Origin of the sequence: Halopelagius inordinatus (assembly GCF_900113245.1) — an archaeon.
Taxonomy (GTDB): Archaea; Halobacteriota; Halobacteria; order Halobacteriales; family Haloferacaceae; genus Halopelagius; species Halopelagius inordinatus.
Genome location: NZ_FOOQ01000001.1, coordinates 1 through 55,337 on the forward strand (window position 1 = coordinate 1; position 55,337 = coordinate 55,337).

Below are 55,337 nucleotides of genomic sequence, written 5' to 3' on the forward strand. Positions count from 1 at the left end.
CACCATCAGGGCTACGTCAACGGCTGGAACTCCGCCGAGGAAACCCTCGAATCCAACCGCGAGGACGGCGACTTCTCCTCGTCGCCCGGCGCCATCCGAAACGTCACCCACAACGGGTCCGGACACATCCTCCACGACCTGTTTTGGAACTCGATGTCGCCGGAAGGCGGCGACGAACCCGAGGGCGCACTCGCGGACCGAATCGAAGAGGACTTCGGCTCTTACGAGGCGTGGAAGGGCGAGTTCGAGGCCGCCGCGGGCAACGCCGGTGGCTGGGCACTCTTAGTGTACGACTCGTTCTCGAACCAACTGCGCAACGTCGTCGTGGACAAACACGACCAGGGAGCGCTCTGGGGGAGTCACCCGATTCTGGCGCTCGACGTCTGGGAACACTCGTACTACCACGACTACGGCCCGGCCCGCGGCGAGTTCGTCTCGAACTTCTTCGACGTCGTCGACTGGGACGAACCCTCCGCACGCTACGACCAGGCCGTCGAACTCTTCGAGTAATCGGTCACGCCGCCGCCGGCGTCTCTACCGTGGGCGCGCGTCGGCGGGCGGCAGTCCGTGAGACGCCGAGGGCGCCTCGCAGTCGACGCGCCCGCCATCCGTCGGTTCTCAGTTTCTTTTCGGAAAATCCGGCGCAGTACCGCGGAACGGGACGTCCTCAGTTCCGGCTGGCTCGCTTGAAGAAGGCGATAGTGGCGCCGAGAAGCGTCATATTCTGCAGGAACGACGTCAGTTCTTGGTCGCGCGACTCCTCGTCTACGCTCCAGAAGTCGTGCATGAGGGGCGTGACGCCCGCGAGGAACGTCGCGACGCTTGCCGCCGCCGCCCGGGGGAATTTCCAGAGGCCGATACCGAGACTCCCGCCGAGGAGGAGTCCGCTCGCGGCCGGAACCAGGGTATCTGCCGCCGGGACGCCCTTCGCGTCGGCGTAGGCGATTCGTCCCTCCAGATTCCGCAGGTTCTGTATCGCGAGCGATGCGAGTCCGCTCGCAAACAGGAGGCGGCCGATTCGAGACGGGGGACTGTCGTCCCGCGCGCCGGTTTCGGACCCGGGGCGAGACGGCGTACTATCGACTTGTGAGTCGGTTTGAGACACGCTGTCCTGTACGGGGAGCGGTCGGATAACGAGCGCGCTTGGCGACGCACTTTCCGGTATCTGTGTCGGCGGCGAAAGCGCTGCTACGCGGTCGGATGCCGTAGAATTCGAGTAGTCCCACCAGGATTCGAACCTGGGTCGTTGCCCCCAGAAGGCAACAGGATTGGCCACTACCCCATGGGACTCGGGTCGCACCCCTACCTACCCCGTCTGGGTTTGTAAGCGTTGCGCGTTCGATTCTCCGTGCGAACCCACCGCACGAACCTCGAACGTGCATAATCCAGCACCTATTTACCTTCGTCCTGTGCAGGCTCGTGTATGTACGTCGGACGTTTCATCGTCGTCGGCCCCGATTTCGGCGCGTATCGCGTCTCCTCTCGTTCGTTCCCGAACCGCCGCATCGTCGACCGCGACGGAACGCTCACCGTCGCGCCGACGCCGGACGCGCCGGAGAGCGACAACCCCTACATCTCCTACAACTGCGTTCGCGAGGGCGGCGACGGCGTCGTCGTCGGCAACGGGTCGCACGTCGACCCCGTCGCGGAGAAACTCGACGCGGGCTACCCCGCCCGCGACGCTCTCGCCGAATCGCTTCTCGCTCTCGACTACGAGAAAGACGACTACGACACGCCGCGAATCGCCGGAGTCGTCGCGTCGGACGACGCGGACGAGGCGTCCTACATCGGCATCGTCCGCCGCGACGCCCTCCTCGTCCGCGCCGTCTCGGAACCGACGCTTGTCGCCACCTACGAGGAGGACGCGCCCGCATCCGTCGAATTCGAGGCGGACGACGCGGAATCCGCCGCGACCGGCGTCTACGAGATGGAGTACGAACACGCCGTCTGCGCCGCGGGCGTCACCTACCGCGGCGGCGAGGTGGAGTTGGCAGTCGAGAACGGCCCCGAGGACGGAGCGTAGTCGAACGCGACCGGACGCGAATTTTTCCCGGTGGCGGCCCTACCGCGGGACATGCGAGTCGGCGTCATCTCGGACGTACACGGCAACAAGGTGGCATTGGACGCCGTCCTCTCGGATATGCCCGAGGTGGACGCACTCGTCAACGCGGGCGACGTGGTGGGGTACAACCCGTGGCCCGCGGAGTGCGTCGACGTGATGCGCGAACGCGGCGTCCCGACGGTGATGGGCAACCACGACCGGGCGGTGGCGAGTGGGACCGCGTTTCGGTTCAACTCGATGGCGGCCGCGGGCGTCGACTACGCCCGCGAACGGTTAGACGAGGAGGCGTTGGCGTGGTTGGAACGCCTCCCCGACGAACGCCTCGCGTGCGACGACCGGGTGAAACTCGTCCACGGACACCCGGATGACCCGGACCGCTACACCTACCCCGACGAGTTCGGTTCCGAGATGCTCGGAGACGAGGACGTGTTGGTCCTCGGGCACACCCACGTCCAGAGTCACGCCACCTTCGACGAGGGCGTCGTGGTGAACCCCGGAAGCGTCGGCCAACCGCGCGACGCCGACCACCGGGCGGCCTACGCCGTGGTGGACCTAGACGACCTGACCGTCGAAGAACACAGGGTCGACTACGACATCGAGGAAGTCGTCGACGCGGTGAACGAGGCGGGCCTCCCCGAGCGAATCGGTCTCAGACTGTACGACGGGCGGTGACGACGGCCGATAGCGGCCCGGTCAGGCGTCCGCGTAGGAGCCTATCTCCACGAGGTTGTCGTCGGGGTCTCTGACGTACACCGACGTGATCGGGCCCGCCGCCCCGGTCCGTTCGACCGGTCCTCGGACGATTTCGACGTCGAGTTCGCGGAGGCGGCGTTCGACGTCGCCGATGGGCGTCTCGGTGACGAGACAGAAGTCGCCGCCGCCGGACGTCGGCGACGCCGCGACGACGTCGACGTCGTTGTCGACCGGGTGGAGGTTTATCTTCTGGTCGCCGAACTGCACCGCCTTCCGGCCGCCGCCGAACGTCACCACGTCGCCGCCGAGACTGTCGTAGAACGAGCAACTGGTCGCCACGTCTTCGACGGTGAGTACGAAGTGGTCGATGCCGGTCAGTTCCACGGACGCCCTCCCCGCGCTTTGCGTCTCATGCCTCCGCTTCGTCGGGCCGGCACAAAAACCGGGGCGTCGATACGGCCGCGGCGAGAGGGAGAGTCGTCGGTCCGTGCGGATTCAGAGTCCGACCCGGTCGGCCGCGACTCGGTAGCCGCCGCGGTAGACGAGCACGTACGCCGAGACGAGTGCCGGGACGAAGAACGCGAGCGTGTAGACGAGGAGCGAAAACGGGTCCGGCGGGGCGAAGAGACTCCCGCCGAAAAACGCCGCGAGACTCGCCGCGGCCCACGTCGCAGCGAGTCGGTCGACGGTCGTCGGCGGGGCGGCCCTCTCGCCGAGTCCTACCCGCCGACGTCGGCGGTAGAGATAGTACGGAAGCCCGACGGGGGTGAACACGGCCGCAAGCGCCCACAGTTTCGGCCGACCGCTCCCGCGGGCGCGGGCGTCGCGGACGACCCACAAACCGATAGAGAGTACCATCGACACCCAAAGGAGGGCGAAGACGGCAAACGAGACGCCCGCGACCGGACTCGGGTTCGATACCGCGCCGTTCTGTGGCATCGTGACGTGTTCTCGGTTCCCGGACGCTAAGCGTTCCGGGTCGAACGGGACGGGTTCGGTCGGAGAGACGGGTCGGAGACGCCGTCAGTCGGCGGCGTGCGAGGCGGGGACGGGTCGGAGACGCGCAGAGAAATGCCGAAGTTCCGCCATCTCCGGTTCCTCGACTATCTCCAAGCCGCGATACTCCTCGGCGGACTCGCGGACGCGCCCGGCCGTCTCCGCGACGTGTTCGAGATGTTCCCGCGAGTACGTCCGCCGCGGGAGGGCGAGGCGGACGAGATCGGGTCGGTCGGTGCCGGGGAAGGCGAATCCGCCGAGTTCGACGCCGCGGACGCCGCCCTCACGGTAGAGAGCGCAGACGAGTGCCTGCCCGGGATACCGGTCTTTCGGGACGTGCGGCAGGACGCGTTCGGCGTCGACGTAGACGGCGTGGCCGCCGGTCGGTTCGTAGACGGGGACGCCCGCCTCGACGAGGAGTCGGCCGAGTTCCGCCACCTGTTCGACCCGTTCTTCGACGTACGGCGGTTCGACCGCCTCTCGGAGTCCGACCGCCATCGCCTCCACGTCGCGCCCGGCGAGTCCGCCGTAGGTCGGAAAGCCCTCGTAGAGGATGGCACGCTGTTTCGCCGCCTCGAACACGTCGTCGTCGCGCATCGCGGCGAACCCGCCGATGTTGACGATTGCGTCTTTCTTCCCGGACATCGTCACCGCGTCGGCGTACGAGAGTTGCTCGCGGACGATGTCCGCGACGGTCCACCCCGCGAACTCCGACTCTCTCTCCCGGACGAAGTAGGCGTTCTCGGCGAACCGACAGGCGTCCACGACGAACGTGGCGTCTATCTCTTCTGCGAACGCGGCGACCTCTCGGGTGTTCTCGACGCTGACGGGTTGGCCCGCGACGGAGTTGTTCGTGATAGTGAGGACGACGACCGGAATCGACTCCGCACCGACTTCCTCGACCAGTTCCCACCCCGCGTCGACGTCGAAGTCGCCTTTGAACGGGTCCGAGGAGTCGGGGTCGCGGGCGGCCGGAAGCGTGCAGTCCACCGGCTCTGCGCCCTGATTTGCGACGTGCGCGCGGGTGGTGTCGAAGTGCGCGTTGTTCGGAACCACGTCGCCCTCGTCGACGAGGACGCCGTAAAGGACGTTCTCGGCGCCGCGACCCTGATGCGTCGGGACGACGTGCTCGAACCCCATCACGTCGGCGACCGATTCGCAGAGGCGTCCGAAACTGTCGCTTCCGGCGTACGCCTCGTCGCCGCGCATCAGCGCCGCCCACTGCTCTGCGCTCATGGTCCCCGTCCCACTATCGGTGAGAAGGTCCACGAACACGTCGGCGGCGTCTAAGTTGAACGCGTTGTATCCGGCGGCGTCGAGGGCCGCCTCGCGTTCCTCTCGCGAGGGGAGCCGAATCGGCTCGACCATCTTTGCTTTGTACGAGCGCATGGCGTCGAATGGCCCGCTGTCGTGAAGGTTCTTGCCGGCGGAAATCGAGGGACTGCGTCCGGATTCGACGACGGATGGACGGAGTCGTACGTCGGGGTCCAGAGACGGCGAGAAGCGGTCGTTCGCGGGGCGAAGAGGGCGCGAAGGCCCCCGACGAGACGCTCAGAACTCGTCTTGGACTATCTTCAGCGTCTCCTCTCTGTCGTCCCACGCGACGAAGATGGCGACGGAGGTGGCGGAGGTGATGATGTCGTGGATGTTGATGCTGGCCTCGGAGATGGGTTGGACGATGTCGAGGATGACGCCCGGCCGGTTCGGGAGTTCGCCGCCCGTGACGCGGATGACGGCCACGTCGTCGTCGACGGTGACAGAAGAGAGGGTGTCGTCGGCGACGACTTTCGAGTGAAGCAGGTTCTCGGCCTCCTCCGCTCTGTCCTCGGTGACGTAGAACGTCACGGAGTCCATCCCCGAGGCGACGGCGTCGATGTTGATGTCGGCCTTTCGGAGCGACTCGGAGAGGTCCGCGAGGATACCCTGCCGGTTCCGAATCGAGCGACCGGCGACGGTGATGCAGGCGAGTGGGTCGTCTTGCATGTCGATGAGGTTCTCGAACTCGCCCTCGATGAGGGTGCCGCCGGTCAACAGGTCGCCGTGTTGGTAGTGGACGACGCGGACGGCGAGTTCGTCGTCCTTGTACGAGAGCGCAGAGGGCGCGACGACTTCCGCGCCGCGAAACGAGAGGTTCCGGAGTTCGTCGACGGTGATGCGCCCGACGTTGCGCGCGCCCTCGACGACGCGCGGGTCGCCCGTCATGACGCCCTCGACGTCGGTGACGATGACGACTTCGTCCGCGTCCATGTACCGACCGAGCATCACGGCGGTGGTGTCGGACCCGCCGCGGCCGAGCGTCGTAATCTCGCCCGCGTGGTTCTGCGCGAGGAAACCGGTGATGACCGGGACGACGCCGTCTAACTCGGCGGCGAGTTCCGCCGCGCGCTTTTGGGTCGCCTCGACGTCGACTTCGCCCAGGTCGTTCGTGATAACGGGCCACTCGTCGGTTCCGGGTTCGACGAACAGAGCGTCGACGCCGCGAGAGGAGAGGGCGGCCTTCAGCATGCGGACACTGGTCCGTTCGCCCATCGAGACGATTTCGGCGCGGTCTCTGTCTTCCGCCTCGAACTGAATCTCCTCTAACAGGTCGTCGGTCGTGTTCCCCATCGCGGAGGCGACGACGGCTATCTCGTGGCCCTGACCGACCGCCGCGGCGATAGAGTCCGCCGCGCGGTTGATGCGGTCACCGCTTCCGAGCGACGTTCCGCCGAACTTCGCGACTACTCGCATCGGTGTACCTCCGGTTCCGTTCCCGGACGAGAGCGTAGAGACTGGTGCTCGAACATGGCGGGGGCTAACGTGGGATAGCGTATAACTGTGTCTCCACGTTCAACGGTTGCCGAGGCCGACAGGTGCAGATACGATAGTGTCCTTCGCGCGGGAAGATGGGTCGGGAGGCGAGCATTCGAACGCGACTCGACCGTCTCTCGAGCGCCCGAGTTACGTTCTTTCGAATCTGAGTGTCGGTATCTCGGATACGCACGTGTATTTAAGCCGGGGGAAACTGTACGGCCGCCATGGACGCGGACGTACGCGACGCTGTCGAGGCCGATGCCCCGGAAATCGCCGCCATCGCGGACTCGCCGGTCGACGTGATGCGCAACGTCGTCCACGACAGGACGGTCCGCGTGGCGGAACAGACCGAGAGCGAACCCGACCCGAACATCGACACGGACACCGAGGACACGGCGCTTCTCGGGTTCGTCTCCTTCGACGTGAACGGACAGACCGTCCACGTCACCCAACTCGGCGGGTCCATCGAGGCGTGCGAGAGACTCCTCGCGGAACCGGTCCGGTACGCCGCCCGCGAGGGGATGACGGTCGAGTTCGTCGTTCCGGAAAGCGACGACGACGTCCGAGAAGCGGTCGAAAACGCGGGGTTCGAAAGCGAGGGCCCCGGACCGCAGTTCGACGGCGGCCCGACGGTTCGGTACCGCCTCGACCCGAACTGACGGGTCTCAGGCGAACTTTCTGACGGTCATATCGAGGGTGTCGAGGTCGACGATGGGTGCGTACCCGGCGTCGGGGTCGATGTTGACGGACTTCTGGAAGTCGGTCTGGGACTGCCAGCATCCGGAGTTGACCGCGAGGACGTTGTGGTACTTCCCCCACCCGAGTTTGTGGACGTGGCCGGTGTGGAAGATGTCGGGCACGTCGTCGATGACGAGGTAGTCTTTCTTCTCGGGCGCGAGTCGGAGATGGCCGCCGTACTGCGGGGCGACGTGACGCTTCTTCAGGAGTTGGTACATCGCCTTGTGCGGGTCGTCGTAACTGGCCTTCTCCTCCGGGAGTTCGGCGATGACCTCGTCCAAGGAGACGCCGTGGTACATCAGCACGTTCACGCCCTCGACGGTGACCGTCGAGGGGTTGCCCGTAATTCGAGCGTCGTGAACGTCCATGATGTCGCGGAGCGTCTCGTCGAACCCGGGTTGCGGTTCCGCGAGGCGGACGGCGTCGTGGTTCCCCGGAATCATCACTATCTCCACGTCGCCGGGGACCTGTTTGAGATACTCCGAGAATCGCTCGTACTGCTCGTAGATGTCGATGATGTCGAGTTCCTCGTCTTGGTTCGGATAGACGCCGACGCCTTCGACCATGTCGCCCGCGACGAGGAGGTACTCGACGGCGTGGGCCTCCTCGGTGTGGAGCCAGTCCGTGAAGTTGTTCCACGCGTCGGCCATGAACTCCTGGCTGCCGACGTGGACGTCGGATATCAGCGCCGCCTGCACGTGTCGGTCCGCGGTGTTGGGTTCGTGCGTCCGCGGAACGTCCGGGAAGTATATCGAATCGACGAACATGATGCCCGAGTCGTCCGCGAGGGTTCCCTCCACGGCGATGCACTCGTCCATGAGGAGTTCGTCCACCGCCGACGCGAAGTCGCGGTCCTTCATCACGAGACACGGAAACGTCCCCGTCGTGTCCTCCAGTTCGACGAGCCAGTGTCCGCTCGCCGTCGAACGGATGTCGTTGACGAGTCCGACCATCGCGGTGTCGCTCCCGCCGGACATCCGCTGAATCGCCTCGGCGGGCCGGTGGTTCACCCGCCCGCGGAGATGCGAGGACAGCCGTTCGTACCGGTCTTTGAACACCTTCACGAAGTCGGCGTACTCGCCGGTTCCGGTGCTCTGTCCCGTGATGTCGCCCGCGATATCGACCGGTTTCGGCGAGCGAGTCACGTCCCGTCCGCCTCCGTCTCCCGTCGTTTCGCCTGGAGATCGTATCTGTTTCGATGCGCCGTCTTCGGTCGGTTTTGCAGTCGAAATCGGGGGGTCGGGGGTGGCCGTTCCGCCGTCCGAGGATGTCTCGGTCGGCGACGGCGTCGTCGGAGCGTCCGCCGCACGGTCGGCGTCCAGAACCGCCCTGACGTCCGCGGCGGTGATGCGGAACGCGTCGTCTTCGGCGTGTTCCACCGCACGCACCAGCGCTGACGAGGGGTTCGCGGCCCCGGCGATGAGCGTCACAGCCTCTCTCTCTGCGTTGTAGCCGTGGCGAGCGAGTTCTTGGACGATGCGCGACGGCGTCTCCAGAGGCACACCCGTCGAACGCGGAGGCGAAAGAAAAGCGTATTGAAACGTCGAACGGGCCGTCTCGCTCGGCGCGAGGGCCGCCCCAGAAAGTTGAAACCCGGTGACGGCGAACCCGAGAGCGATGACTCAAGACGAGGGAGAGTCGCGCAGTGACGCCGAGGCGTCGCGACCCTCCCCCGGACCGGCGGACGACGAGGGCGACTCCGACGACTTCGTCACGCGTCTTCGAACGGCGGAGACGGGCGTACTCGCCTTCGTCCGAGAGGCGTTCGTCAGCGTATCCATCGTCGTCGCCATCGGACTACTCCTCTATCTCGTAAGCGGCGTCTGGCCGCCGATGGTGGCCGTCGAGAGCGGGAGCATGGAACCACACATGGAACGCGGTGACCTCGTCGTCATCAGCGCTCCCGAACGGTTCAGCCCGGAGTACGACTTCGAGGAGACCGGCGTCGTGACCGCCGACGTCGGCGAGGAGAGGGGGTACCGGACGCTCGGCGGACACGGGTCCGTCGTCGTCTACGACCCACCCTCCCGGTTCGGGTCGCCGATAATCCACCGCGCTCACTTCTGGGTCGAGGAGGGCGAAAACTGGTACGACGAGGCGAATCCCGAGTACGTGAACGCGGACGGGTGCGCGGAACTGTCGAACTGCCCCGCACCGCACGCCGGGTTCGTCACGAAGGGCGACGCCAACTCTCAGTACGACCAAGCGAGCGGTATCGCAGAACCCGTCAAGCGAGAGTGGGTAGAGGGGGTCGCTCGCTTCCGCATCCCCTACCTCGGCTACGTTCGACTGAAACTCACCGGACTGTTCGTCTCCGTCCCGGCGGGAGATGCTCCGTCCGTCGGTGAATCGGTGCTCGGATACGCTGGCCCCCCTGAGTTCGAGTCCGACCGCGAAACGGTGGCCGAAAAGACCCTACAGAGCCCGAATGTCGCGAACGCGTCGGGCTGACGCTCAGTTGTCGAACCTGGCTTGGACGAACGGTTGTGCGTTCTCGATGTCGCCGAGACGGGAGTCCGAGAGCAGGACCGCCTCGGTTTCGTCGATCGGAACGGACAGCGATATCTCCTTCGTGCGACCGTACCGCCCCTTCGAGACGACGACGGCGTTGACGATGCCGAGCATGTCGAGTTCCGAGATGAGGTCGGTGACGCGGCGTTGGGTGAGCACGTCGGCGTCTATCTCCTCGCAGAGGCGCTTGTAGATGTTGAACACCTCGCCGGTGTTGATGTTGTGGACGCCGTTTTTCTCCAAGAGGATGGTCGAAAACAGCACTATCTTCGATTGAGTCGGAAGCGTCCGGACGACTTCGACGACGCGGTCGAGTTCTATCTTGTCTTGGGCCTGGCGGACGTGCGCCTCCTCCACCGTATCGGACTGCCCGCGTTCCGCGAGTTCGCCCGCCGTCCGGAGGAGGTCGAGTGCGCGCCGCGCGTCGCCGTGTTCCTGCGCGGCGAACGCCGCACAGAGGGGGATGACGTCGTCGGTGAGTGCGCCGCCTTTGAACGCCACGTCGGAACGGTGCTGGAGGATGTCGCGGAGTTGGTTCGCGTCGTACGGCGGGAACACGATCTCCTCCTCGCCGAGCGAGGATTTGACGCGAGGGTCGAGGAAGTCTGTGAACTTCAGGTCGTTCGAGATACCCATGATGGAGATGCGAGAGTTGTCGAGTTCCGAGTTCATCCGCGAGAGGTTGTACAGCGTGTCGTCGCCGGACTTCTCGACGAGTTTGTCTATCTCGTCGAGCATGATGACGACGACGCGTTCGTTGTAGTCTACCGCGTCGAAGAACGTCGTGTACACCCGGTCCGTGGGCCACCCCGTCATGGGGACCGCTTCCATCTCCTCGAAGTCCGCTTCGAGTTCGGTTATCTGCTGTTCGACGGCGGCGACGGAGTCGAACTCGGTGTCCGTCAGTTCGTTCACCGACTCGGCGGCGCGCGCCCGCAAGTCGCGGAGGCGGTCGAGTTCGCGTTCGATGTACGCCTCGTTCTTCTCGATGAACTTGTTCGCGAGTTGCGCGAGCACGCGGTACTGCGTGTCGGTCACCTCGCAGTTTATGTACTCGACTTCGCAGGGGACATCGTACTTCTGAGAGGTCGACTCCAGTTCCTGGCTGACGAACTTCGCACTCGCCGTCTTGCCGGTTCCGGTCTTCCCGTAGATGAGGATGTTCGACGGCGTCTCGCCTCGGAGAGCGGAGACGAGAATCGTCGCCATCTGGTTTATCTGCTCTGTTCGGTGGGGGAGTTCGTGCGGGGTGTACGACGGTCTGAGTACCTCCTTGTTCTCGAAGATGGGTTCTCCCGAGAGTAGGTCGTCGAACAGGCCGCGACTGTCGCCGTCGTCGTCGTCGAGGACGACTTCGTCGAGGCTCACGTCCGTCACGTCGTCGGCCGTCTCCTCGGGCGACCCGTTCGGACCGATGCTCTCGCGGATGTCGATATCCTCGGCGGTGACGGTGTCGTCGTCCGCGTCGGGTGTCGGGGACGCCTCCTCGCCGTCCGGTGCCGCCTGTTCACCGCGCTCACGATCGTCTTCGCGTTCGTCCCCGTCGCGCGGAGTGTCTTCGTCCATACGTGTATAACCCCTTGATTTCGACTGGAAAACGGGCCGCAGACGGCGCATAGTCGGCGGAAGACGGTGTCGTACACCGATATTCCGCCATCACACCGAAGGCGGCGCGTCCAGATGATGCAGACGAACCAGACGAACAGGTGGTACAAAAAATTGTCTATCGCCACCAACGTTGAACTCTCGGCCGGGCGGATATGTGATATCTGCTGTACGTGAGGCCGGCGTGAACGGCCCGTTCCTCGGAATGCCGAGAAGCGTCGGACGGTAAGTAAGCCGGAAATCAGCGGATTCCGTCACGTTCGGTGCGACCTCCAGTTCCCTCTCTTCGGATCGAACCGAGTCGAAGTCGTTCCCCTTTCTTTCCGATTATATCTCCGGAGGGGCATCGTTTCGAGTCCACACGACTCGACTCCCTCACGCGTCTCTACTCGGATTTTAATTTCGGATCCTTTGTATCCGGATTATAATCTCTGGAGAGACGTACGTTCGAACCGAGAGACGTTTCCGAACGCCAACACCCCTCTATTTCGTGTGGAACGCCGCCGCCAGATGTCGAGTAGGTTTCGACAATCGGTCACTATGCCCGCTCAAACCGGCGTTCTCTCGCATAGTATGTGGTGTGTTCTCTCTTGTCATTGTGCGACGAGTCGGTGGAGGAGTTCCACACGAAGCAGAGGGGGTAACCCCCACACCCCTTCGTTTCGGGTGGAACGCTACGAACAGGGGGAGGGGGTAAAACCGCCCTCTTCGAAGCGAGGGTTTTATGACTAACCAGATAAAACAAGACCCGTAGAACAGAAAAGGGAGATAATATTGTTGTGGTTGTTGTTTGTATTAACTAGGATCGCGGCGGTCGCCGCGAACCACCCCCACCCTCTCGGCGAGTTCCACCCGAAACGAAGGGGTGGGGGTGTGTCCATCGACCGTCTCCCCGAGACGACTATCGGCCGACGACTCTCGTTGCCTCTCTCTCGCCTCGACTCGAACCGATCCGTGCTTCGGGCCGGGCGTCCCCGGTTCGACTTCGAGTGTGTTCCTCGCGAGCCTCGACGCGTGGTTCGTCTCGCGTGCTCGTCTCGCGTGCGCGCGATGACTATCATCCGACCTGAGTTCTCTCTTCGACCCGGGTCCGGTCCGGTGCCGTTTCGTCGCCGGACGTCCACCCGAAACTGAGGCATCGGCGGGGGGTCGCCGGTTCCGCGACCACGCCAGCGACGTCGATTCGGGTGGGGTCCGCCGGCACCGACAGCAGTCTGATCGATCGGGCGACGTCGAGGGCGCGGCCCGCCTGAACCGGAGCGTAGACGGTCCTAAGAGGGGATTAAACCTATTTCAATTCGGATAAATGTGGCGTGAAAATGATCGCCGTCTGACGTAGTGCTTAAGTGGGCCCGGAAATGTGGTACCTCCATACGCCCCTCCACGACGGAGTCGGGAGGTGCGGGAGGCTAGGATGGGTCTGCTCACAGAATTAAGAGACAGCATCTCACGGGTCGTCGACCGGATGTTCTCGGACACGGAGCCGAGACGGATTGGCATTTACGGACCGCCGAACGCCGGAAAAACGACCCTCGCGAACCGTATCGCACGCGACTGGACCGGCGACGCCGTCGGGCCCGAGAGCCACATCCCCCACGAGACGCGCCGCGCGCGTCGAAAGGAGAACGTGGAAATCGAGCGCAACGGCAAGAAGGTCACGATAGATATCGTCGACACGCCGGGCGTCACCACGAAGGTGGACTACAAGGAGTTCCTCGACCACGACATGGAGAAAGACGACGCGGTTCGTCGCTCCCGCGAGGCGACCGAGGGCGTCGCCGAGGCCATGCACTGGCTGCGAGAGGACGTCGACGGCGTCATCTACGTCCTCGACAGCACGGAGGACCCGTTCACGCAGGTGAACACGATGCTCATCGGCATCATCGAGAGTCAGGACCTTCCGGTGCTCATCTTCGCGAACAAAACCGACCTCGACGACTCGAACGTCCAGCGCATCTCGAACGCGTTTCCGCAACACGAAACCGTTCCCCTCTCTGCGTTGGAAGGAAACAACATGGACGAAGTCTACGACAAGATAGCGGAGTACTTCGGGTGAGTATCATGCCTGAAGTCACACCCGGAAACACGGACGGCGTTCAAATCGACCTGATAAGCGGTGCCCGAATGGAGGGCTTGGCGAGTATGGAGAAGATCAGGCTCATCCTCGACGGCGTCCGCGACGGCAACATAGTCATCCTCGAAGAGGGTCTGTCGCCGGACGAGGAGTCGAAACTCATCGAGGTGACGATGACCGAAATCAGCCCCGACGAGTTCAACGGTATCGAGATAGAGACGTATCCCCAGTCGAAGGCGGGGAGCCAAGGGTTCCTCGGGCGACTGATGGGCTCCGAGGAGACGAAGAAGCTCACCGTCATCGGTCCGGCGAACCAGATAGAGACGCTCCACAAGGACGAAAACCTCATCAGCGCACTCGTCTCCCGACGCTGACCGGCGCGCGAACGACACGGAGAGCCCGCTTTGCGGCGACCCACGGCCGGTGTCCGCCGCGCGAATTCGGGCCACGCAGAGCGATAGACCGGCCACCACTCACACACTCACCGACCACACAGATGCCCCACCAATGCACGAACTGCGGTAAGGTGTTCCCCGACGGCTCGAAGGAGATGCTCTCGGGGTGCCCCGACTGCGGCGGAAACAAGTTCCAGTTCCGCCCGTCCAGCGCGGGGTCAACCGCCGGTGCGGCGTCCTCGACGCGAAGCGAGGGGACGGACCGTTCCCCGCCGAGTTCGACTTCGACACCGACCGAGTCCGCCGGAGACCCGGATTCGGACACCGCCTCGTCCGACTCGCGACCGACAGAAACCGACCCCGGAGACGCCGCCTCCGACGCGTCCCCTTCCACCGGATCAGACCCGTCGAACGCGTCGAAGTCGCCGACGTGGGCTCGGACCGCCGAACGCGCCGCGGGCGCGGAAGGCGACGACCGACCCGCATCGGACACTCCAGAGAAACCGACCCGACCCGACGCGGCGGAGGACGCGACGGAACGAGAGGGCGGTCTCTCGGGCCGAGCGAACCGCGCGGGCAAGTCGGTTCGAGACTGGGTGAGTTCTCGGGGCACCGACTCGGCCGAGGACGACGACTCGACCGAAACTCCGCAAGCGCCGGAGAGCCAGCAGGAACCCAAGAGCCAGCAGGAACCCAAGAACCCGCCCGCAAACGTCGAATCCGAAGCCGAAGTCGAAGTCGACCCCGACCGTGAGGACTCCGCGCAGGCGAGCGCTCGAAGCGCCGTCGTCTCGCCCGACGAGATAGCGGCGGCGGCGGACCGCGCGGCCGTCGAGGACGCGGACGGTCCGCCCACGGACGCAGACGGGACCGTCATCGAACCGGAGAGCGACGAGCGACCCGCTCTCGACGACCTCCGCGAGGAACTCAACAGCCAGTTCGAGAGCATCAAAATCGTCGCACCCGGGGAGTACGAGTTGAACCTGATGGAACTGTACGACCGCACCGAGTACATCATCTCGCTTCGCGAGGACGGTCGGTACGTCATCGAAGTCCCCGACTCGTGGGACGACCGCGAAGACGACGACTAGCCGCGGCCCTCGGAGACGGCGACGTCGCCGCCCTGGGAGACGACGAAACGCCGAAACCGCCGATTTTCCCAGTCTCGTTCCGTCAGCCGGTGCTTTGGACCGTCTCCGCTCCGCGCCGTCGCGATTCCGGCGCGCTCACCCGATACTGAAGGCTTTAAGCGCACCGGCGAAATGGGTGATACCATGAGTCAGGCGACGAAACTCGTCCTCGGAACCGTCGGCATCTCGGCCGTTCTGTCCATCACGCTCATCGCGTTCATCGCGTTCGGCTGAAGGGCCTCGAACCCGTACACCGAACGAAATGTTCGAGACGCGCGAACTCCCCGACGATGTCGCCGCGGTCCGAGACGAACACGCCCCAGACAGCCTCGTCCTCGACGTGGCGGCGGACTTCGAGACGATACCGCCCGCCGCGGCGGAGGACCTCGGCCTGCTAGCGGAGTCTCTCGACCCGGCGACGTACCCCGCAGAGTGGCTCCCCGACGACGCTCCGCAACTGCTCGTTCGCTACGCCGGACGCGACTTCACCATCGGCATGCCGGGCGACGGAACGGTCGTCTGGACCCGACAGACCGTCCCGCCGACGGTGTTCGCGAAGGCCCGCGCGGAGGGGACGCCCGAGGAGTTCCTCGATTTCCTGTTGGCTGAGGCGTTCGTCCAGATCGGGACGGGCGCGCCCGAACAGTTCCTTCCCTTTTTCGGCGACCAGTACCGCGAACTCGACGACGCCGTCCCTCTGCCGCCGAACGACGTCTACCAGATAGCGACCGCTCTCTACGAGGCATGGGTCGGGCTCCAGACGCGGCCGACGTTCGAGTCGTGGGACGGCACCCATCCCCGTCTGTACGACGCGTGGACGGACGCCGGGGCGCGACTGCAGGGGAGACTCACGAACCTCCCGACGGCCGTCGCGCGCGGACAGACCTCGTTTGCGGACGCGACGGAGTTCGCGTGCTCGGCCGTCAAACACGGTCGGGAGTTGCCCGCGCCGTTCGCGGCACTCGACACGCAGGCGTACGTCGAGTACGGCGCGTCCTACGGGGTTCGGTGGGCGAAAAAGACGTTCGAGCAACTCGGCGGCCGGTCGGAAGCCGAGGAGTAGCGCGTCTCGCTGCCGAATCGACTCACGGCGGCCGGTTCCGCCGCGGCCGGTTCAGAAGTGACCCGAGACGGTCCCGTCGACGTCGAGTTCGATGACGCCGTCGAACAGGTCGCGGAACCGTTGGAGGGTCTCCTCTCCGTGTACCTCGTTCGAGAGGTGGAACAGGCCGACCGCGTCGTGTTCGCCGAGGAGTTCGAGGAGTTCCTCCGTCGCCTGCAACGCCCTGTCGACGTCGGCGTAGTACGCCATCTCGGTGACGGAATCGACGCTCACGCGCACTCTGCCCTCGTGGGATTCGAGGAATCGGCGCGTCTGCGTGACGATGCCGTCCAAGTCGTCGGGCGAGGAGACGTAGTGGACGTTGTCGCTGCCGCGTCGGGAGTATCCCCGTTCGACGGAGAGAGTGTCGAGGATGACGGCGCGGGACTCGTCTACGTCGTAGTGTTCGAGTTTCTGCTCGACTTCTCGGGCCGTGGTTCGCGTCGAGACGACGAGAAAGTGGTCCGTGTCGGTCTTCAGAAAGTCCGTGTCGATGCGGTCGGTTTCGCCGATGCTCGGATGTAAGAGCAGAATGCCCGTCCCGCCCGGAACTGTCTCCGGCGTGTTCTCGATGGCGAGGGTGTAATCCATACGCAAGCCTGCAAGCGAGCGAACTTAATTATGCGGGTGGCGGAATCGGCGGCGTCCGACGCTCCCCTGTTCGATTTTCGCCGAATCGCTCGCGCGGATCAAAACAGCGTGTCCGCCGTCGCGGCGCCGATGACGCTGAACACCGACCCGATGCTTACGGCCTTCAGCGTCACCGAGATGACGTCCCACTCCAAGGAGACGCCGAGTGCGGCGTACGACCCCTCGCTCACCAGATCACCGAGGAACGTCCCGGGCGCGTTGAACGAGACGGCGAGGAGAAACACCGAGAGATACGAGACGAGGATGAGAGAGATGAACCGGACGGGAATCCCGGCCACGTCGTCTTCTCTGTCCGGGTCTCTGCCGTCGTCGGCTTTGTACAGCGTTCCGTATCCGACGGAGAACACGATGACCACGGTCAACGCCGCCTGCACCCCCGACATCGCGCGGGCGAGGCTCCACACCTCCTCGGTCACGACGAACGGCCCCGCCAGGAGGAACCCGCCGACTATCTGTTGGGCCGTGTCCGAGACGGCGTACCGGCGTCCTCTACCCATACTCCGCCTGTTGGGACCCCGACTGATAAAGAACGCGTCGCGTCCTCGGACGGAACCCGGGTGATTTAGTCGTGGTAGGTCGTCCGACCGGTATGAGCGTTCGAGACGAGTTCGACGCCTGGGCGGCCGACGGCCGCGACAGAGGGATGGAGGACCGCCACTGGCACACCGCAAAGCACGTTCTCGCGCGCGTCCCCGTAGAGGAGGGCGACGTCGTCCTCGATTTGGGATGCGGAAGCGGGTACGCCGGACGCGCCCTCCGCGAGACGAAAGGCGCCGGGCGCGTCTACGGCCTCGACGGGTCGCCCGAGATGGCGCAGAACGCCCGGTCGTACACCGACGACGGCGCCGACGTGGGGTTTCTCGTCGGCGACTTCGACGAACTCCCGTTCGCCGACGACAGCATCGACCACGTCTGGAGCATGGAGGCGTTCTACTACGCGTCGGACCCCGACCACACCCTCGAAGAAATCCGCAGAGTGCTCCGCCCCGGCGGCACGTTCTTCTGCGCTGTGAACTACTACGAGGAGAACGTCCACTCCCACGAGTGGCAAGAGCGCATCGCGGTCAATATGACCCGGTGGTCCGCCGCCGACTACCGCGCGGCGTTCCGCGACGCGGGCCTCCACGTCGCAGAACAGGACAACATCGCCGACAGGGAGATAGAGATACCGCCCGAATCGGAGTTCCCGACCGAGAACTGGGAGTCCCGCCAAGCGATGGTCGAGCGGTATCGGACGTACGGGACGCTTCTGACCGTCGGCGTCGCGCCCTGAGTCGCTCTCGCGTTCACTCCCGACGTCGCGCTTCGACTTCGACGACGTGAGCGTCCGCCGCGTCGAACCCGATTTCTACCGCGCCGTCCAGTGGGTCCGTCGTCCGGAGCGTTATCCGGTGTCCGTCGCAGTCGACGCGGACGCGCGTCGTCTCGCCGAGAAACTCCGCGTCCGCCACTCGTCCCGTCAGTCGGTTCGCCGCCGTCACCGCTCTCGACGCCGGGGGGTCCGTCTCGCCGCCGTCGGCCGCCCCCGTCTCCGACACCGCGCTTCGGTCCGCCGACGGTCCGCCCGTCCCGCCCGCGACGACGCGCATCCGTTCGGGTCGGACGCAGAACGTCACCCGGTCACCGGTCTCGACGTCTCGGTCGGTCCCGACGAGATACGTCTGTTTTCCGACTGCGACGCGAACCGCGGACCCGGAGGCCCCGTCGGCCGATTCGTCCCCGACCCCCTTTGTTTCGTGTGGAGAGTTGGCTCCCACCGCCCGCCCGACGAAGACGTTGTTGTCGCCGACGAACTCCGCGACGAACCGCGTCTCCGGACTCCGGTACACCTCCCGGGGCGTCCCCACCTGTTCGACTCGGCCGTCGCTCATCACCGCGATGCGGTCCGAGACGGCTAACGCCTCCTCTTGGTCGTGCGTGACGTACAGCGTCGTGATATCCAACTCGGACTGTATCTCCTTTACCGTCACCCGCAGTCGTTCCCGCAGGCGCGCGTCGAGTGCGCTCATCGGTTCGTCCAAGAGGAGAAGGTCGGGCCCCGGCGCGAGTGCCCGCGCGAGGGCGATTCGCTGCTGTTGGCCGCCCGACAACTCGGTCGGGTCTCTGTCGGCCGCGTCCGGGAGGCCGACCAACTCCAGCAACTCCGCGACGCGTTCGTCGTGGGAGACGCCGCCCGGAGGGTCGGAAAATCGGAGGCCGTAGGCGACGTTCTCGCCGACGGTCATGTGCGGAAAGAGCGCGTAGTTCTGGAAGACGACGCCGACGCCGCGCGCCTCGGGGGGCACGCCGCGCATCTCCCGCCCGTCGAACTGAATCGACCCCGCCGTCGGGGATTCGAAGCCCGCGACGAGGCGGAGCGTCGTCGTCTTTCCGCACCCCGAGGGGCCGACGAGGGTGAAAAACTCCCCGTCCTCGATATCGAGGTTCACGTCCGAGAGCGCAGTCGTCCCGCCGTACACCATCTCCACGTCGTCGAGTTCGAGTCTCATCTACAGTCCACCTCCGCCGCCGTACCGCCCGCCGAACCGCTCTATCACGACGAAACTGACGCTCGTCACCAACAGGAGGAGACAGCCCATCGCCGTCGCCGGGCCGAGTCGCCGCCCGAGATATCGCTCGACGGCGACGGGCATCGTGTAACTCGTAGCGCCTTCCGCGAGGATGACGGTCGAGTCGAACTCGCCGATGCTGATGGCGAAGGCGAACGCCGCGCCCGCGACGACGCCCGCGGCGACGAGCGGAAGTTCGATATCGAGGAGGGCGCGGAGTCGCGTCGCGCCGAGACTGCGCGCGGATTCGACGAGTCGCGAGTCGAGATTGCCCAACAGGGGCGCGACGGTTCGCGTCACGAACGGGTACGCGCCGACGGCGTGGGCGGCGACGATGGCCGCCGCGCCCGTCACCCGCAGGCGGGTTCCGAACGCCTCCACGCCGAAGACGAGTCCGCGGAGCAGTCCGAGTCCGACGACGATGCCCGACACCGCAAGCGGTGCCATCGCGAGAGCGTCGACGACTTTCCGGCCGCGGAACGTCCGCGTCGTCAACACGGCCATCGCGACGCCCATCGGGAGGGCGACGGCGAGGGTGGCGACGCCGAACAGAAGCGAGTTGCGGACGGCCGGAAGCGGCCGCACCTGAAACGACGCCCCCGTCTGCTGGCGTTCGAGCAAGAACAGGTAGTGGTCGAGCGTCACCCCGCCCTGCGGGCCGGTGACGCTTCCGTACACCATCGACGCGATGGGAACGAGAAACACGGCGAGGACGACGACTGCGTACGCCCCGACGCCGACGCGGGTGAGAACCTCCCGAAGCGACCGGCTCGAAGGGAGGAGGCGTCGGCGCGGAAGGGGGCGCGCGCCCCGTCCGGCCCCGCGCTGTCTCCCTTCGTACCGGAGGTAGGCGTACGTCAGACCGAGAGAGAGCGCCGTCTCTATCACCGCGAGCGACGCCGCACGTCCGTACTCCAGATTCTGCACCTGCGAGTAGATGAACACTTCCACGGTGGCGAGTTGGAACCCGCCGAGAGCGAGGACGATGGGAAACGAGGCGAAGGTGAAGATGAACGTGAGCGTCGCCCCCACCGCCACCGCCGGGAGCAACTGCGGGAGGACCACGTCGTAGAACGCCCGCGCGGGCGACGCGCCGAGACTGCGCGCCGTCTCGACGGCGGAGGCGTCCACGCTCTCCCACGCCGACGTGACGACGCGGGTGACGAGGGGGGCGTTGTAGAAGGCGTGTGCGACGACGACGGCGGGGAGCGTGTACAGCAGGCTCAGTTGCGGGAGCCCGAGGAGTCCGAGAAAGCCGTTGAGCGTCCCGTTCTGCCCGAACGTCGCCACGAAGCCGATGGCGACCATTATCGATGGCATGACGAACGGGAGGATGGTCAGGGACCGGAGCGTCTCCCGGCCGCGAAAGGAGAAGCGCGAGAGTATCCACGCGCCCGGAAGACCGAGTGCGACGGAGGCGACGGTGGAGAGAAACGCCTGATAGGCGGTGAACCAGATGATATCGCGCAGGTAAAACTCCGAGGTGAGGATTTCGAGCAGGGGGTCCGCCGAAAGTCGGCCCCCGACGAGGACGGCATCCGCGAACACCGTCGCGACCGGGTAGTAGAAGACGACGACGAGGGTGAACGCCGTGGCGGCCGCTACGAGGGCGAGTGCGCGTCTCTCGGCCCAGCGACCGATCGCGCCGAGAGGCCCCGCCTCACTTGCTGGCGAACTGTCGGGCCCAGGCGTCCGTCCACTCACTGAGATTCCCTTTCAGTCGGTCGTACGAAAAGGTGACCGCCTCGGGCGGTTCCTTGGCGTACTGCGCGAACTCCTCGGGTAGTTCGGCGGTGGTCGTCGCGGGGAACTGCACGTTCCGCACGGCGATTTCCGATTGGACCTCCGGCCGAAGCACGAAGTCCATGAACCTGCGTGCGAGTTCGGAACGGTCCGTGCCGTCGAAAAGCGCCATCCCCTCGGGGTTGGCGTAGCCTTGGTCGTTCAGGAACCGAACTTGGTGTTTCGACAAGTCCTCGCCGGACTCTTCGGCGTACACCTGGTCAGTCGAGTAGGAGACGACCATCGGCGCTTCGCCGTTCGAGTAGGCGGCGTACGACGACTCCCAGTCGCCGACGACGCGCACGTCGTTTTGCTTCAACTCGTTCCAGTAGTCGAGGTAGCCGTCCTCGCCTTTCGCTTTCACCGTGTGGAGCAGAAAGGCCTGCCCCGTCGCACTCGACGTGGGGTTCTGCGTCAACAGGTCGCCCGAGAACTCCTCGCGCAGGAGGCCGTCGAACGTCTCCGGCGCGACGAAGTCGCCGTCTTCGCCCTGCGTCTCGTCGTAGACGAGAGAGATGTAGCCGGTGTCGTACGGGACGGCGCGTCCCTGCGGGTCGAACTCCAGAGACTCCTTTACGTCGCCGCGCCTGTCGAGTCCGTCGGCGGCGGTAAACAGCGGTCCGTCCAGTTTCTCGTCCAAGCGGATGAGCATGTTCACGTCGAGGCCGACGTACAGGTCCGCCTCGATGTCCGCGCCGCGCATCGCGCGTTCGATGTAGTGGTTGACGCCCGACTCCGGCGTCTCGTAGCGTATCGTCGCGTCCGTCTCGGACTCGAACCTCTCTTTCAACCACGCGCCCGGACTCGAACTCGGCGCGTCCACGAACGCGCCGTACGTCGCGACGACGAGGTCCGACTCCCCGCCGCCCGCCTCGCCCGTCGTCGTTCCGGTCGTCTCGGCGGGTTCGGTTCCGCCAGTCGTCGTCTCCGTCCCGCCCGTGCCGCCGCCGTCGCCCGAACATCCGGCGAGTCCCGCGACGCCGCCGACGCCCGCCGCCCGGAGGAAAGTCCGTCGTTTCATTACCCGGTAGTTGTACTGAGTGGTATTTAATACCCCTGACCTCTCGACGGTTCGTCGTCGAGGGAATCTGTTGGGGAACTGTTTTGTTCCTCCTCGCTAATCTGTCGCCGTGGCTCTGAACCGTCGCTACGCGTTGGGCGGTTTGTTCGTCCTTCTCGCGGTCGTCGCGGGCGTTCTCCTCTGGGAAGTCGTCGGTACCGTCTTCTTCGCCGTCACCGTCGCGTACCTCCTCTTGCCGGTCAGACGGCGACTCGTCGGCCACGGACTCTCGCGACGGTGGGCGAGTGTGGCGGCGACGACGCTCGCTTTCCTCGCCACCGTCGTCGTCCTCTCTCCGTTAGTCGTCGCCGCGGTCGTTCGCCTCGACACCGTCTTGGAACTTTTCGAACTCGTCCCCGACGTCATCCACGTCGAACTGTTCGGGTTCGTCTACGAGGCGACGCTCCAACAGGTGACGACGTTCGCCTCGACGTGGCTTCGACGAATCGGACGGCAGTCCGCCGCCGCCGCGCCCGTCCTCCTGTTGAAGGCGACGCTGTTTACGCTCCTCGTGTTCTCGCTTCTCTACTACGAGGAGGAGGCGCGAACCGCGGTGTTGGCCGTCGTCCCGCCGTCGTACCGCGGCGTGGCCGAGGCGCTCAACGACCGCGCGCGCGAGACGCTCTTGGCGATTTACGTCCTGCAGGCGGCCACCGCCGCCGGCACGTTCGTCCTCGCGTTCCCGGTGTTCTACCTGCTCGGCTACCAGTACGCCGTGACGCTCTCCGTCGTCGCCGCCGTCCTCCAGTTCGTCCCCATCCTCGGCCCGAGCATCCTGCTGGCGGGTCTGGCGGCGTACCACCTCGCCGTCGGCCAGGTGGTCCACGCCATCCTCGTCTTCTTTGCGGGCGGGTTCGTCATCGGGTGGCTTCCCGACGTTCTCATCCGCCCGCGCCTCGCCAAAGAGACGGCGGACATCCCCGGAAGCCTCTATTTCGTCGGGTTCTTCGGCGGGTTGCTCACTCTCGGTCCCATCGGCATCGTCGCCGGGCCTCTCGTCGTCGGACTCGTCGTCGAGTCCGCGCTGCTTCTCTCCGAGGAACTGAACGGGATTCCAGTCGAGGAGAAAGCGGGGCCCGACGGGCGCGAACCGGGCGACGAGAGCGCGCCACCCGACGGCGGCGTTCCTCCCGAAGAGACGCGGACGGACACCGAGTGACGACGCTCACCCGTCTGCGCCGACGAGGGGGCCGTCGCGTTCCTCCCACTCGGTGAGGCTTCCCTCGTAGAACGCGACGTTCTCGTAGCCCAGATACCGAAGGACGGTGTACGTGTGACTGATTCTCCGGGCGGTGTTGCAGTACAGCACTACCCGACTCTCCCGTTCGACGCCGTTGGACGCGAGGATGGATTCCAGTTCCTCCCGGGGTTTCAGCCCCCGCGTCTCCTCGTCGACGAGTTCGCGCCAGTCGAGGTTGACCGCTCCGGGGAGGTGCCCCTCCTCGTACTCCCACGTCTCGCGCGTGTCCACGACGACGCTCTCCCCGTCGTCGAGCGCATCGAAAACGAAGTCGTACCCGACCAGCGGCGTCGATTCGGGCTCCCGAGTCGCGTACGTCGTCGCCTCTATCTCGGTTTCGTCGCTCGTCGTCTCGCCTCTGCGGTTCCACGAACTGTAGTCGCCGTCGAGCAGATGCAGGCGTTCGGGCGGGTGGCCGTACAGTTCCGCGGTGACGAGAAACCGCGCGGCGAAGACGCCGTGGGTGTCGTCGTAGGCGACGAGGTGGCCGTCCCTCTCGACGCCCGCCTCGCTCAGCAGTTCCTCCCACGTCTCGACGCCCGGGAGCATCCCCTCGTCTCCCTCCGGACTCCGAAACGAGTCGAACGGCACGTTCACCGCGCCGGGGATGTGGCCGATGCCGTCGAACTCCCACGCGTCGCGCACGTCTATCACCCGCACCTCGTCAAGTCGTTCGCCGAGCCAGTCGGCTGACACGACGACGTTCTCGCTCATGGCGTCCCGTTGTTCCGGTGATTCCTTAGGTTCGCCCGTTCGGGACGCCATCGCCAGCTGTCAGAGAAAGTCGAACTACTTGCCGGTAAATCGGGACATGTTCTTCTGTCTGACTGTTCCGTGCGGGCTCTCCGCCGCCGCCGACGGGTAAACCGGCAACAATTTCCTGTTAGTGCGATGGGGGGCAGTACACGCCGTGGTTGTGGGGATTAAGCCAATCGAGTACGTAGGCGTGTACGTATGACAGACGACGGTTACGCGAAAGACGTTCTCGTCTCGGCGGACTGGGTCGAGGAGCACCTCGACGAGTTCCAAAGCGACGACTCCGAGTATCGACTCGTGGAGGTTGACGTGGACACCGAAGCCTACGACGAGGGTCACGCCCCCGGCGCAATCGGCTTCAACTGGGAGACGCAACTGCAGGACCAGACGACCCGAGACATCCTCTCGAAGGACGACTTCGAGGAACTGCTCGGCTCTCACGGCATCTCCGAGGACTCGACCGTCGTTCTCTACGGCGACAACTCGAACTGGTTCGCCGCCTACACGTACTGGCAGTTCAAGTACTACGGCCACGAGAACGTCAAACTCCTCGACGGCGGCCGCGACTACTGGGTCGAGAACGACTACCCCCTCTCCGAAGAGGCGCCGGAGTTCGACTCCGTCGACTACACGGCGAAGGGTCCGTTCGAGGGTATCCGCGCGTACCGCGACGACGTCGAGAAGGCGGTGAACAAGGGTCTTCCCCTCGTGGACGTCCGTTCGCCCGAGGAGTTCAGCGGCGAGATTCTCGCGCCCCCGGGACTCCAGGAGACGGCCCAGCGCGGCGGTCACATCCCCGGTGCGAGCAACATCTCGTGGGCCGCGACGGTCAACGACGACGGCACGTTCAAGTCGCCGGAAGAACTCCGCGACCTGTACGGTGACCAGGGCATCGACGGCGACGAGACCACCGTCGCGTACTGCCGCATCGGCGAGCGCTCCTCTATCGCGTGGTTCGCGCTCCACGAACTGCTCGGCTACGAGAACACCGTCAACTACGACGGGTCGTGGACCGAGTGGGGGAACCTCGTCGGCGCGCCCGTCGAAACCGGCTCCGGCGACGAGTAACGCCGCTCGAAGCCGCGGCTCGACGGTACTAGAACCTCTCTCATTTCGGCAGTGACCAACCCGAAGCGTCGGCTCTCTCCGACTCTTGTCCTAAGATCCGCTCACGCGTCGAACAGCGTCACTCGACCGCTCTCGTCGATACAGACCTCGTACCCGTGGTACTGGAACTGAACCTGCCCGAGGAACGACGGTCCCTCGTCCGCGGACCCCTCGAAGAGCGAGTCCAGCGCGTCGGGGTCGATAGCAGAATACAGCGGGCGCAGTTCCGTCGGTTCGACTCCTTCGGCGTCCGCAACCGTCTCGACGACGGCCATACTGGTCGGTTGGTCCGGAGTGAGAGAGTACGTGTGGTCACCGTGTCGCGTAGACTGACTCATTCGTTCCTCCCAAAGGACTCCCGGGGAATAGGGATTGTAGCTGGATGTACAGCTAGTGGCACTCAGCGTAACTATCTATCTAAACGAGCGGGCGGAGTCGGAACTCGGGGACCCCGGACGGGGTGGACGCGCTTTCGGCCCAAATCGGTCTCGGACCAGTAGGTCCCCGAAAGAGTTAGCGATAGTTCGGGCTCGGCCGCCCGCCTTCGCATCGCCGCACCTGTCGTGCTCTCGATTCGAGTCGGACGTCGACGACGGGCGCTCGTCGCACGCGTTTCCCGTGCCGATGGTTACAAACCTCGATGCGCCGTAGGGCGGCGTATGAACGGTCAGGACCTCGCCGCCGAACTCCGCGACGACCACGAGACGCCTTTCTCCCGACTCGGTTCCTCGAAAGCGCTGTACGCCCTCACCGGGGGAGAGATGGACGCCGCCCCCGTCCGCGCCGCCGCCGCGGACGACGCGCGCTCTCTCGCGTCGGTTCTCGACGACTGGGTCGGAGACGAGGACGACGACGACGTGGCGTCCCTCTTCGAAGAACTCGCAGAGACGGCCCGCGACCACGCCTCGTCGGTCGCACCCGACGACCACGAGTCGGGCGACGCCCCCGAGATGGACGCCGAACTCGCGGGGTTCTCCGACACGAAACCCCGACTCGGCGGCCTCCTCGCGCGCTATCTCGTCACGCTGAAACACGTCGAACAGATGGTCGGGTTCTTCGTCGGCGACGCCGACCCCCGCACCGCCTCGGAGTTCCGCGACCTGCGCGGCGATATCGAGGACGCCCGCGACAGGGTCGCGGCGACGCTGGACGAACTGTGCGACGAGGACGACGACTGGGCGAACGCCTCCCGTGCCGCGGACGCCGTCGTCGAGGTCGCCTACGACGACTACGTCGAGACGTTGGAGTCGATGGGCGTGAAACCGAAGAACGTCTGCTAGACCTCCACCTTTTTCGAGAGGGTGCTGCGCACCCTCTCCAAAAACCTGGAGGGAAAAAGGCCGGTCGCTCACTTCGTTCGCTCCCGGTGCGGCGACGGTGTCTTCGACCGCTCCCGTCTCCGCACCGCCTCGCCCGTCTTTGCTCGCCCCTTCGTTCACGACGTGGGGACTGTTCTCAAACTCCACCCGAAACGAAGGGGTTCGAAGCGAGAACGCCGTCAGACGGCCGTCAGACGCCCGAGACGCCGCTTCGGTACTCCTCGACGTGGTCGTAGGCCGACTCGACGCGCTCTCTGACCGTTCCGTCCGCCGCGTCGGCTATCTCGGTGAGTGCGTTCATGTGTCGGGCGAGTCGCCCGTGGTCCGGGCCGCGGTCGGCGGCGGCGAGGTCGGCCAACTGGTTCGACTGGTCGTAGATGCGCGATTGGAGTTCGCCCGACGCGTCCTCGGCGGCCGCCCGCAGGTCGTCGCTCGCGGCTTTCAGTTCTTCGTGTGCCATGCGCCGTCGTTTCCGTTCTCGTCGCAAAACAGTTCCCCCGGTGGCCGCGTTTGCGGCCATCTGAGACGGCTCCCCCGCGGACGTTTGGACCGGTTCGGAGGCGTCGTCGAACGGTGTCTCGCGGCCGTCGAAACCGCGCTGACCGTCCCCCTCAAGTACGTCGAACACCAACCGTAACCAATGAGCGACACGTCCGGTTCGGAGCAGGGACCGCTCTCTCCAGACCGCCCGGCGGCGGACCGCGACTTCCGCGTGGACGCCCCGTTCGACCCCGCCGGTGACCAACCGGAGGCCATAGAGAAACTCGCCCGCGGCTACGACGAGGGGATGGACACCCAGACGCTCCTCGGCGTCACCGGGTCCGGAAAGACCAACACCGTCTCGTGGCTGATAGAGGAGATTCAGAAACCGACGCTCGTCATCGCCCACAACAAGACGCTCGCCGCCCAGTTGTACGAGGAGTTCCGGAACCTGTTTCCCGACAACGCGGTGGAGTACTTCGTCTCTTACTACGACTACTACCAGCCCGAGGCGTATATGGAGCAGACGGACACCTACATCGACAAGGACATGTCGATAAACGAGGAGATAGACCGACTGCGGCACTCGGCGACGCGTTCGCTCCTCACCCGCGACGACGTCATCGTCGTCGCCTCCGTCTCGGCCATCTACGGTCTCGGCGACCCGTCGAACTACACCGACATGTCCCTCCGTCTGGAGGTCGGCGACCGGATAGACAGAGACGAACTGTTGGGCCGACTCGTCGATCTGAACTACGAGCGAAACGACGTGGACTTCCACCAAGGGACGTTCCGCGTCCGCGGCGACACCGTCGAGGTGTTCCCGATGTACGGTCGCTACGCCGTCCGCATCGAGTTTTGGGGCGACGAGATAGACCGCATGACGAAACTCGACCCCCTGCAGGGCGAGGTGGTGTCGAAGGAACCCGCGGTGCTCGTCCACCCGGCGGAGCACTACTCCATCCCCGAGGACCTCTTGGAGACGGCGATAGACGAGATAGAGCAACTGAAAGAGGAACGCGTCCGCTACTTCGAGAGACAGGGTGACCTCGTCGCCGCCCAACGCATCGAGGAACGGACGACGTTCGATATCGAGATGCTCCGAGAGACGGGCTACTGTTCGGGCATCGAGAACTACTCGGTCCACATGTCCGACCGCGACGCGGGCGACCCGCCGTACACGCTTCTCGATTACTTCCCCGACGACTTTCTCACCGTCGTCGACGAGTCCCACCAGACGCTCCCGCAGATAAAGGGCCAGTTCGCGGGCGACAAATCGCGGAAAGACTCGCTCGTCGAGAACGGCTTTCGCCTCCCGACGGCGTACGACAACCGCCCGCTGACGTTCGAGGAGTTCCAAGAGAAGACGGACAAGAAACTGTTCGTCAGCGCCACCCCCGGCGACTACGAACGCGAGCAGTCCGACCAGATCGCGGAACAGATTGTCCGCCCGACGCATCTCGTGGACCCGAAGGTGACGGTCGAAGACGCCACCGGACAGGTCGACGACCTGATGGCTCGCATCGAGGAGCGAATCGAACGCGACGAACGCACCCTCGTGACGACGCTGACAAAGCGGATGGCCGAAGACCTCACCGAGTTCTTCGAGGAGTCGGGCGTCTCCGTCGCCTACATGCACGACGAGACGGACACGCTCGAACGCCACGAACTCATCCGCGACCTGCGCCTCGGCAACATCGACGTGTTGGTCGGTATCAACCTCCTCCGGGAGGGACTCGACATCCCCGAAGTCTCCTTGGTCGCCATCCTCGACGCCGACCAGGAGGGGTTCCTCCGGTCCGAGACGACGCTGATTCAGACGATGGGCCGCGCCGCCCGCAACGTGGAGGGCGAGGTGATTCTCTACGCCGACAAGCGGACCGACGCGATGGAGTCCGCCATAGAGGAGACCCAACGCCGCCGCCGAATCCAACAGGAGTTCAACGAGGAGAACGGCTACGAACCGACGACGATAGAGAAGGCCGTCGGCGAGACGAACCTCCCGGGGAGCAAGACCGACACCTCGCGCGCGACGGGCGACGCCCCCGGCGACGAGGAGGAGGCCAGAGAGCAGGTCGAATATCTCAGAGACCGGATGCAGGAGGCCGCCGACAACCTCGAATTCGAACTCGCGGCGGACATCCGCGACCGAGTCCGGGAACTGCGCGAGGAGTTCGACCTGGACGAAGAGGAAGGAATCGAACCCGAGAGCGGTGCCCTCGACGAGGGCGGAATCGCGCCGGACGACGAGTTCTGACCGCCGAAGACGGACGCCCCCTCGACCGACCTCCCGAACGACAGCGACAAACTCGGTCCGGCGGGCGTCCGAACCGGAGACGACGGACGGGTCACGCGCGTCGACCTCCCGGGCGTCTGGTCGACGTCCGCGTCTATCTCGATTTCGACTGTCTCGCGGTACGGTCGGATCCGATCACGCCGACGTCGTCGTCTCCGTCGACCCGACGGGTTCGTCGCCCGTCGTCTGGGCCTCGTCGCCCTCGACGGAGATGGTGTACGTCCGCACTTCGTTCATCTGGGCCTCCTCGAAGACGACGTCGAACTGCCACTCCCCGCCGGGGGTGAGCGTATCGGTCTCCGCCTCCTCGGTCTCGTCGATGAACTCGTAGAGGACCTCTCCTTGGTCGTCTTGGAGAGTGACCTCGACTTCGGCCGACTCGTACGCCTGTTCGCTCGTGTTCGTGACGGTTCCTCGAAGGCCGACGTTTCCGTCCGTCCGGTAGAGTTCGCGGTTCGTGACTTCGAGGTCCTCCGAGGAATCGTCGGCTATCTGCCCCTCGACGTCGGGGGTTCCGGTGCCGGTTCCCTCGGTGGTCTCGGCTCCCTCCGTCGTCTCCGCCTGCGTCGTCTCCTCTTCGGTAGCGCCGTCACCGGCCGTCGTCTCGGTACCGCCGCCGCCGCCGTCGCCCATGCAACCTGCTGTTATTCCGACTATGCTGGCCGCTCCTGCCGCTTTGATGAAGTTTCGACGGAACATGATCTGACGATGCGAGTTCCGTTTTGTTCGTCTGACCGTTAAGCTAAATGGCCACTATTAGAGAAATTATCTATCCATCTGTCGAGACCATCGCCGACTCGTCGGAGAATCGTCTGCCGGGCCCTCGATTGACCGTCGCCGCGGGAACGACAACTACCGTTCGTTCCGTTCGCCGTCGTTCGTTTCCGTCGTTCGCCCCGCTATCTGTTCGCCGTTTCCGATGTTGCCGTTCGTCTCCGCCAGTATCTCCTCTACGTCGTCGAGTCCGAGGAGTTCCCGCGTCTCGGCGTCGAAGTCGTTGCTCTCTAACCCCGCCGACTCCTGGACGTCGCCGTCGGAGAGTTGCCGACCGTACCGGCCGAGAAGCGAGGTGAGTTCCTGCGGGAGCACGTACGTCGTCGAGGGCGACTCGCCGATGCGGGCGAGACTCTCCAGTCCGCGGTCTACTATCGCGCGTTCGCCCATCGACTCGGCGGATTTCGCGCGGAGGACGGTGGAGATGGCGTCACCCTGCGCTTCGAGAATCTGGCTCTGTTTTTCGCCCTGCGCGCGGATGATGTTCGACTGCTTTTCGCCCTCCGCCCTCTCGACGGCGGAGCGACGCTCACCCTGCGCTTCGAGGATCATCGCGCGGCGGCGGCGTTCGGCACCCGCCTGCTGTTCCATCGCGCTCTCGACTTTCCGCGAGGGTTTCACCTCCCGGACTTCGACGCTCTCGACGCGGACGCCCCACTCGTCGGTCGGTTCGTCGAGTTCGAGGCGAATTCGCCGGTTTATCTCCTCGCGCCGCGACAGCGTCTCGTCGAGTTCCATGTCGCCGATGACCGCCCGAAGCGTCGTCTGTGCGAGATTCGACACCGCCCGTTTGTAGTCGTCGACTTCGAGGAACGCACGTTTCGCGTCCATCACCCGGATGTAGACGACGGCGTCGGCGGTGACCGGCGAGTTGTCTTCCGTGATGGCCTCTTGCGGCGGCACGTCGAGCGTCTGGGTCCGCATGTCGAAGGCGTACGTCTTCGAGACGAACGGCGGGACGACGTTCAACCCCGGTTCGAGCAGTTCTCGGTACTTCCCGAAGACGGTGAGTGCCCGGCGTTCGTACGCGTTGACGAACTCGACGGCGCTGTACAGCGTCGCGGCGGCGAGTGCGATAACGACCGCTCCGACCACCGTCACCGGGTCGGGCGGCAGGACGGCGAGAGCGACGGCGATGGCGGCCGCGGCGGCCAGACCGGCGACCATCCAGTCTGGCGGGCCGCGGGCCGAAAGCCGTCCGAGTGCGCGAAAGACGCTTGCCATAGTAGTATGGTACCGTTCAGCAACATTAAGGGTGTCCCGCGAGCCCCTCGATTATATATCAGACTCGACTGGTAGATGCAGAAGACACTTCGCGAAAGAGACGAGAGTTCCGGCCATGTCACGCCTCCCTGACCGCGCCTCGGTGGACGTAGAGGACCTGCTGAAACTCGTGTTGGTCCTCGTAGCCGTCTGGCTCGCCCTCGAAATCGTCGGCGGCGTCCTCGGAATCGTCGCCGACCTGCTCGGTCCTCTCAGACCGCTTCTCGGAATCGCAGTCGTGAGCCTCGTCGTCCTCTGGTACTTCGATCGAATCTGAACCCCTCGGCGTCGGTAGCGTTTTAGTCTCCCTCGCTGAACCGTCTCGCGATGGAACCCTCGCCCTCCACCGCGAGCAGACGACAGTTTCTCCGTCGGGCCGGCGGCGGCATCGCCGCCGTCGGACTCGCCTCCACCGCTGGCTGTACCGCCCTCCGCGGCGTCACGTCCTCGGGCGGTGGGGTGACCGGAACCGAGGGGCCGAAACTCGACGCCTCGCAGTTCGGCGCGTATCTCGACGAGATGCGGTCGCGGTACGGCCCCCACGGCGTCTTCGGGTCGCGTGGCCCGCCCGACGCCTCGTCGTTCGAAACCGCGTGGACGGAGGAGTTCACGACCGGAAGCGACCCGAGTTCGGACGACGGCGGACTCGTCCGCGCCGACTACGCCGTCGCGCGCTATCACCTCGGCGAGAGCGGTGACGGCGACCGGACGGACGCGTGGCTTCTGTGGGCGGGCGCGCGTCCGACGACGGAGACGACGACGCTACCGGGGATTCCGGGCGGGCACGAACCGAGAGCGGCCGTTCGCGTCCGCGGACTCGGCCTCCACGTCGAGTTCGACGCGCCCGCCGGTCTCGTTCACTACGACCCCGGCGGCGACGTGAAATCGTCGCAGACGGACGAGTACACCGTCCAATCCGGGGTCCAGTCCGGTCCCGCCGTCGCCGCGAACGCGCCCCTCGAAACGGGGACGGTCCGACCGCAAGCGCCGAAGACGTGGGACTCCTCGCCCGAGACCGGATTCGACTCGGACGGCTACACGGTCGGTTGGCGGGGCCGGTCCGCCGACGCCGTCTCCGTCGTCGCAATCTGTACGACCGCGTTCCCGGCGGACGCGGACGTTGACTCCACTGCTCTCCTCCCCTCGTTCGAGTATCACGCCGCCGCGGGTGGCTACCTGTTCGCGTGACGCGGCCGAACCCGACGCGTTCTTCACTCGCGGCGGTCACGTCTCCGACGTGTTCAGCCTGAACATCCTCGCCCCGGGGAGCGTCGAGCGACTCGCCGAGGACCTGTTTCCCCACCTCTCGCCGTTCGAGAGCGTCCGCGACAGACACACGCTCGTCGTCAAGCGACTGGAGGGCGAAGAGTCGCTCCCGCGGATTCGCGAACGACTTCGGTCCGCCCTCTCGGGGCGGCCCCCGTTCGAGGTGCGGACCGACGGCATCGACTACTTCGGACGGCCCACCCGAGGGGAGGGACCGGTCGTCTACCTCCGCATCGAGAGCCCCGGCCTCTACGACCTGCACGAGACGCTCTGTCGGGAGTTCGGCGTCGTCGCGGAGATGGAGGGCGAGGAGTACACGCCGCACGTGACCCTCGCGCGCGGCGGGCGGATTTCGGACGCGGAGGAGTTGGCCAAGAGAGACGTAGACGACGTGCGGTGGACGGTGAACCGACTCGCCGTCTGGGACGCGCGCTACCGCGAGGCGGCCGCGCGACTACCGCTCCGAGGCTGAACCGGACTCACTCGCGCTTTCGGAGTCGCATCCCCATCGGTTCGTCGGGGTGCATCGTCAGCGACCCGCGCAGGTCGAACGGCTTCTCGCGGACGTACTCCAGTTCGTACTGCTGGGCGACGGTGCCGAGTATCAACTGCGCTTCCAGCATCGAGAACCGCTTTCCGATGCAGTGTCGCGGCCCGCCGCCGAACGGGAAGTACGAGAAGCGCGGCCGGTCGGCCCGCCGTTCGGGAAGCCACCGGTCGGGGTCGAACGTCTCGGGGTCGTCGTACCACCGCGGCGACCGGTGGACGACCCACTGCGGGAGCATCACCGCGGAGCCTTCGGGTATCCGGTACCCGCCGAGTCGCACGTCCACCTGCGGTTCGCGGAAGATGACGTACACCGGCGGATAGAGGCGCATCGCCTCCTGTAAGACGCGTTCGACGTAGTCGAACTGCCGAACGTCGGCCATCGTCGGCGTCTCGCCCCCGCAGACCGCTTCGAGTTCCTCGTGGACCTTCGCCTCCGCCTCGGGGTGTTGCGACAGCAGATACCACGTGTACGTCAGCGTCAACGCCGTCGTGTCGTGGCCCGCAAGCAGCATCGTCATCATCTCGTCGCGGAGTTGCTGGTCGGACTGCTCTCCTCGCTTTTTCGCCCGCAAGAGCACAGAGAGGAGGTCCATCGGCATCTCTCCGGTGCCGTTCCCCACCGCCGCGGCGGGACTCTCCTCGGTTCCCGTTCGCTCGGCGACGATGTCGTCGATTACGCCCTCCAACACCCGCACCGACTGCTTGTACTCGCGGTTCTCTTTCGTCGGCGCCCAGTCGGGGACGAGAAACCGAAACGGGTCGGGTTCGAACCGCTTGCCCAACGGTTCGAGGTTCTCTTGGACCACGCGCGTCCGTTCGTCGTCTAAGTCTGCGCCGAACATCGCGTCGACGATAATCCGCACCGTGACGCGAGCCATCTCCAACTGCACGTCGCGGACGTCGCCGTCCTCCCACTCTGCGACCATCGCCGTCGCGTGGTCCGTCATCGCGTCCGACAGCGACGCGATTCGACGGGGGTCGAACGCCGGCTTGGCGAGTTCGCGCTGTTTCCGCCACGTCTCGCCCTCGCTCAAAAGCAGGCCGTCTCCGAGGAGCGTTCCGATAGCGTCGTCCTGAAAGTCCGGCTTGTGGTACTTCGCGTCCTCGGTCACCAACACCCGCTCCACGTCCGCGGGGTTGGTGAGCATGTAGGTGTCTATGGGCCCGAGTCCGAAGTGGATAACGTCGCCGTACGCCTCGGCGACGTTCGTCAGGAACGTGAAGGGGTCCTTCGCGTAGTGACGACTGCTGCCGAACACCGGCACGCCCCTCGGTCCGGGTGGCTGGGTGCTCATCGTGTCGGTGTTGGGCCGAGCACGTATCAGACGTTCGCCTCGCTACTACGTACCACACCTGTCCCCGACTCCGTTCAGGGACTCGGCGGCGCGCCGTCGTACGCGTCGTGGTCGGCGTAGAAGTTCAACATCGCGAACTTCAGTTTTCTGCGTGAGACGTCTACGAGTTCCGCGCGCTCTTCGGGCGGGAACGTCGAACGGACGCCGTACTTGCCCATCTCGGAACTCGCCCGCGTGTAGCGTTTGTCAGCCAACACGCGGACGCCGAAGTCGTCGGGCGACCGGATGACGCGCCCGAGGGCCTGCCGGGTCTTCCGAATCGTCGGAATCTCGACGGCGTAGCGCCACCCGGCCGCTCTCCGGTCGCCGTACGCTCTGTCGTAGGCGTCCTGTATCGCCTCCATCCGCTCGGAGAGATGCGGGTACGGGACGCCGACGACGACGACGGTTCGCGCGTCGTCGCCGTCGAAACTCACGCCCTCCGCGAGCGTTCCCCAAAGCGAGGTCAGGAGGACCGCTCCGTCGCAGTCTACGAACCGCTGGCGCAACTCCTCCGTGGGCGTCCCCGCCTCGTCCAACAGCAAGCGGTCGGTCACGTCCGCCCGGTCGGTCAGCCGTTCGTGGTAGCGTTCGGCCTCGGCGTACGACGGGAAGAACACCAGCGTGTTCCCCGGCGTGAACCGTGAGGCGTCGGCGAGAACGTCCGTCAGTTTCTCTTGGGTCCGCGGTTCCTCGCGTTCGCTCTTGAAGAGGGCGGGCGTCTCGACGGTCAGCGTTCGGCGGTTCTCCTCGGGGTACTCCAACCCGTACGCCATCGTCTTCGGGTCCGAGAGGCCGAGCACGTCCGCCGCCACGTCGAACGGTCGGAGCGTCGCGCTCATGAGGATGCTCGCGTGCACCTCCTCGAACAGCGTCTCGGTCACCTCCCGCGGGATGCAGGTGTACAGTTCGGCGCGCCCGTACATCTCCTCGGTACCGCCCTCGCGTCGGACCGAACACATCGGATGCTGGCCGAGTTTCGCGCCGTCGGCCATCCACGCCTCGACGAACGCCGCCGCCTGTAGCGTCTGGCACTCCTTTCTCGTCGTCGTCTCGCCGTCTTTGTACGCCTCCTCGTACTCCCTGTCGAGGCGCTTGCCCAACTGGAGGGCGAGGTCGACTTCCGCGTCGATGCCGCGGCCCTCGTATCTATCGAGGAAGCCGAGCGTCAACTCGTCGCGCCTGTCGCGGTTGGCGATAGACAGGTCGTGCCAGTCGTCGCCGACCTGTTCGCGTTCGCCGAAGCCGAGCGCGTCGTCGTACGTCTCTCGAAGCGCGCCGAGGAACGCCGAGAGGACGTTCCGCGCCGCCTCGGCCCGGGAGTCATCGGCGTCTTCGAGTTCGTTCAGCGCCTGTTCGAGCGTGTTCTCCGTGAGGCTCCGACTCGCGTGGTCCCGGGCGGCCGACTCGATGTTGTGCGCCTCGTCGAAGACGGTGATGACGTCCTCGGGGTCGCGGTTCAACCACCGGAAGAACTGCTCGCGGATGTTCGGGTCCAACAGGTGGTGGTAGTTACAGACGACGAGGTCGACCTCCTCCATCCCCTCTTTCAGCAGTTCGTAGCCGCACAACTGCCGTCTGTCGGCGTAGTCGTAGATGTCCTCGGGCGTCCGCACGTCGTCGAACAGCCACTGGAAGAACTCCTCGGTGTTCTCGGTGAGGTTGTTGTGGTAGTACTCGCAGATGTTCCCCTCCCGGAGTTCCTCGAGTTCCTCCTCTAGCTGGTCGAGTTCGTCCGTGACGGCGGTTCGGGCCTCCGCCGCACCGTCTTCGCCCTCCCGCATCCGTTCGACGAGGGCGTTTGCCTGCTCGGACAACTCCTCTCTGTCCTCTTGTTTTTCGACCAGACTGCGCGTCGTGTCCCGGAGCGTCTGGCACTCCTGATAGTCGACGCCGATGTGACACATCGACGACTTGCCTTTGAACACGACGGCGCGAATCGCCTCCTCGTCGGCGATGGCCCGCGCGTCCTCGACGAACTGGCGCATCTGCTGGTGGACGTTCGTCGTGATGACCACCGTCTTGTCTTCCCGCTGTGCGCACTCCAACGCCGGAACCAACGCCGAGAGCGTCTTGCCCGTCCCCGGCGCTCCTTCGATGAGCACGTCTCGCTCCTCGTCTAACGCCTCGGCGATGCCCGCCATCGCCGCGCGCTGATTCGGATACGGCCGGTCGTACGGGAAGAACCGCATGTGCCCGCTCGTCTCTGCCACGTCCCCTCTTTGCCCGTCATCGGTTATAACGTCCCGGTTGGACGAGGTTCTCGCGTTCGACGGACGCGGAACCGAGCCTGTTTCCGACGAAGGCGATTCCGAACGCGCGGGCCTCTGTCCCCCCGCCGATGTCGCGTTCGACCCGGGACTCCGTGTTAACTCTTTCCCTGTGGTGTGTTACCGATGCTCGTCCGAGGTGGCGTTATCTCCCCGACGCGGCAATCTGCGGGTATGGCGACCGAAACGACGACTGCCACGGCCGAATCGAACGAGAACTACCAATGGATGGGCGGCGTCGCGGCGGGCGCAGTCGCCGCAATCGCGATGGGCGCGATGATGGCGGTGCAGATGCGCCCCGTCCTCGAAGTGGCCATCCCCTCGATGTACTTTCTCACCGGCGGCGCGGCGGGATTCGCCGTCCACGTCGCCCACGGCGCGGTACTCGGCGTCGCGTTCGCGGCTATCGCGTCCGCGCGTTCGGACCTGACGACGACGAAGAGCGCCGGCCTCGGTATCGCGTACGGCGTGGCCGTCTGGGCCGTCCTCGCCGTCGTGGTGATGCCGATATGGCTCTCGGCCGTCGGGTCGCCCGCGAACCCGCCGCTTCCGAACGTGAACGTCACGAGTCTGGTGGGCCACGTCGTCTACGGCGCGGTGCTCGGACTGACCTATCCGACGCTTCGCGACGCCCTGCGCTGAAGGACCGTCGAACCGGCCGACAGGAGTTGCGTCGGCCTCCTTTTCCGACGACACCTATTTAACAATCTATTGTCAACTTCGGCTATGCGTCCCCGAACCTCCACCGTCGCAGTCGCCCTCCTCCTCGTCCTCGCTGGGTGTGCTGCCGTCTCGAACGCGCCGACCGCCGGCAGCGAGTGGGTCTCTCCGTCGGATCCGCTCCCCGACGAACTTCCGCCGGGCGTCTCCGAATCGGGCGTCGATTCCGACGCGTTGCTCGAAGCGAACCGCGCCGCCCTCGAAGACGAGAGTTTCGCCCTCCGAACCAACGGCACGGATTCCGTCGGGTCGTCCGAAGAAGTAGTACGTGCCGTCGCAGACCGCTCTCGCGTCCGCTTGGACCTGAAGACGGGCGGACCCGATAGGGAGGTGTTCCTCGACGGAGAGACACTCTTCGTCCGGACGCACCGCGGGAACGACACTGCCGTGCGGACGGCACCGCGGACGAAAGACGCCGACGTCGTCCCAGACTCGTTTGTCCGCGACGACAGACTCGCGCAGTTCGCCCGCGCCGCAGCGCACGAACCGGTCGGAACCGTCGAACGCGACGGAGAGACGCTGGTCGTCCTCGAAGCCGACGAGTCGGACCCCTCCGGGGAGGCGTTCGACGACCTGACCGTCGAGACGTTCCGGTCGCAGATTCTCGTCGGGAGCGACGGCGTCGTCCGCGAGTTCCACGGCGTGGTCGAGGGAACCGACGAGTCGGGCGACGAGTTCCGAATCGACCACCGATACGCGCTCGAAGAACTCGGCAAGGTGAGCGTCGAGAAGCCCACATGGGCCGAAGCGGACTGAAACCGACTCCGTGACGCTCGTCGATACGTAGACGACTCGCGGTCAGTACCCCAATCCGAGCGCCCTGTTCCCGGCGAGCAATCCGCCGGCGACGGCGAGGAGAGCCATCAGAAACCCGAAGGCGACGCCCCACCCGAACGAGTCCGCCAGCACGCCGACGACGACGGACCCCGACGCGGCGACGACCATGTACGCCGTCCGAATCAGTCCGAATCCGGAACTCTGCTCGTCCGCGGAGAGCGAGTCCATGAAGCGGGGGAACACCGCCGCCGCCCACCCCATCCCCAATCCGAGCAGACCGATACCGGCCACCATCCACGGAAGCCCGGGTCCGACGACGAGCACTCCGATGCCGGCGATGCTCGCGACCATGCACGCCCCCGCCGCGACGTCGCGGCCGAACCGGTCCGCCGCGGCACCGACGCCGACCTGTAATACTCCTTGGGCGACGAAGTAGCCCGCAAAGAGACTCCCCGCGAGCGTCTGCGAGTAGCCGTGGTACTGGACGAAGAACGTCGGCAGAAACGACGCCAACCCCTGCCAGACGAAGTCCGCGAGGGCGGCGACGACGCTCGTAAACAGTATCGTCGGCCGCGAGAGAAGCGTCGTCATCGGGCCGAGGTCGAACCGCTCTCGCATCCGCCCGTTCGGCCGTCGCGGTTCGGTCGGCCGAATCCGCCACCAGAAGAGAGCGACGACGGGGACGGCGAGGACGGCGACGAGTCCGACGGCCACTCGCCACCCGTAGGAGACGGCAACCCACGCGACGGCGACGGGCGTCACCAGTCCCGCCAGCGGTCCGCCCCCGTTGTGCAGTCCGATGGCTTTCCCGATGTCGTCGTACGTTCGAGTAATGAGGGCGGTTGCGACGCTGTAGTGCAGGCCCGCGGCCGCACCCAGAAGCACCGTCCCGAGGACGAACACGCCGAATCCGGGCGACGACGCTATCAGGAACGTGGTGGCTCCGGTCCCGCCGACGGAGACGAGGATGACGGCGCGTTCGCCGAACCGGTCGGCGAGGACACCGCTCGGAAACTGGACCAGAGCGTACGCGACCCACATCGCGGTCAACGCGCCGCCGATGAGGGAGTTCGAGATGCCCAGGTCGGCGGCGATGTCGGGGATGATGGGACTGATGGCTAACCGCCCGACCATGGTCACGAAGAACGCGACGGTACAGAGGGTGAGAACCGTCTCTCGGTATCTCCATCGCATCTGTTCTACACGGGACCCTAGACCGTGAAAACGCTACTTACTGCTCGGCGGCCCTCTCGCCGCAGTCGCGCGCCGACCGCTATCGCAGGTTCACGGCCCCAGTACCGGAGACGACGACTGTGTATCCGTAGTACGCGAATCTGACTGCGGCCGGACAGTTCTGTGGTTCCTCCCCCTCGAACAACGCGTCCAAGGCGTCGACGTCGATACTCTCGCCGAGGGGGCGGTCGATTTCGATCGGTTCGACGCCCTCCGTGGCGGCGATGGCCTCTAACACCCTGACACTCGGGGGCTTCATGCTCTGGTCTCTCTCGGTTTCCCCGGCCCGACGAATCGCGCCTCGCCTATCCCGCGTTCACCGTCTCTCGGCGGCTATCCCGTCCCCGCCGACGGGGCGGGAAACGGGTCGAACACGCTCCCCGAAACCGGCGTCGCCGCTATCTCCGCCAGTAGCGACGTCGACGCGACGTGTCCCGGCTCTCGGTCCCACCGGACGAACCCCGCTCTGTCGAGTTCGGGGAGATGCAGGTGGACGAGAGCGACGAGTGCGGCCGTCCGCCGTTCGTCCGTCACCTCCGCGACGGTGACGCCGTCTTCCGCGGCGGCGACTTCGGACGCGAGTCGGTCCACGCTCACCGGCGACTGGCGCGCGGCCACGCATCTGAGAACGGTCCGCCGGTGAGGATGGGTGAGAGCCTTGTAAACGGCGTTCTGTAAGTCGTCGGGGCGTGAAATCCACTCTTCCTGGTCTTTCGACATAGTTGATGGGACGGTACAACGGACCAAAGGTACATCTCATGGGTAGTCATGCCCATTATATTCTCGCCGACCGGTCGGCGGACGCGCGGCGCTAGTCGTTGTCGTCTGTCCGCGCGGACAGCGCCGACCTGAGAACCTTGTCCGCGCCTCGCCGGACGCGTTCGGAGAACGCTTGTACCGACACGCCGAGTTCGTCGGCCAGTTCGTCGAACCCCACCTGTCTGGGCACCTCGAAGTACCCCCGTTCGACGGCGAGACTCAACGCCTCTCGTTGCGGCGCGGTCAGGCCGTACGCGTCGGTGGGGTGCGACGGCGTCGAGAGGTGGGCGATTCGGTCGAGTCGGTAGGGTATCTCGTGTCGCTTGCAGTAGACGTTGAACTTCGCGAGGCCGTCGTGGCTCTCGAATCGGATTCGGAACCGCCACCGCACGCCGTCGACGCACGCCTCCAGAATCGTCGCTCCCATCTCGTGTATCTCGTGCACGAGGCGTTCGGCGGACTCTTCCCACTCTACCTCACAGAGCGAGGAGTCCTCGAACTTGTCGCGGACGACGACGGATCTGACGTAGTCGTTTTCGCGCATCGAGGTGACGAACTCCGCTCTGCCGTCGCCGCGCGCCCAGACGTAGGGCATGATTCGCGACCCCGCCGGGACGGCGCGTTCGACGTCTATCGACAGACCGGGGGCTGCCGCTATCGTCTCACCGAAGAGAAACTGGTCGGCGGGTACCGAGAACTCGGCGACGATACTCATCAGTCTCGGTACGAGTTCCCACGGCATAGAACCCCACGAGAATACCGCTTGGCTACCGACGCTACTCCAACAACTCTACGAGAAGCCCCTTTTGGGCGTGCAGGCGGTTCTCGGCTTGGTCCCAGACGAGAGCGCGGTCCGATTCGAGGACGTCGTGGCTTATCTCCTCGCCGCGGTGGGCGGGCAGACAGTGCATCACCTTCGCGTTCGTCTCCGAGAGCAGGGTCTCGTTCACCTGATACCCCTCGAACGCCTGCAGTTTCTCGTGGCGTTGGGACTCTTGGCCCATCGAAATCCAGACGTCGGTGTACACAACGTCCGCGTCTTCGACGGCCGCCTCGGGACTGTCGACGATGGTCGGTTCGTGGCCGAGGTCCGCGGCCTGTTCGACGACGTCGTCGTCCATCCCGTAGTCCGACGGCGTCGCCACCGTCAGGTCGAGTCCGGCCATCGCCGCGCCGACGACGAACGACTGGCCGACGTTGTTGCCGTCGCCGACCCACGCCGCCTGCACCCCGTCGAACCCGCCGAACTCCTCTTGTATCGTCAGCAGGTCCGCGAGCGTCTGGCAGGGGTGGGCGTCGTCGGTCAGACCGTTCACCACCGGCACGTCGGCGTAGTCGGCTATCTCCACGAGGTCGTCGTGCGAGAACAACCGCGCCATCACCACGTCCACGTAGCGCGAGAGGACGCGCGAGGTGTCCGAGATGGGTTCGCCGTGGCCCAGTTGGATGTCGTCGGGGCCGAGGAAGACGGCGTGGCCGCCCAGTTGCGTCATGCCCGTCTCGAAAGAGATTCGCGTCCGGGTGCTCGGTTTCTCGAAGAGCATCCCGAGCGTCTGTTCGGGGAGTCGCGAGTCGTCCTCGCCGCTCTTTATCGCGGCGGCGCGGTCGAGTATCGTCTGTAGTTCGTCCGTCGTGATGTCGTCGATGTCGAGGAAGTGGTCGGTTTCGAGCATCCGGATAATCTCAGGTTAGTCGGTGAGCGTCTCGCAGACGCTCGTCAGCACCTCGATGGAACTGTCGTACTCCGCGAGGTCTACGTGTTCGTTCGGCGAGTGGTCCAACTCCGAGTCGCCGGGACCGTACGTCGCCATGGGGCAGTCCCAGACGCCGGCGAAGATGTTCATGTCGCTCGTCCCCGTCTTCCGGAGCAAGCGGGGGTCGCCCTCCTCCTCGCGGATGGCGACGCGGAACGCCCGCGCCACCTCGGTTCGGGGACTCGTCATCACGGGCGGGATGGGCTTTTCCCAGTGGACGCTTCCGCGGGTGAGTTCGCCCTCGGCGACTTCGCGCACGTCGTCGATGGTGTAGCGCGGGGGAACGCGGAACTGCACGTCCACCGTCGCCTCCACCGCGAGGCCGTCCTCGGTGGGGCCGCCGTCGAACGTGACGGGTTTCGTCGTGACGGTGTCGAAGACGCCGTCGGACTCGTCCTCGTCGAAGAAGTCCGCGACGCGAGACCACCAGTTGACCGCGGACTGGATGGCGTTGTTCTCCGGGCGCGAGGAGTGGCCGAGTTCGCTCGTCGAGACGTACGTCCCGGAGAGAAACCCGCGGTATCCGAGCGTGATGCCGTCCCAGCCGGAGGGTTCGCCGTTGACGACGGCGTCGGGTTGCTCGCGGGTCTCCGCGAGATGCCACGCGCCGCGGGAGTTCGTCTCCTCGCCGACGACGCCGACGAAGGAGACGCCCGTGCGGACGGCGGCGACGGCCATCGCCGCGAGGGGGCCGGTGGCGTCGACGCTTCCGCGCCCCCAGAGGACGCCCTCTTCGACTTTCACGGGCACGTCGCCCGGCACGGTGTCGATGTGGGAGGTCAAAAGCACCGAGTCGTCGGCGGGCGCGCGCACGTTGCCCACCTCGTCTATCCACACCTCGCGGCCGTGCTCTTCGAAGTACGATTTCAGGCGTTCGGCGGCGGCGGACTCGTCGCCCGACGGCGAGGGGATGGAGACGAGGTCAGCCAAGAGCGTCTGCGCTTCCGTCAGCCCCTCGGTCAGGTCGTCCTGCACGTCGAAGACGTCGTGGTCGAGTTCGATGCTCATCCGAGCACCTCCGCGAACGACTCGACGAACTGGTCGGCGTGCGATTCGTCTATCACCAACGGCGGAAGCAGACGCACGACGGTCCGACCCGCGGGGAGCGCCAGAATCTGCTCTTTCAGCGCGAGGTTCTTCAGCACGCGGTTCGCGCCGCGCTTGACCTGAATCCCGATGAGCAGGCCGTCGCCGCGGACATCCCGCACGGGCAGGTCCTCCTCCTCTGCGACGCGTTCTATCTCCGAGCGGAGGTACTCGCCGATTTCGGCGGCGTGGCCGGGTAAATCCTCCTCGACGACGGTATCGAGCGTCGCGTTCGCCGCGGCGCAGACGACGGGGCCACCGCTGAACGTGGACCCGTGGTTGCCGGACTCCTCGGCTATCCAGTCTCGAACTATCGTCGCGCCGAGGGGGAGTCCGTTCGCGATGCCTTTCGCTGACGTTATCGCGTCGGGGACGACGCCGGTCTGTTCGCACGCCCAGAGCGTGCCCGTCCGGCCGATGCCCGTCTGAATCTCGTCGAAGACGAGGGCCGCACCCGCGTCTTCCGTCGCCTCGCGGGCGACGTTCAGATACTCCGTCGTCGCGGGGTGGACGCCGCCCTCTCCCTGTACGGGTTCGAGGAAGACGGCGGCCGTCTCCTCGTCCACCGCCTCGCGCAGTTCCGCGGCGTCGCCGTAGGAGACGAACTCGACGTCGCCCGCGAGCGGTTCGAAGGACCGTTTGTACTCGTCTTTCCACGTCATCGCGAGAGCGCCCATCGTCCGGCCGTGGAACGCGCGCTTCGTGGCGATAATCTTCGAGCGACCGGTGGCCGAGCGAGCGAACTTCATCGCCGCCTCGTTGGCTTCGGTGCCGGAGTTACAGAGCCAGACGTTCGACAGGTCGCCGGGTGCCACCGTCGCGAGTTTCTCGTACAGTTCGGTGCGCGCGGCGACGGGGTACGACGCCTGCACGTACGTCAGTTTGGCCGCCTGCTCCTGTACCGCCTCGGTGACGGCGGGGTGAGAGTGGCCGAGGGCCGCGACGGCGTACGACGCGCCGAAGTCGAGATACTCGGTGCCGTCGGGGCTGTACAGATACGCGCCCTCGCCGGACTCTATCTCGATGGGTTTCTCGGAGAAGACGAACCCGCTCATTCGGCGGTCACCTCCTCCTCGTCGCCCGTCTCGTCCAGCACCGAATCGTACACGTGCGTCCCGCCGCCCGAGAGCGCGTCGACTATCGGGTCGCGGTTGTTCGCGTCCGCGACGATGACCTCCGTCGCGCCGCCAGAGAGCGCCTCTTCGGCCGCCATGACCTTCTTGGTCATGAACCCCTCCGCGGCGTCTTCGAGCGCCTCGAACTCCGCTGCGGTCCGCACGGACTCGATGAGCGTCGAATCGTCGTCGGGGTTCTCGTAGACGCCCGACACGTCCGTGAGAACCACCAGTTGCGCGCCGAGTGCGCCCGCGACGGCCGCCGCCGCGCGGTCCGCGTCCGCGTTGACCGGAACGCCGTCGTCCGCGAGCATCGGGACGGTGACGACGGGCACGTAGCCGTCGCCCAACAGCGTCGAGAGAAGCGAGGCGTTCACGTCGGTTATCTTCCCCGAGTGGTCGCCGCGCTTTATCTTCTTCTTGCCGTCCTCTACCACGCGGACGGCCGACTTACGAGGGCCCGTGAGGAGGCCGCCGTCGACGCCCGACAGGCCCAGAGCGTCCACGCCCGCCTCCCGCAGGGTGGCGACGATATCGGTATTGAGCTTTCCGGGCATCACCATCGTGAACACCTCCATCGTGCGCTCGTCGGTGAACCGGCCGACGACGCCGCCCGGCGTCTCGACGTAGGTGGCTTCCTCGCCGAGTTCTTCGAGCGTCTCGTCCACCGCCGTCGAACCGCCGTGGACGACGACCACCTCGCGGCCGTTGGCGACGAGGTGAGCCACGTCTTGAATCGCGCCCGCGGGGTCTACGGCGCGCGCGCCGCCTATCTTCACGACGACCGGCGGGTCCTCGTTCGGCGGTTCGTCTTCGTGGTCGTCGATGATCGGCTCTCCGCCGTCGGGTGCTACCCGACATGCTCCCGAGCCTGACGGCTCGGGACCGCCGTCAGATGGAATCTGACGTGCTTTCGAGCCTTTCGAGTCGGTCGACTCGCGCGCGGTTCGTGCGTCGGTGGTATCTGTGGTGTGCATCGTGTGCGTGGTCGGTCAGTCTCAGGGCGATCCGACGGGGTGGAGTCCGGCGAACTCCAGTCCGGCCGTCTCTTCGAGTCCGAGCGAGACGTTCGCGGCGTGGACCGCCTGTCCCGCCGAGCCTTTCATCATGTTGTCGATGGCCGAGAAGACCACGACGCGGCGGTTCTCGGGGTCTAACTCGAAGCCGACTTCGCCGTAGTTCGTCCCGGCGACGGACTTCGGTTCGGGGTAGCGGTAGACGCCGCCGCCTCCGGCGACGGTTCGCACGAACGGTTCGTCGGCGTACGACCCCCGGTACGCCTTCCAGAGGTCGCCCTTCGAGACGGGCGCGTCGGGAAAGACGTGGCAGGTCGCACTCGCGCCGCGGACCATGTCCACGGCGTGGACGGTGAACGACACAGAGACGCCGAGGAACTGCTCTATCTCCGCTTCGTGGCGGTGGCCGGTGGGCGCGTACGGGCGGACGATACCCGACCGCTCCGGGTGACTGGAGGCGTCGCCGCCGCCCGCACCGCCCTCCGAGGAACCCACCTTCACGTCGACGACTATCTGTTCGTCGCCCGAGAGATGTCCGGCGTCGAACAGGGGCTTGAGACCGAGGATGGTCGCCGTCGCGTTGCATCCCCCGGAGGCGATGAGGTCCGCGCCGGGCAGGTTCTCGCGGTTTATCTCCGGGAGGGCGTATTCGGCCTGTTCGAGGTACTCGGGGCAGACGTGCCCGTCGTACCACTCGTCGTACTGCGCTTCCGTGTTCAGACGGAAGTCCGCGGAGAGGTCGACGACGGTGTCCGCGGCGTCTTGAAACTCGTCTATCTGCTGCATCGAGACGCCGTGAGGCGTCGCCGCGAACAACACGTCCACGGACTCTAACTCCCCCGGAGAGGTAAAGCGGAGGTCCATCTCCCGCAGGTTCGGGTGGACGTGGCCGACGGTCTTGCGTTCCTTGGAGCGACTCGTCGCCTGCACCACGTCGAAGTTCGGATGCTGGTACAGGAGGCGAAGCAGTTCTCCGCCCGTGAACCCGCTTCCGCCGACGACGGCGGCGGTGTACGTCTCACCTGCCGTCATGCGGTCGCCTCCGCCACGTGTTTGTCGGCTTTCGCTTCCAGCCAATCGACGACTTCCGCGGGCACGTCCACGTCGACGGCTTCGTTCAGCGCTTTGAACTCGACCGTGTGGTTGACTTCGTGGACCGTGTAGTCGTCTCCGGTCTCCATCAGGTCGACGCCCAACAAGCCGCCGCCGACGGCGTCGCTGGCCTTCTCTACGAGTTCGAGCGCTCTGTCGTCTAGCTCGAACGACTCGACTTCGCCGCCCTTCGCGGCGTTCGTCAGCCAGTGGTCCGAGGAGCGAGTCATCGCGGCCACGGGTTCGCCGTCGACGGCGAGAACGCGGATGTCACGGCCGGGTTTCTCGACGAACTCCTGGACGTAGAACACCTTGTGCTGGTAGTGCCCGAGCGTCGCTTTGTGTTCGAGGATGGCTTCGGCGGCCGACTCGGACTCGACTTTCGCCATCAGACGGCCCCACGACCCGACGACGGGCTTCAGAACGCAGGGGTAGCCGAACCGCTCTATCGTCTCCATCGCCGAATCGACGGTGAACGCCACCTCGGTGTTCGGCGTGGGGACGCCCGCTTGCTCCAGCGCGAGGCTGTTTTTCACCTTGTCGGCGCAGACGTCCGCCGTCTCCGCGGTGTTGACCACGGGCACGTCGTAGGAGTCGAGGAACTGCGTGATGTAGAGACTCCGGCTGGTCGCCAGACAGCGGTCCACGACGATATCCACGTCGTCGAACGCCGCCGGCGGTTCGCTGATGTTGAACTGCTCTTTCCGGACGTCTATCTTCGCCACCTCGTGCCCGCGCTCGCGGAGTTCCGAGAGAAGCAGCTTCTCGTCTCTCCGAATCCGGGAGTAGAGCAGTCCAACCTTCATCTCACTCGCCCCAGTCCTCTTCGAGTTCGGGTGCTTCCTCCAGTGTCACGGGGTCCAGAGAGACGACTTCGAGTTCCGTGCCAGTGGCGGGACTGTCCACGATTTCGCCGACTTCGACGTCGGCGGGGAGCTGAATCTCTTCTCCGGTCAGCGGATCTTCGGCGGTAATGGTTTCTGCCATCGTATCTTCGGCTGAGCGAGGCAGAGACTTAAACCCATCGAACTTATCATCGAAATTAAAAGAACGGAGAAGTCTCTCTCGGCGTCAGAGAGGCGAACAGAACGACCGTGTGGAAAGTATGTCAGATTCCATATGTTATTCGTCCCCGAGAGGGGACGGCGGTCGTGGCCGTCGCGGCACTCGTCGAAGTGGCTCTCCGTGGGTCCGTGCGGTAGTCTGGTCCGAGTAGAGTGTGGATTCAGACACGAGCGTTCACCTCCGCCGCGAGTCGGTCGTCCGCCGATTCGAGGGCCGCGGTCCGTTCTCCGAGACCCTCCTCGTGAGCGTCGAGTTGCGCCGCCGCGTCGTCGAGTTGCGCCGCGACCGCCTCGGGGGCCGGGCCGCCCGCGGAGTCGCGACTGGCGACGCTGTAGGTCGGGTCGAGCGCTCTCTCGACGTGCTCACGACTCACGTATTCGAACAGGGTATCGCCTAAAACGTCCTCTGCGACCGCGTCAAGTGTTGCGAGGTCGGGCGTCCCCCCGTCGATGCGGCCCGCCGCCTCCGCCACCACTTCGTGGGCGGTGCGGAACGGCAGTCCGGCCATCGCGAGGGCGTCCGCGACGCCCGTCGCCGTCGAGAATCCCTCCGCGGCCGCCGCAGAGAGCGTCTCTTCGGGCCACTCGGCGGTGGCGACGGCCCCGGCGGCGACTTCCGTCGCGGCCGAGACGTCGTCCACCGCGCGCCACGCGTGCGGCGTCGCGCGTTGCAGGTCGCGGTTGTACGCGCGGGGCAGGCCCTTCAGCGTGGTCAACAGGCCGTTGAGTCCCGAGATGGCGTCGCCCGCGGTGGCGCGGACGAGTTCGAGCGTGTCGGGGTTGACCTTCTGGGGCATGATGGACGAGGTAGAGGAGTAGTCGTCCGAGAGTTCGACGTACCCCTTGTTCGCGAAGATGACGAGGTCCTCCGCGAGTCCCGACAGCGTCACCGCGTGCGTCGAAAGCGCGGCGAGCGATTCGGCGAGGAAGTCCCGCGCCGACGACGCGTCCATCGAGTTGCCGAGGACGCCGTCGAAACCGAGCAACTCTGCGGTTCTGTCGCGGTCCACGTCGAACGGCGTGCCCGCAAAGGCCGCCGCGCCGAGAGGCGAGACGTTCGTCCGGTCGTACGCGTCGAGGAGTCGGGCGGTGTCGCGCGCGAAGGCGGCCTCGTACGACAGGAGAAAGTGCGCGACGGTGGTCGGTTGCGCGGGCTGCAGGTGGGTGTAGCCGGGCATCACCGTCTCGACGTGTCTCTCGGCCGTCTCCGAAAGCGACTCGCGGAGCGCGAGCGTCGATTCGACGGCCGAAAGCAGGTCCTCCCGCAGGCGGTAGCGGATGCAGGCGGCCACCTCGTCGTTGCGGCTGCGGGCCGTGTGCATCTTCCCGCCGTCGGGGCCGACGCGTTCGATGACGGCCGTCTCGATCGCCTCGTGAACGTCTTCGCCGTCCGGAAGCGCGCCGTGACCCGCGGACTCGACGTCGTCGAGGGCGGCGAGGACGTCGGCGGCGACGTCGGACTCGACGATGCCCTGTTCTTCGAGCATCACCACGTGCGCGCGGTCGACGGCCACGTCGGCCGCGAAGATGCGCTCGTCGGCGGCGAGACTCGACATGAACTCGCGGGCGGGGCCGCCGCTGAACCGGTCGCGGCGGACGACTCCGCTCGACTCCTCTTTGCCCGTCATCCTCTACTCCTCGCTTTCGTCTTCGCCCGCGCCGTCACCAGACAGCGTCTGGTGGGCAGACGAGCTTTGCTCGGCTACGTCGGTGGCGAGTTCGGGCTTGTCCTTCGTCGCGTTCTCGTAGGCGGCGTTCGCGAGGCGCGACTGGAAGCCGTGGTACTTCGCGACGCCGGTCGCGTCCTGTTGGGTGATGCCGTTGACCGTCTCGGTGTTGAACGACGCGGCTTCCTCGGAGTACGCCGAGAAGTCGCTCTCGCGACTGACGGCGCGGGCCATCCCGCCCTCGAACTTGACGGTGACTTTGCCGGTGACTTTCGTCTGGGTCTGCTCTATGAAGCCTTCGAGCGCCTTCATCAGCGGGGACTCGACGAGTCCCTCGTAGCCCTTCTGGGACCACTCGTTGTCCACGGTCGTCTTGAAGTCGCGTTCGTCCTTCGTGAGAACGAGCTGTTCGAGTCCCTCGTGGGCGGTCAGAAGCGTCGTCGCCGCGGGGTGTTCGTAGTTCTCGCGGACCTTCAGCCCGAGCATGCGGTCTTCCATCATGTCCGTGCGGCCGACGCCGTGTTTGCCCGCCTCCTCGTTGAGATGTTCGATGATGTCCGCGGGCTCCATCTCCTCGCCGTCGATGGCGGTGGGGTAGCCGTTCTCGAACGTTATCTCGACGAGGCCCGTCCCCGTCTCGTTCGCCGGGTCGTCGGTCCACTCGTAGATGTCCTCCGGCGGGACGTAGCTCGGGTCTTCGAGCTGTCCGCCCTCGATGGAGCGACTCCAGAGGTTCGTGTCGATGGACCAGACGCCGTCGTTCCCGCTCTGGACGGGCAGGCCCTTCTCCTCTGCGTACTCCATCTCCCACTCGCGGGTCAGACCCATCTCGCGGACGGGCGCGACCACGTCGAGGTCGGAGGCGCGCCAGACCGTCTCGAAGCGGAGTTGGTCGTTACCCTTCCCGGTACAGCCGTGTGCGACCGCGTCGCAGCCCTCCTCCTTTGCGACGTCGAGGATGGCGTTCGCGATGACCGGACGCGCCAGCGCCGTCCCGAGCGGGTAGCCTTGGTACGTCGCGTTCGCGCGAACCGAGTCGAAACACAACTCCGCGAACTCGTCTTTCGCGTCGACGACGTGCAGGTCGAGTCCGTGCGCGTTCGCCGTCTCTTCTGCCTCTTCGAACTCCGACTGTGGTTGTCCGACGTCCACCGTCACGCCGACGACTTCGTCGTAGCCGTACTCCTCTTTCAGGAGCGAGACGCAGACTGTCGTGTCGAGGCCACCGGAGAACGCGAGTGCAACGCTTGTCATATACTTCGGAGTGGTGGCCTCTTCGGTATAAATTACACGGTTTGAATTTACGAAATAAAGGCGCAGAGATGTCTATAGGGTCGCTAAAAGCTATTGAGTTCGTTTCGTCGAAACCGTCGAAGAGTGTAGTATAGTTGGCCCTAAAGGGCCGGTCGTCGCCGTCGCAGGGCGTCGCCCTGCGGCCCGTCGGACTGCGTCCGACGACGTCGCGAGACTGCGTCTCGCGGGCCACCAGACGTAGTCTGGTGACGCCGCCGCGCGTCAGCAACCGAACGCGACGAGGTGAGGAGAACGGCCGTCTCGGGGTCCGTCTCACCGAGACGCGCGGCTCCGGGGACGCCGAACCGAGCGGCCTCCGAGAGCCTCGTCATCGGTAGTCAGTATCGAACGCACCGTATTAAACGCTTTCGGGGGTGCAAAGCTTGCCACTCGCGTCGCCGCTTGACTTCGACTACTCCGACCCCGGACTCCGCCGGAACACGAGTCGTTCGACCAGGTCGGAACGCTCCATCAGTACGGTTCCGAGCGCACTCATCACGAGGACGTAGCCGACGGCGAAGGCGGGGATGACCTCTCGCATCACCTGCGTGGACCCGCCGGCGGCCAACGCCGCGATGACCAACGAGAACTCGCCGCGCGGGACCATCCCGACGCCGACGCGGACCGACCGCCGCGCCGAGAGGTCGTACACTCGCCCGCCGAAATAGCCCGTCAGAACCTTCGTCGGCGTGGTGACGACGACGGCGACGACCACGGGGACGACGACTGCGGCCACCAGTCGCGGGTCGGTTCCGACGCCGATCCAAAAGAAGAACACGGCCGCGAACACGTCTCTGACGGGTGCCAGCGTCCGCTCGATTCGCTCGCGGTGACCGCTCGTCGAGAAACCCATGCCGACGAAGAAGGCCGCCACCGCTTCGCTCACGCCGAGCGAAAGCGCCGCGCCCGCGACGGGGACGACCACCCCGAGCGTTCGGAGGACGAACGGTTCCGGGTCCGAAACGTCGAGGACGCGCGCGAAGAAGGCCGTCCCGTACTGCACGGCGAGAAACAGGACGCCGAGAAATCCGAAGGCGATTGCCACGCCCTCGGCGACGGAGCCGAGTCCCTCGCCGCCGACGACGAGGGAGGTGACGAAGGCGAGATACGCCGCCATCACGAGGTCCTCGAAGACGAGCGTTCCGAGTATCGGTTCGGACTCGGGGTTGGCTATCCAGCCGAGGTCTATCACCGTCTTCGTGATGATGGCCGACGAGGAGACGTAGACGATGCCGCCCAAGAGGAGCGATTCGACCACAGACCACCCGAGGAGGAGGCCGATACCGACGCCGACGGGGAGGTTGACGGCGATATCTATCGCGCCCGCGCGAGTAATTTTCGTCCTCGACTCGAGGAGTCGGTCCAAGCTGAACTCCAACCCGAGGAAGAAAAGCAGGAGGACGATACCCACCTCAGCCAGAAGCGTCACCGTCTCACCGCCTTCGACGTACGGAAGCCCCGCCCGCCCGGCGACGTACGGTCCGGCGAGGACGCCCCCGACGACGTACAGGGGGATGACGGAGAGTCCGAGACGGAGTGCGACTGCGCCCGCGACGGCGACGACGACGAACAGTTCTCCCAGCGATAGCAGTCCCGCCGCCATCGACTACTCGCCCTCGACGTACGCCGCAACCTGCTTGCAGGCGTCCTTCTGCCCGATGACGACGAGCGTGTCGCCCGCCTCGATTCGGGTGTCGCCGCCGGGCGACGCGAACACCTCGTCGTCGCGTTCGACGGCGATGACGGACGCGCCCGTCTCTCTCCGCAGGTCGGACTCCGCCAGCGTCGTGCCCGCCAGAGGCGAGTCCTCGTCGACGTGCACCCACTCTAACGTGGTGTTGTCGCCGAGTCTCGTCTCTATCGCCTGCGTCTGGACGGGTTGGAAGTACGCCCCTTCGAGCAGGGTTCCGACCTGCCGCGCCAACTGGTCCGACATCTCGAACAGTTTCTCGGAGTCGCTGTCTCTGTCCGGACGCCGGTACACCTCCCGCTTTCCGGTGTTGTGCGTGACGATGACGAGTCTCGACCCGTCGCCCAACTCCACCTCGTGTTTTTTCCCGACGCCGGGGAGGTCGCTCTCGTAGACTGTCATACCGCGACGTACGGTAGCACCGGTGAAAACACCTCGTGGAGTTCCCACCCGACGACGAGGAGGACGCCCGCGGCGGCGAGACAGGCCGTCGGCGGAATCGACAGGTTGTCGTCGATGACGTAGCCCGCGACGACGGGTTTCATCCCGTCTGCGAGCGTCGCGCCCACCGCACCTGCGGCGGCGGCGACGCCGCCGACGACCGGTCCCGCCGCGGGGACGAGAAACGGGAGTCCGAGCGCGAGACAGACGAGAAACATCGCGGCGAGCGTCGAGACGCGCTTTCGTTCGCCCGCCTTCCGCGTCCGCCCGAGCAGACCGCTCACCGGGTCGCCGACGGCGAGCATCAGCATGCCCGGGACGGCGATTGCGGGCCGGAACACGAGGACGACGGCCGTCGTGCTGAAGATGTACAGCGCGTACCCCGCGGGGTTCGACTCCTCGTAGGACCGGGTGAGTTCGTCGAACACCGTCCAGTCGAGGCCGACCACGAGCCGAATCGTCTCCAGACCCGCGACGACCGCGGAGAGACCCACCATCAGCCATCCGAGTTGCGTCCACGTGACGAAGTCCAGCAGGTAAAGGAGGGGCAGTCCGACGCCGGAAGCGTGAACGAGGCGACGTTTCACCTCGCTGTTGCTCGGACGGGTGGGTGAACTCACGCTCTGTCAGGCGTCCGCGGCGGTGACTTCCTCGTACGTCTCGGCCACCTCGTCGAACGTCCGGTCGCCCGCCGTGAGGGCGCGGAGTTGCCCGACGAGTTCCGAGACGGGGACGCGAACCTGCCGTCCGGAGTCGCGAGCGCGGACGGTGACGGTGTCGGGGCCGTCTCCTTCGATACCGTCTCTGTCGACGGTGACGCAGAACGGCGTCCCGACTTCGTCCTGTCTCCGATACCGCCGTCCGATGCTCCCGGAATCGTCGTAGACGACGGAAAAGCCGGATTCGCGCAGTGTCTCGACCACGCTCTCTGAGCGCTCTAACAGCGCGTCGACGTTGCTGACGAGGGGGAACACGCCCACGTCGGTGGGGGCGACGCCGGGGTCCAACGAGAGATACGTCCGTTCCTCGCCGTCGACCTCGTCCTCGCTGTAAGCGTGCGCGAGGAGCGTGTACACCGTCCTATCGACGCCGAACGACGGTTCGACGACGTGCGGGGTGATGTGTTCGCCCGCGACGGTCTGCTGTTCGACGCTGAAGTTCGCCACCTCGGCGTCCACGCGGAACTCCTCGCCGTCGACTTCGACGGTCACCTCGTCGCCCTCGAAGGCGTCGGGGTCACGTCCTGCGAGAGAGTCGAGCGCCTCCGCGATATCTCCGGCCTTCCCGCCGAACTCGGGGCCGAGAACGCTCATGTCGGGGTCGACGACGGCGCGTTCGACCGTCTTCGGTTCGTCGTACTGGCGGAAGATAGTGAAGTCGTCGTCGCCGTGTTCGCCGTGCTTCGAGAGGTCGTAGTCGCCGCGGTAAGCGAAGCCCGCGATTTCGATCCAATCGCCGTCGACTTCGCTCTCCGCGTCCCAACAGTCCGCGGCGTAGTGGGCGCGTTCGCCCGCGAGATGCTGGCGGAACCGGAAGCGGTCCATGTCCACGCCGACCCGTTCGTACCACTCTTGGGCGATACCGAGGAAGTAGCCGACCCACGCGTCGCCGATGATACCCTCCGAAACCGCCTCGCCGATAGTCGTCTCGACGTACTCGCCGTCTTCGCTCTGCTGTTCTGCGGCGGGATAGAGCGTCACCGTCACGTCTTCGACGGCCGAGAGGTCGGGTTCGTCGCGTTCGGGGTCGACGAACTGCTCTAGCTCGGCCTGCGTGAACTCGCGGGTGCGGACGATGCTCTTTCGCGGCGAAATCTCGTTTCTGTAGGCGCGACCTATCTGGGTGACGCCGAACGGGAGGCTGTTCCGCGCGTACTCTTTGATGCGCGGGAACTCCACGAAGATGCCCTGCGCCGTCTCCGGACGGAGGTAGCCCGGCGTCGAAGAGCCCGGACCGATGGTCGTCTCGAACATGAGGTTGAAGTCCTCGACGGACTCGCCCGCGAGTTCCGCGCCGCAGTTCGGACACCGCAGGTCGTTGTCCGCGATGAGCGATTCGACTTCCTCGACGGGGTACGACTCTGCGTCCTCGATGTCGGTTTCGTCCTCGATGAGGTGGTCCGCGCGGTGGGACTCTCCGCACTCGGGGCACTCGACGAGCATGTCGTCGAAGCCGTCGAGGTGGCCCGACGCCTCGAAGACGGGTTCGGGCATGACGGTGGGTGCCTCGATTTCGAGGTTCCCCTCCTGGACGGTGAACCGGTCGCGCCACGCGTCTTCGACGTTGCTCTTCAGCGCCGCGCCCTGCGGACCGAACGTGTAGAAGCCCGCCGCGCCGCCGTAGGCCGCGTTCGACCCGAAGAAGTAGCCGCGGCGCTTTGCCAGTTCCGCGAGGCGTTCGCCCTCGGTCTCACCGCTCATCTCACAGTGCCTCCAACAGGTCGATGTCGCGGACGATGCCGAGCAGTTGGTCGCCGCCCATCAGCGGAATCTGCTCTATGTCTTCGGTTATCATCGCCTGTGCGGCCTCTTTGGCGGATTTTCGCTTCGAGACGGTCACCATCTCGGTGCTCATGAACTCGGAGACGGGTTCGGCGGGCATCTCGACGTTCCGGGTCGGAACGTAGCGGTTGCCGATGCCCTTGATTCCCTCCCACATCCAGTCGTCCTCTTGACCGGCCATCGAGTCGCCGGTACCGTCCTCGCCTTCGACGACGCGCGCGACGGCGATGATGTCCACCTCGGTGAGGATGCCCGCCATCTGTCCGTCGTCGCCCAGCGCAACCGCGTAGGGGACGTTCGCGTAGTATATCTCGCGCTCGGCCACGGTCAACGG

58 protein-coding genes and 1 tRNA gene (1 of these 59 running past the window's edge) are annotated in these 55,337 nt (G+C 65.7%); 20 read left to right on the top strand and 39 right to left on the bottom strand.

Features of this window, described 5'->3' with window-relative positions; all coding sequences use genetic code 11:
- Positions 1-510, top strand: a 510-nt coding sequence (gene sod / locus BM167_RS00005) for a superoxide dismutase (RefSeq protein ID WP_092886931.1), incomplete at its 5' end; no start/stop codon positions are given.
- Between the two features lie 157 nt (positions 511-667).
- Here sod and BM167_RS00010 read toward each other — a convergent pair.
- Positions 668-1,018 (bottom strand): DoxX family membrane protein, encoded by a 351-nt coding sequence (locus BM167_RS00010; protein ID WP_245781320.1) that lies wholly within the window; start codon positions 1,016-1,018, stop codon positions 668-670.
- Between the two features lie 199 nt (positions 1,019-1,217).
- Positions 1,218-1,290: transfer RNA gene (locus tag BM167_RS00015), tRNA-Gln, on the bottom strand.
- A gap of 133 nt (positions 1,291-1,423) precedes the next feature.
- On the opposite strand from BM167_RS00015, the gene BM167_RS00020 reads away from it, so the two are divergent.
- The gene (locus tag BM167_RS00020) at positions 1,424-2,023 is read left to right on the top strand and encodes an IMP cyclohydrolase (RefSeq protein WP_092886937.1); all 600 of its coding nucleotides are present in this window, start codon (positions 1,424-1,426) and stop codon (positions 2,021-2,023) included.
- A 51-nt stretch (positions 2,024-2,074) separates the two neighbouring features.
- Positions 2,075-2,734: a metallophosphoesterase family protein gene (locus BM167_RS00025; RefSeq protein WP_092886940.1), complete on the top strand. Its 660-nt coding sequence runs from the start codon at positions 2,075-2,077 to the stop codon at positions 2,732-2,734.
- A 21-nt stretch (positions 2,735-2,755) separates the two neighbouring features.
- On the opposite strand, the gene BM167_RS00030 is transcribed toward BM167_RS00025, so the two are convergent.
- From BM167_RS00030 to BM167_RS00045, 4 genes are all read right to left on the bottom strand, one after another.
- Positions 2,756-3,139, bottom strand: a complete 384-nt coding sequence (locus BM167_RS00030; protein WP_092886943.1) for a VOC family protein — start codon at positions 3,137-3,139, stop codon at positions 2,756-2,758.
- A gap of 111 nt (positions 3,140-3,250) precedes the next feature.
- Positions 3,251-3,694, bottom strand: a complete 444-nt coding sequence (locus BM167_RS00035; RefSeq protein ID WP_092886947.1) for a hypothetical protein — start codon at positions 3,692-3,694, stop codon at positions 3,251-3,253.
- Between the two features lie 84 nt (positions 3,695-3,778).
- On the bottom strand, positions 3,779-5,140 hold the full coding sequence (locus BM167_RS00040) for a tryptophanase (protein WP_092886950.1): 1,362 nt from the start codon (positions 5,138-5,140) through the stop codon (positions 3,779-3,781).
- Positions 5,141-5,302: 162 nt separating this feature from the next.
- Positions 5,303-6,481, bottom strand: coding sequence for an aspartate kinase (locus BM167_RS00045; RefSeq protein ID WP_092886953.1), 1,179 nt, complete (start codon positions 6,479-6,481; stop codon positions 5,303-5,305).
- A gap of 287 nt (positions 6,482-6,768) precedes the next feature.
- On the opposite strand from BM167_RS00045, the gene BM167_RS00050 reads away from it, so the two are divergent.
- Entirely contained in the window at positions 6,769-7,203 is a 435-nt protein-coding gene (locus BM167_RS00050; protein WP_092886956.1) for a hypothetical protein, read from the top strand.
- 6 nt (positions 7,204-7,209) lie between these two features.
- Here BM167_RS00050 and BM167_RS00055 read toward each other — a convergent pair whose 3' ends face one another.
- Complete coding sequence (locus BM167_RS00055) at positions 7,210-8,784, bottom strand: DNA-directed DNA polymerase II small subunit (protein ID WP_092886959.1); 1,575 nt, start codon at positions 8,782-8,784, stop codon at positions 7,210-7,212.
- A gap of 115 nt (positions 8,785-8,899) precedes the next feature.
- Here BM167_RS00055 and BM167_RS00060 point away from each other — a divergent pair, with 115 nt between their 5' ends.
- Positions 8,900-9,733 (top strand): S24/S26 family peptidase, encoded by an 834-nt coding sequence (locus BM167_RS00060; protein WP_092886962.1) that lies wholly within the window; start codon positions 8,900-8,902, stop codon positions 9,731-9,733.
- Positions 9,734-9,736: 3 nt separating this feature from the next.
- On the opposite strand, the gene BM167_RS00065 is transcribed toward BM167_RS00060, so the two are convergent.
- Positions 9,737-11,359, bottom strand: a complete 1,623-nt coding sequence (locus BM167_RS00065; protein ID WP_092886965.1) for a Cdc6/Cdc18 family protein — start codon at positions 11,357-11,359, stop codon at positions 9,737-9,739.
- A 1,453-nt stretch (positions 11,360-12,812) separates the two neighbouring features.
- On the opposite strand from BM167_RS00065, the gene BM167_RS00070 reads away from it, so the two are divergent.
- The 5 genes from BM167_RS00070 (at position 12,813) to BM167_RS00085 (ending at position 16,060) form a co-directional block, all read left to right on the top strand.
- Entirely contained in the window at positions 12,813-13,454 is a 642-nt protein-coding gene (locus BM167_RS00070; RefSeq protein ID WP_092886968.1) for an Era-like GTP-binding protein, read from the top strand.
- A gap of 5 nt (positions 13,455-13,459) precedes the next feature.
- Positions 13,460-13,846 carry a DUF2073 domain-containing protein gene (locus BM167_RS00075; RefSeq protein ID WP_092890977.1) on the top strand — a complete coding sequence of 129 codons (387 nt, stop codon included), beginning with the start codon at positions 13,460-13,462 and terminating at the stop codon, positions 13,844-13,846.
- A gap of 122 nt (positions 13,847-13,968) precedes the next feature.
- On the top strand, positions 13,969-14,958 hold the full coding sequence (locus BM167_RS00080) for an OapC/ArvC family zinc-ribbon domain-containing protein (RefSeq protein WP_092886971.1): 990 nt from the start codon (positions 13,969-13,971) through the stop codon (positions 14,956-14,958).
- 183 nt (positions 14,959-15,141) lie between these two features.
- Complete coding sequence (locus tag BM167_RS18995; protein WP_449271679.1) at positions 15,142-15,231, top strand: hypothetical protein; 90 nt, start codon at positions 15,142-15,144, stop codon at positions 15,229-15,231.
- A 28-nt stretch (positions 15,232-15,259) separates the two neighbouring features.
- A complete protein-coding gene (locus BM167_RS00085; RefSeq protein WP_092886974.1) occupies positions 15,260-16,060 on the top strand; it encodes a DUF7089 family protein in 801 nt (266 codons plus the stop codon).
- Between the two features lie 51 nt (positions 16,061-16,111).
- Here the strand turns inward: BM167_RS00085 and BM167_RS00090 are convergent, their stop codons facing one another.
- Complete coding sequence (locus tag BM167_RS00090; RefSeq protein ID WP_092886977.1) at positions 16,112-16,690, bottom strand: DUF7090 family protein; 579 nt, start codon at positions 16,688-16,690, stop codon at positions 16,112-16,114.
- A 98-nt stretch (positions 16,691-16,788) separates the two neighbouring features.
- Positions 16,789-17,247 carry a DUF2391 family protein gene (locus BM167_RS00095; protein ID WP_092886980.1) on the bottom strand — a complete coding sequence of 153 codons (459 nt, stop codon included), beginning with the start codon at positions 17,245-17,247 and terminating at the stop codon, positions 16,789-16,791.
- Positions 17,248-17,339: 92 nt separating this feature from the next.
- On the opposite strand from BM167_RS00095, the gene BM167_RS00100 reads away from it, so the two are divergent.
- Complete coding sequence (locus BM167_RS00100) at positions 17,340-18,023, top strand: class I SAM-dependent methyltransferase (RefSeq protein ID WP_092886984.1); 684 nt, start codon at positions 17,340-17,342, stop codon at positions 18,021-18,023.
- Between the two features lie 13 nt (positions 18,024-18,036).
- Here BM167_RS00100 and BM167_RS00105 read toward each other — a convergent pair whose 3' ends face one another.
- From BM167_RS00105 to BM167_RS00115, 3 genes are read right to left on the bottom strand one after another with little or no spacing between them, the layout of a single operon-like run.
- Positions 18,037-19,239 carry an ABC transporter ATP-binding protein gene (locus tag BM167_RS00105; protein ID WP_092886987.1) on the bottom strand — a complete coding sequence of 401 codons (1,203 nt, stop codon included), beginning with the start codon at positions 19,237-19,239 and terminating at the stop codon, positions 18,037-18,039.
- The gene (locus BM167_RS00110) at positions 19,240-20,940 is read right to left on the bottom strand and encodes an ABC transporter permease (protein ID WP_177213302.1); all 1,701 of its coding nucleotides are present in this window, start codon (positions 20,938-20,940) and stop codon (positions 19,240-19,242) included.
- 19 nt (positions 20,941-20,959) lie between these two features.
- Positions 20,960-22,102 carry a thiamine ABC transporter substrate-binding protein gene (locus tag BM167_RS00115; protein WP_092886995.1) on the bottom strand — a complete coding sequence of 381 codons (1,143 nt, stop codon included), beginning with the start codon at positions 22,100-22,102 and terminating at the stop codon, positions 20,960-20,962.
- A 109-nt stretch (positions 22,103-22,211) separates the two neighbouring features.
- On the opposite strand from BM167_RS00115, the gene BM167_RS00120 reads away from it, so the two are divergent.
- A complete protein-coding gene (locus BM167_RS00120; RefSeq protein ID WP_092886998.1) occupies positions 22,212-23,300 on the top strand; it encodes an AI-2E family transporter in 1,089 nt (362 codons plus the stop codon).
- A 6-nt stretch (positions 23,301-23,306) separates the two neighbouring features.
- On the opposite strand, the gene BM167_RS00125 is transcribed toward BM167_RS00120, so the two are convergent.
- The gene (locus tag BM167_RS00125; RefSeq protein ID WP_092890979.1) at positions 23,307-24,095 is read right to left on the bottom strand and encodes a sulfurtransferase; all 789 of its coding nucleotides are present in this window, start codon (positions 24,093-24,095) and stop codon (positions 23,307-23,309) included.
- Between the two features lie 240 nt (positions 24,096-24,335).
- Between BM167_RS00125 and BM167_RS00130 the strand changes: the two genes are divergently transcribed.
- Positions 24,336-25,205 carry a sulfurtransferase gene (locus BM167_RS00130; RefSeq protein ID WP_092887001.1) on the top strand — a complete coding sequence of 290 codons (870 nt, stop codon included), beginning with the start codon at positions 24,336-24,338 and terminating at the stop codon, positions 25,203-25,205.
- A 101-nt stretch (positions 25,206-25,306) separates the two neighbouring features.
- Here BM167_RS00130 and BM167_RS00135 read toward each other — a convergent pair whose 3' ends face one another.
- The gene (locus BM167_RS00135; protein ID WP_092887004.1) at positions 25,307-25,582 is read right to left on the bottom strand and encodes a DdfA family disk-determining factor; all 276 of its coding nucleotides are present in this window, start codon (positions 25,580-25,582) and stop codon (positions 25,307-25,309) included.
- Between the two features lie 321 nt (positions 25,583-25,903).
- On the opposite strand from BM167_RS00135, the gene BM167_RS00140 reads away from it, so the two are divergent.
- Positions 25,904-26,524, top strand: a complete 621-nt coding sequence (locus BM167_RS00140) for a transcription antitermination protein (RefSeq protein ID WP_092887007.1) — start codon at positions 25,904-25,906, stop codon at positions 26,522-26,524.
- Between the two features lie 229 nt (positions 26,525-26,753).
- On the opposite strand, the gene BM167_RS00145 is transcribed toward BM167_RS00140, so the two are convergent.
- A complete protein-coding gene (locus BM167_RS00145) occupies positions 26,754-27,023 on the bottom strand; it encodes a DUF7553 family protein (protein ID WP_092887010.1) in 270 nt (89 codons plus the stop codon).
- A 180-nt stretch (positions 27,024-27,203) separates the two neighbouring features.
- Here BM167_RS00145 and uvrB point away from each other — a divergent pair, with 180 nt between their 5' ends.
- Positions 27,204-29,300 (top strand): excinuclease ABC subunit UvrB, encoded by a 2,097-nt coding sequence (gene uvrB / locus BM167_RS00150; RefSeq protein ID WP_092887013.1) that lies wholly within the window; start codon positions 27,204-27,206, stop codon positions 29,298-29,300.
- 174 nt (positions 29,301-29,474) lie between these two features.
- Here the strand turns inward: uvrB and BM167_RS00155 are convergent, their stop codons facing one another.
- Positions 29,475-29,972, bottom strand: a complete 498-nt coding sequence (locus BM167_RS00155) for a DUF3426 domain-containing protein (RefSeq protein WP_177213252.1) — start codon at positions 29,970-29,972, stop codon at positions 29,475-29,477.
- A 219-nt stretch (positions 29,973-30,191) separates the two neighbouring features.
- Positions 30,192-31,337 (bottom strand): SPFH domain-containing protein, encoded by a 1,146-nt coding sequence (locus tag BM167_RS00160; RefSeq protein ID WP_092887019.1) that lies wholly within the window; start codon positions 31,335-31,337, stop codon positions 30,192-30,194.
- A 115-nt stretch (positions 31,338-31,452) separates the two neighbouring features.
- Here BM167_RS00160 and BM167_RS00165 point away from each other — a divergent pair, with 115 nt between their 5' ends.
- Genes BM167_RS00165 through BM167_RS00175 form a run of 3 tightly spaced genes read left to right on the top strand, consistent with a single transcriptional unit; the run spans position 31,453 to position 33,114 of the window.
- Positions 31,453-31,653 (top strand): DUF7554 family protein, encoded by a 201-nt coding sequence (locus BM167_RS00165; RefSeq protein WP_092887022.1) that lies wholly within the window; start codon positions 31,453-31,455, stop codon positions 31,651-31,653.
- Between the two features lie 50 nt (positions 31,654-31,703).
- Positions 31,704-32,564: a hypothetical protein gene (locus tag BM167_RS00170; protein ID WP_092887025.1), complete on the top strand. Its 861-nt coding sequence runs from the start codon at positions 31,704-31,706 to the stop codon at positions 32,562-32,564.
- 49 nt (positions 32,565-32,613) lie between these two features.
- Complete coding sequence (locus BM167_RS00175; protein ID WP_092890981.1) at positions 32,614-33,114, top strand: 2'-5' RNA ligase family protein; 501 nt, start codon at positions 32,614-32,616, stop codon at positions 33,112-33,114.
- Between the two features lie 7 nt (positions 33,115-33,121).
- On the opposite strand, the gene BM167_RS00180 is transcribed toward BM167_RS00175, so the two are convergent.
- Both BM167_RS00180 and BM167_RS00185 read right to left on the bottom strand, forming a co-directional pair.
- Positions 33,122-34,486 (bottom strand): cytochrome P450, encoded by a 1,365-nt coding sequence (locus BM167_RS00180; RefSeq protein ID WP_092887028.1) that lies wholly within the window; start codon positions 34,484-34,486, stop codon positions 33,122-33,124.
- A 74-nt stretch (positions 34,487-34,560) separates the two neighbouring features.
- Positions 34,561-36,717 (bottom strand): ATP-dependent DNA helicase, encoded by a 2,157-nt coding sequence (locus tag BM167_RS00185; protein ID WP_092890983.1) that lies wholly within the window; start codon positions 36,715-36,717, stop codon positions 34,561-34,563.
- Positions 36,718-36,969: 252 nt separating this feature from the next.
- Between BM167_RS00185 and BM167_RS00190 the strand changes: the two genes are divergently transcribed.
- The gene (locus BM167_RS00190) at positions 36,970-37,437 is read left to right on the top strand and encodes a DUF6789 family protein (RefSeq protein ID WP_092887031.1); all 468 of its coding nucleotides are present in this window, start codon (positions 36,970-36,972) and stop codon (positions 37,435-37,437) included.
- A gap of 84 nt (positions 37,438-37,521) precedes the next feature.
- Positions 37,522-38,271 (top strand): DUF7537 family lipoprotein, encoded by a 750-nt coding sequence (locus BM167_RS00195; protein ID WP_092887034.1) that lies wholly within the window; start codon positions 37,522-37,524, stop codon positions 38,269-38,271.
- Between the two features lie 42 nt (positions 38,272-38,313).
- Here the strand turns inward: BM167_RS00195 and BM167_RS00200 are convergent, their stop codons facing one another.
- From BM167_RS00200 to BM167_RS00290, 19 genes are all read right to left on the bottom strand, one after another.
- Entirely contained in the window at positions 38,314-39,486 is a 1,173-nt protein-coding gene (locus BM167_RS00200) for an MFS transporter (protein WP_092887037.1), read from the bottom strand.
- A gap of 79 nt (positions 39,487-39,565) precedes the next feature.
- Positions 39,566-39,784 (bottom strand): HalOD1 output domain-containing protein, encoded by a 219-nt coding sequence (locus tag BM167_RS00205; protein WP_143095453.1) that lies wholly within the window; start codon positions 39,782-39,784, stop codon positions 39,566-39,568.
- 74 nt (positions 39,785-39,858) lie between these two features.
- Positions 39,859-40,245, bottom strand: coding sequence for a DUF7344 domain-containing protein (locus BM167_RS00210; RefSeq protein WP_092887043.1), 387 nt, complete (start codon positions 40,243-40,245; stop codon positions 39,859-39,861).
- 91 nt (positions 40,246-40,336) lie between these two features.
- Positions 40,337-40,999 (bottom strand): helix-turn-helix domain-containing protein, encoded by a 663-nt coding sequence (locus tag BM167_RS00215; protein WP_092887046.1) that lies wholly within the window; start codon positions 40,997-40,999, stop codon positions 40,337-40,339.
- Positions 41,000-41,060: 61 nt separating this feature from the next.
- Complete coding sequence (gene argF / locus BM167_RS00220) at positions 41,061-41,957, bottom strand: ornithine carbamoyltransferase (RefSeq protein ID WP_092887049.1); 897 nt, start codon at positions 41,955-41,957, stop codon at positions 41,061-41,063.
- Between the two features lie 15 nt (positions 41,958-41,972).
- The gene (locus tag BM167_RS00225) at positions 41,973-43,046 is read right to left on the bottom strand and encodes a [LysW]-lysine hydrolase (protein ID WP_092887052.1); all 1,074 of its coding nucleotides are present in this window, start codon (positions 43,044-43,046) and stop codon (positions 41,973-41,975) included.
- Complete coding sequence (locus BM167_RS00230; protein WP_092887055.1) at positions 43,043-44,179, bottom strand: aspartate aminotransferase family protein; 1,137 nt, start codon at positions 44,177-44,179, stop codon at positions 43,043-43,045. The genes BM167_RS00225 and BM167_RS00230 overlap by 4 nt, the downstream gene beginning before the upstream one ends.
- A complete protein-coding gene (locus BM167_RS00235) occupies positions 44,176-45,216 on the bottom strand; it encodes an acetylglutamate/acetylaminoadipate kinase (protein ID WP_245781285.1) in 1,041 nt (346 codons plus the stop codon). Before BM167_RS00235 ends, BM167_RS00230 begins: the two co-directional genes overlap by 4 nt.
- Before the next feature lie 21 nt (positions 45,217-45,237).
- Positions 45,238-46,287, bottom strand: a complete 1,050-nt coding sequence (gene argC / locus BM167_RS00240) for an N-acetyl-gamma-glutamyl-phosphate reductase (RefSeq protein ID WP_092887057.1) — start codon at positions 46,285-46,287, stop codon at positions 45,238-45,240.
- Entirely contained in the window at positions 46,284-47,153 is an 870-nt protein-coding gene (lysX, locus tag BM167_RS00245; RefSeq protein WP_092887060.1) for a lysine biosynthesis protein LysX, read from the bottom strand. The genes argC and lysX overlap by 4 nt, the downstream gene beginning before the upstream one ends.
- A 1-nt stretch (position 47,154) precedes the next feature.
- Positions 47,155-47,334, bottom strand: coding sequence for a lysine biosynthesis protein LysW (gene lysW / locus BM167_RS00250; RefSeq protein WP_092887063.1), 180 nt, complete (start codon positions 47,332-47,334; stop codon positions 47,155-47,157).
- Between the two features lie 238 nt (positions 47,335-47,572).
- Entirely contained in the window at positions 47,573-49,039 is a 1,467-nt protein-coding gene (gene argH, locus BM167_RS00255; protein WP_092887066.1) for an argininosuccinate lyase, read from the bottom strand.
- Between the two features lie 3 nt (positions 49,040-49,042).
- Positions 49,043-50,332: an argininosuccinate synthase gene (locus BM167_RS00260; RefSeq protein WP_092887069.1), complete on the bottom strand. Its 1,290-nt coding sequence runs from the start codon at positions 50,330-50,332 to the stop codon at positions 49,043-49,045.
- Between the two features lie 140 nt (positions 50,333-50,472).
- Positions 50,473-50,703 carry a hypothetical protein gene (locus BM167_RS00265; protein WP_092887072.1) on the bottom strand — a complete coding sequence of 77 codons (231 nt, stop codon included), beginning with the start codon at positions 50,701-50,703 and terminating at the stop codon, positions 50,473-50,475.
- An 80-nt stretch (positions 50,704-50,783) separates the two neighbouring features.
- Positions 50,784-51,974 (bottom strand): cation:proton antiporter, encoded by a 1,191-nt coding sequence (locus BM167_RS00270; RefSeq protein ID WP_092887075.1) that lies wholly within the window; start codon positions 51,972-51,974, stop codon positions 50,784-50,786.
- A 3-nt stretch (positions 51,975-51,977) separates the two neighbouring features.
- Positions 51,978-52,463, bottom strand: coding sequence for a cation:proton antiporter regulatory subunit (locus BM167_RS00275; protein ID WP_092887078.1), 486 nt, complete (start codon positions 52,461-52,463; stop codon positions 51,978-51,980).
- Complete coding sequence (locus BM167_RS00280) at positions 52,460-53,053, bottom strand: diacylglycerol/polyprenol kinase family protein (RefSeq protein WP_245781322.1); 594 nt, start codon at positions 53,051-53,053, stop codon at positions 52,460-52,462. The genes BM167_RS00275 and BM167_RS00280 overlap by 4 nt, the downstream gene beginning before the upstream one ends.
- Before the next feature lie 75 nt (positions 53,054-53,128).
- Positions 53,129-54,922, bottom strand: a complete 1,794-nt coding sequence (glyS, locus tag BM167_RS00285; protein ID WP_092887084.1) for a glycine--tRNA ligase — start codon at positions 54,920-54,922, stop codon at positions 53,129-53,131.
- Between the two features lies 1 nt (position 54,923).
- Positions 54,924-55,337: the 3' portion of a CBS domain-containing protein gene (locus BM167_RS00290; RefSeq protein ID WP_092887087.1), read on the bottom strand. Its footprint extends 432 nt past the window's final position; only the last 414 of its 846 coding nucleotides appear in the window; the start codon falls outside the window, past its right edge — the gene reads right to left on this strand; it ends in the stop codon at positions 54,924-54,926.

Coding starts and splice junctions, on each gene's coding strand:
- BM167_RS00130 (WP_092887001.1), top strand. CDS start 24,336: ATGACAGACGACGGTTACGCGAAAGACGTTCTCGTCTCGGCGGACTGG.
- BM167_RS00275 (WP_092887078.1), bottom strand. CDS start 52,463: ATGACAGTCTACGAGAGCGACCTCCCCGGCGTCGGGAAAAAACACGAG.
- lysW (WP_092887063.1), bottom strand. CDS start 47,334: ATGGCAGAAACCATTACCGCCGAAGATCCGCTGACCGGAGAAGAGATT.
- BM167_RS00265 (WP_092887072.1), bottom strand. CDS start 50,703: ATGACGAGGCTCTCGGAGGCCGCTCGGTTCGGCGTCCCCGGAGCCGCG.
- glyS (WP_092887084.1), bottom strand. CDS start 54,922: ATGAGCGGTGAGACCGAGGGCGAACGCCTCGCGGAACTGGCAAAGCGC.
- BM167_RS00155 (WP_177213252.1), bottom strand. CDS start 29,972: ATGGGCGACGGCGGCGGCGGCGGTACCGAGACGACGGCCGGTGACGGC.
- BM167_RS00270 (WP_092887075.1), bottom strand. CDS start 51,974: ATGGCGGCGGGACTGCTATCGCTGGGAGAACTGTTCGTCGTCGTCGCC.
- BM167_RS00045 (WP_092886953.1), bottom strand. CDS start 6,481: ATGCGAGTAGTCGCGAAGTTCGGCGGAACGTCGCTCGGAAGCGGTGAC.
- BM167_RS00165 (WP_092887022.1), top strand. CDS start 31,453: ATGTCACGCCTCCCTGACCGCGCCTCGGTGGACGTAGAGGACCTGCTG.
- BM167_RS00115 (WP_092886995.1), bottom strand. CDS start 22,102: ATGAAACGACGGACTTTCCTCCGGGCGGCGGGCGTCGGCGGCGTCGCG.
- BM167_RS00235 (WP_245781285.1), bottom strand. CDS start 45,216: ATGCACACCACAGATACCACCGACGCACGAACCGCGCGCGAGTCGACC.
- lysX (WP_092887060.1), bottom strand. CDS start 47,153: ATGAAGGTTGGACTGCTCTACTCCCGGATTCGGAGAGACGAGAAGCTG.
- BM167_RS00090 (WP_092886977.1), bottom strand. CDS start 16,690: ATGGATTACACCCTCGCCATCGAGAACACGCCGGAGACAGTTCCGGGC.
- BM167_RS00040 (WP_092886950.1), bottom strand. CDS start 5,140: ATGCGCTCGTACAAAGCAAAGATGGTCGAGCCGATTCGGCTCCCCTCG.
- BM167_RS00060 (WP_092886962.1), top strand. CDS start 8,900: ATGACTCAAGACGAGGGAGAGTCGCGCAGTGACGCCGAGGCGTCGCGA.
- BM167_RS00020 (WP_092886937.1), top strand. CDS start 1,424: ATGTACGTCGGACGTTTCATCGTCGTCGGCCCCGATTTCGGCGCGTAT.
- BM167_RS00210 (WP_092887043.1), bottom strand. CDS start 40,245: ATGTCGAAAGACCAGGAAGAGTGGATTTCACGCCCCGACGACTTACAG.
- BM167_RS00100 (WP_092886984.1), top strand. CDS start 17,340: ATGAGCGTTCGAGACGAGTTCGACGCCTGGGCGGCCGACGGCCGCGAC.
- BM167_RS00215 (WP_092887046.1), bottom strand. CDS start 40,999: ATGAGTATCGTCGCCGAGTTCTCGGTACCCGCCGACCAGTTTCTCTTC.
- BM167_RS00200 (WP_092887037.1), bottom strand. CDS start 39,486: ATGCGATGGAGATACCGAGAGACGGTTCTCACCCTCTGTACCGTCGCG.
- BM167_RS00190 (WP_092887031.1), top strand. CDS start 36,970: ATGGCGACCGAAACGACGACTGCCACGGCCGAATCGAACGAGAACTAC.
- BM167_RS00140 (WP_092887007.1), top strand. CDS start 25,904: ATGAACGGTCAGGACCTCGCCGCCGAACTCCGCGACGACCACGAGACG.
- BM167_RS00095 (WP_092886980.1), bottom strand. CDS start 17,247: ATGGGTAGAGGACGCCGGTACGCCGTCTCGGACACGGCCCAACAGATA.
- BM167_RS00260 (WP_092887069.1), bottom strand. CDS start 50,332: ATGACAAGCGTTGCACTCGCGTTCTCCGGTGGCCTCGACACGACAGTC.
- BM167_RS18995 (WP_449271679.1), top strand. CDS start 15,142: ATGAGTCAGGCGACGAAACTCGTCCTCGGAACCGTCGGCATCTCGGCC.
- uvrB (WP_092887013.1), top strand. CDS start 27,204: ATGAGCGACACGTCCGGTTCGGAGCAGGGACCGCTCTCTCCAGACCGC.
- BM167_RS00025 (WP_092886940.1), top strand. CDS start 2,075: ATGCGAGTCGGCGTCATCTCGGACGTACACGGCAACAAGGTGGCATTG.
- BM167_RS00160 (WP_092887019.1), bottom strand. CDS start 31,337: ATGGCAAGCGTCTTTCGCGCACTCGGACGGCTTTCGGCCCGCGGCCCG.
- BM167_RS00070 (WP_092886968.1), top strand. CDS start 12,813: ATGGGTCTGCTCACAGAATTAAGAGACAGCATCTCACGGGTCGTCGAC.
- BM167_RS00085 (WP_092886974.1), top strand. CDS start 15,260: ATGTTCGAGACGCGCGAACTCCCCGACGATGTCGCCGCGGTCCGAGAC.
- BM167_RS00185 (WP_092890983.1), bottom strand. CDS start 36,717: ATGCGGTTCTTCCCGTACGACCGGCCGTATCCGAATCAGCGCGCGGCG.
- BM167_RS00080 (WP_092886971.1), top strand. CDS start 13,969: ATGCCCCACCAATGCACGAACTGCGGTAAGGTGTTCCCCGACGGCTCG.
- argH (WP_092887066.1), bottom strand. CDS start 49,039: ATGACGGGCAAAGAGGAGTCGAGCGGAGTCGTCCGCCGCGACCGGTTC.
- BM167_RS00195 (WP_092887034.1), top strand. CDS start 37,522: ATGCGTCCCCGAACCTCCACCGTCGCAGTCGCCCTCCTCCTCGTCCTC.
- BM167_RS00170 (WP_092887025.1), top strand. CDS start 31,704: ATGGAACCCTCGCCCTCCACCGCGAGCAGACGACAGTTTCTCCGTCGG.
- BM167_RS00125 (WP_092890979.1), bottom strand. CDS start 24,095: ATGAGCGAGAACGTCGTCGTGTCAGCCGACTGGCTCGGCGAACGACTT.
- BM167_RS00050 (WP_092886956.1), top strand. CDS start 6,769: ATGGACGCGGACGTACGCGACGCTGTCGAGGCCGATGCCCCGGAAATC.
- argC (WP_092887057.1), bottom strand. CDS start 46,287: ATGACGGCAGGTGAGACGTACACCGCCGCCGTCGTCGGCGGAAGCGGG.
- argF (WP_092887049.1), bottom strand. CDS start 41,957: ATGCTCGAAACCGACCACTTCCTCGACATCGACGACATCACGACGGAC.
- BM167_RS00035 (WP_092886947.1), bottom strand. CDS start 3,694: ATGCCACAGAACGGCGCGGTATCGAACCCGAGTCCGGTCGCGGGCGTC.
- BM167_RS00065 (WP_092886965.1), bottom strand. CDS start 11,359: ATGGACGAAGACACTCCGCGCGACGGGGACGAACGCGAAGACGATCGT.
- BM167_RS00230 (WP_092887055.1), bottom strand. CDS start 44,179: ATGAGCGGGTTCGTCTTCTCCGAGAAACCCATCGAGATAGAGTCCGGC.
- BM167_RS00105 (WP_092886987.1), bottom strand. CDS start 19,239: ATGAGACTCGAACTCGACGACGTGGAGATGGTGTACGGCGGGACGACT.
- BM167_RS00225 (WP_092887052.1), bottom strand. CDS start 43,046: ATGAGCATCGAACTCGACCACGACGTCTTCGACGTGCAGGACGACCTG.
- BM167_RS00145 (WP_092887010.1), bottom strand. CDS start 27,023: ATGGCACACGAAGAACTGAAAGCCGCGAGCGACGACCTGCGGGCGGCC.
- BM167_RS00205 (WP_143095453.1), bottom strand. CDS start 39,784: ATGAAGCCCCCGAGTGTCAGGGTGTTAGAGGCCATCGCCGCCACGGAG.
- BM167_RS00180 (WP_092887028.1), bottom strand. CDS start 34,486: ATGAGCACCCAGCCACCCGGACCGAGGGGCGTGCCGGTGTTCGGCAGC.
- BM167_RS00075 (WP_092890977.1), top strand. CDS start 13,460: ATGCCTGAAGTCACACCCGGAAACACGGACGGCGTTCAAATCGACCTG.
- BM167_RS00135 (WP_092887004.1), bottom strand. CDS start 25,582: ATGAGTCAGTCTACGCGACACGGTGACCACACGTACTCTCTCACTCCG.